At 71.0% G+C, this 57,671-nt stretch carries 45 protein-coding genes (2 of these 45 running past the window's edge); 29 read left to right on the top strand and 16 right to left on the bottom strand.

Annotated features, from left to right (window positions below):
• Window positions 1–637, bottom strand: partial view of a deoxyguanosinetriphosphate triphosphohydrolase family protein gene (locus tag Vlu01_RS15855; RefSeq protein ID WP_203999770.1) — the 5' portion only. 875 nt of this gene lie to the left of the window's left edge; only the first 637 of its 1,512 coding nucleotides appear in the window; its start codon is at window positions 635–637; its stop codon lies off the left edge, out of view.
• Between the two features lie 62 nt (window positions 638–699).
• Here Vlu01_RS15855 and Vlu01_RS15850 point away from each other — a divergent pair, with 62 nt between their 5' ends.
• From Vlu01_RS15850 to Vlu01_RS15825, 6 genes are all read left to right on the top strand, one after another.
• Window positions 700–3,150 (top strand): Tex family protein, encoded by a 2,451-nt coding sequence (locus Vlu01_RS15850; RefSeq protein ID WP_203999766.1) that lies wholly within the window; start codon window positions 700–702, stop codon window positions 3,148–3,150.
• 356 nt (window positions 3,151–3,506) lie between these two features.
• Window positions 3,507–3,941: a hypothetical protein gene (locus tag Vlu01_RS15845; protein WP_203999763.1), complete on the top strand. Its 435-nt coding sequence runs from the start codon at window positions 3,507–3,509 to the stop codon at window positions 3,939–3,941.
• 182 nt (window positions 3,942–4,123) lie between these two features.
• The gene (locus Vlu01_RS15840; protein WP_275409346.1) at window positions 4,124–4,777 is read left to right on the top strand and encodes a sugar transferase; all 654 of its coding nucleotides are present in this window, start codon (window positions 4,124–4,126) and stop codon (window positions 4,775–4,777) included.
• Window positions 4,774–5,922 carry an aminotransferase class I/II-fold pyridoxal phosphate-dependent enzyme gene (locus Vlu01_RS15835; RefSeq protein ID WP_203999760.1) on the top strand — a complete coding sequence of 383 codons (1,149 nt, stop codon included), beginning with the start codon at window positions 4,774–4,776 and terminating at the stop codon, window positions 5,920–5,922. Before Vlu01_RS15840 ends, Vlu01_RS15835 begins: the two co-directional genes overlap by 4 nt.
• Window positions 5,919–6,563, top strand: coding sequence for an acetyltransferase (locus tag Vlu01_RS15830; protein ID WP_203999757.1), 645 nt, complete (start codon window positions 5,919–5,921; stop codon window positions 6,561–6,563). The genes Vlu01_RS15835 and Vlu01_RS15830 overlap by 4 nt, the downstream gene beginning before the upstream one ends.
• A 171-nt stretch (window positions 6,564–6,734) precedes the next feature.
• Window positions 6,735–8,606 (top strand): nucleoside-diphosphate sugar epimerase/dehydratase, encoded by a 1,872-nt coding sequence (locus tag Vlu01_RS15825; RefSeq protein ID WP_203999754.1) that lies wholly within the window; start codon window positions 6,735–6,737, stop codon window positions 8,604–8,606.
• Between the two features lie 62 nt (window positions 8,607–8,668).
• On the opposite strand, the gene wecB (Vlu01_RS15820) is transcribed toward Vlu01_RS15825, so the two are convergent.
• A complete protein-coding gene (gene wecB, locus Vlu01_RS15820) occupies window positions 8,669–9,793 on the bottom strand; it encodes a non-hydrolyzing UDP-N-acetylglucosamine 2-epimerase (protein ID WP_203999752.1) in 1,125 nt (374 codons plus the stop codon).
• Between the two features lie 228 nt (window positions 9,794–10,021).
• Here wecB (Vlu01_RS15820) and Vlu01_RS15815 point away from each other — a divergent pair, with 228 nt between their 5' ends.
• From Vlu01_RS15815 to Vlu01_RS15775, 9 genes are all read left to right on the top strand, one after another.
• A complete protein-coding gene (locus Vlu01_RS15815) occupies window positions 10,022–11,071 on the top strand; it encodes a polysaccharide biosynthesis protein (RefSeq protein WP_275409344.1) in 1,050 nt (349 codons plus the stop codon).
• A complete protein-coding gene (locus Vlu01_RS15810) occupies window positions 11,068–12,369 on the top strand; it encodes a glycosyltransferase family 4 protein (RefSeq protein WP_203999748.1) in 1,302 nt (433 codons plus the stop codon). The genes Vlu01_RS15815 and Vlu01_RS15810 overlap by 4 nt, the downstream gene beginning before the upstream one ends.
• Window positions 12,366–13,325 (top strand): dTDP-4-dehydrorhamnose reductase family protein, encoded by a 960-nt coding sequence (locus tag Vlu01_RS15805; RefSeq protein ID WP_203999746.1) that lies wholly within the window; start codon window positions 12,366–12,368, stop codon window positions 13,323–13,325. The genes Vlu01_RS15810 and Vlu01_RS15805 overlap by 4 nt, the downstream gene beginning before the upstream one ends.
• Window positions 13,326–13,330: 5 nt before the next feature.
• Window positions 13,331–14,737 (top strand): O-antigen polymerase, encoded by a 1,407-nt coding sequence (locus tag Vlu01_RS15800; RefSeq protein WP_203999744.1) that lies wholly within the window; start codon window positions 13,331–13,333, stop codon window positions 14,735–14,737.
• 5 nt (window positions 14,738–14,742) lie between these two features.
• Window positions 14,743–16,152, top strand: a complete 1,410-nt coding sequence (locus Vlu01_RS15795) for a lipopolysaccharide biosynthesis protein (RefSeq protein WP_203999741.1) — start codon at window positions 14,743–14,745, stop codon at window positions 16,150–16,152.
• A gap of 274 nt (window positions 16,153–16,426) precedes the next feature.
• Window positions 16,427–17,590, top strand: coding sequence for a glycosyltransferase (locus Vlu01_RS15790; RefSeq protein ID WP_203999738.1), 1,164 nt, complete (start codon window positions 16,427–16,429; stop codon window positions 17,588–17,590).
• On the top strand, window positions 17,587–18,726 hold the full coding sequence (gene wecB, locus Vlu01_RS15785) for a non-hydrolyzing UDP-N-acetylglucosamine 2-epimerase (protein WP_239095923.1): 1,140 nt from the start codon (window positions 17,587–17,589) through the stop codon (window positions 18,724–18,726). The genes Vlu01_RS15790 and wecB (Vlu01_RS15785) overlap by 4 nt, the downstream gene beginning before the upstream one ends.
• Window positions 18,727–18,798: 72 nt before the next feature.
• Complete coding sequence (locus tag Vlu01_RS15780) at window positions 18,799–21,903, top strand: M14 family metallopeptidase (protein ID WP_203999735.1); 3,105 nt, start codon at window positions 18,799–18,801, stop codon at window positions 21,901–21,903.
• Between the two features lie 95 nt (window positions 21,904–21,998).
• Window positions 21,999–22,928, top strand: coding sequence for an NAD(+)/NADH kinase (locus Vlu01_RS15775; RefSeq protein ID WP_203999727.1), 930 nt, complete (start codon window positions 21,999–22,001; stop codon window positions 22,926–22,928).
• Between the two features lie 82 nt (window positions 22,929–23,010).
• Here the strand turns inward: Vlu01_RS15775 and Vlu01_RS15770 are convergent, their stop codons facing one another.
• Entirely contained in the window at window positions 23,011–23,877 is an 867-nt protein-coding gene (locus Vlu01_RS15770; protein ID WP_203999725.1) for an AfsR/SARP family transcriptional regulator, read from the bottom strand.
• Between the two features lie 316 nt (window positions 23,878–24,193).
• Here Vlu01_RS15770 and Vlu01_RS15765 point away from each other — a divergent pair, with 316 nt between their 5' ends.
• The 3 genes from Vlu01_RS15765 (at window position 24,194) to Vlu01_RS15755 (ending at window position 30,661) form a co-directional block, all read left to right on the top strand.
• A complete protein-coding gene (locus tag Vlu01_RS15765) occupies window positions 24,194–27,382 on the top strand; it encodes a type 2 lanthipeptide synthetase LanM family protein (RefSeq protein WP_203999723.1) in 3,189 nt (1,062 codons plus the stop codon).
• Window positions 27,383–27,393: 11 nt separating this feature from the next.
• A complete protein-coding gene (locus Vlu01_RS15760; protein WP_203999721.1) occupies window positions 27,394–27,624 on the top strand; it encodes a hypothetical protein in 231 nt (76 codons plus the stop codon).
• A 118-nt stretch (window positions 27,625–27,742) separates the two neighbouring features.
• Window positions 27,743–30,661 (top strand): ATP-binding protein, encoded by a 2,919-nt coding sequence (locus Vlu01_RS15755; RefSeq protein ID WP_308440945.1) that lies wholly within the window; start codon window positions 27,743–27,745, stop codon window positions 30,659–30,661.
• A 16-nt stretch (window positions 30,662–30,677) separates the two neighbouring features.
• On the opposite strand, the gene Vlu01_RS15750 is transcribed toward Vlu01_RS15755, so the two are convergent.
• Window positions 30,678–31,010, bottom strand: coding sequence for a cupin domain-containing protein (locus tag Vlu01_RS15750; protein WP_203999717.1), 333 nt, complete (start codon window positions 31,008–31,010; stop codon window positions 30,678–30,680).
• 344 nt (window positions 31,011–31,354) lie between these two features.
• On the opposite strand from Vlu01_RS15750, the gene Vlu01_RS15745 reads away from it, so the two are divergent.
• Window positions 31,355–31,855, top strand: coding sequence for a hypothetical protein (locus tag Vlu01_RS15745; RefSeq protein ID WP_203999714.1), 501 nt, complete (start codon window positions 31,355–31,357; stop codon window positions 31,853–31,855).
• A gap of 161 nt (window positions 31,856–32,016) precedes the next feature.
• Here Vlu01_RS15745 and Vlu01_RS15740 read toward each other — a convergent pair whose 3' ends face one another.
• Window positions 32,017–32,442 (bottom strand): hemerythrin domain-containing protein, encoded by a 426-nt coding sequence (locus Vlu01_RS15740; protein ID WP_203999711.1) that lies wholly within the window; start codon window positions 32,440–32,442, stop codon window positions 32,017–32,019.
• A gap of 192 nt (window positions 32,443–32,634) precedes the next feature.
• Here Vlu01_RS15740 and Vlu01_RS15735 point away from each other — a divergent pair, with 192 nt between their 5' ends.
• Complete coding sequence (locus tag Vlu01_RS15735) at window positions 32,635–33,387, top strand: helix-turn-helix transcriptional regulator (RefSeq protein WP_203999698.1); 753 nt, start codon at window positions 32,635–32,637, stop codon at window positions 33,385–33,387.
• Here the strand turns inward: Vlu01_RS15735 and Vlu01_RS15730 are convergent.
• The 3 genes from Vlu01_RS15730 to glgC form a co-directional block, all read right to left on the bottom strand.
• The gene (locus Vlu01_RS15730) at window positions 33,384–35,060 is read right to left on the bottom strand and encodes a sugar ABC transporter permease (protein WP_203999696.1); all 1,677 of its coding nucleotides are present in this window, start codon (window positions 35,058–35,060) and stop codon (window positions 33,384–33,386) included. The two genes, Vlu01_RS15735 and Vlu01_RS15730, sit on opposite strands and share 4 nt — an antisense overlap.
• A 224-nt stretch (window positions 35,061–35,284) precedes the next feature.
• Window positions 35,285–36,937 carry a phosphoglucomutase (alpha-D-glucose-1,6-bisphosphate-dependent) gene (gene pgm, locus Vlu01_RS15725; RefSeq protein ID WP_203999694.1) on the bottom strand — a complete coding sequence of 551 codons (1,653 nt, stop codon included), beginning with the start codon at window positions 36,935–36,937 and terminating at the stop codon, window positions 35,285–35,287.
• A gap of 52 nt (window positions 36,938–36,989) precedes the next feature.
• The gene (glgC, locus tag Vlu01_RS15720) at window positions 36,990–38,222 is read right to left on the bottom strand and encodes a glucose-1-phosphate adenylyltransferase (RefSeq protein WP_203999691.1); all 1,233 of its coding nucleotides are present in this window, start codon (window positions 38,220–38,222) and stop codon (window positions 36,990–36,992) included.
• A 96-nt stretch (window positions 38,223–38,318) separates the two neighbouring features.
• On the opposite strand from glgC, the gene glgA reads away from it, so the two are divergent.
• Window positions 38,319–39,512: a glycogen synthase gene (gene glgA / locus Vlu01_RS15715; RefSeq protein WP_239095921.1), complete on the top strand. Its 1,194-nt coding sequence runs from the start codon at window positions 38,319–38,321 to the stop codon at window positions 39,510–39,512.
• 277 nt (window positions 39,513–39,789) lie between these two features.
• Here glgA and Vlu01_RS15710 read toward each other — a convergent pair whose 3' ends face one another.
• Complete coding sequence (locus Vlu01_RS15710; protein ID WP_239095920.1) at window positions 39,790–41,100, bottom strand: helix-turn-helix domain-containing protein; 1,311 nt, start codon at window positions 41,098–41,100, stop codon at window positions 39,790–39,792.
• Window positions 41,097–41,294: a hypothetical protein gene (locus tag Vlu01_RS15705; protein ID WP_203999688.1), complete on the bottom strand. Its 198-nt coding sequence runs from the start codon at window positions 41,292–41,294 to the stop codon at window positions 41,097–41,099. The genes Vlu01_RS15710 and Vlu01_RS15705 overlap by 4 nt, the downstream gene beginning before the upstream one ends.
• A gap of 206 nt (window positions 41,295–41,500) precedes the next feature.
• On the opposite strand from Vlu01_RS15705, the gene Vlu01_RS15700 reads away from it, so the two are divergent.
• From Vlu01_RS15700 to Vlu01_RS15685, 4 genes are all read left to right on the top strand, one after another.
• On the top strand, window positions 41,501–41,728 hold the full coding sequence (locus Vlu01_RS15700; RefSeq protein ID WP_203999685.1) for a winged helix-turn-helix domain-containing protein: 228 nt from the start codon (window positions 41,501–41,503) through the stop codon (window positions 41,726–41,728).
• A gap of 197 nt (window positions 41,729–41,925) precedes the next feature.
• Window positions 41,926–44,055, top strand: a complete 2,130-nt coding sequence (locus Vlu01_RS15695) for an alpha-1,4-glucan--maltose-1-phosphate maltosyltransferase (RefSeq protein WP_203999682.1) — start codon at window positions 41,926–41,928, stop codon at window positions 44,053–44,055.
• Window positions 44,043–46,145 carry a 1,4-alpha-glucan branching protein GlgB gene (glgB, locus tag Vlu01_RS15690; protein ID WP_203999679.1) on the top strand — a complete coding sequence of 701 codons (2,103 nt, stop codon included), beginning with the start codon at window positions 44,043–44,045 and terminating at the stop codon, window positions 46,143–46,145. The genes Vlu01_RS15695 and glgB overlap by 13 nt, the downstream gene beginning before the upstream one ends.
• Window positions 46,146–46,327: 182 nt before the next feature.
• Entirely contained in the window at window positions 46,328–46,867 is a 540-nt protein-coding gene (locus Vlu01_RS15685) for a hypothetical protein (protein WP_203999676.1), read from the top strand.
• 108 nt (window positions 46,868–46,975) lie between these two features.
• On the opposite strand, the gene Vlu01_RS15680 is transcribed toward Vlu01_RS15685, so the two are convergent.
• Window positions 46,976–48,016 carry an App1 family protein phosphatidate phosphatase gene (locus Vlu01_RS15680; protein WP_203999673.1) on the bottom strand — a complete coding sequence of 347 codons (1,041 nt, stop codon included), beginning with the start codon at window positions 48,014–48,016 and terminating at the stop codon, window positions 46,976–46,978.
• A 114-nt stretch (window positions 48,017–48,130) separates the two neighbouring features.
• Here Vlu01_RS15680 and Vlu01_RS15675 point away from each other — a divergent pair, with 114 nt between their 5' ends.
• From Vlu01_RS15675 to Vlu01_RS15660, 4 genes are all read left to right on the top strand, one after another.
• Entirely contained in the window at window positions 48,131–49,756 is a 1,626-nt protein-coding gene (locus Vlu01_RS15675) for an ArnT family glycosyltransferase (protein WP_373307406.1), read from the top strand.
• Window positions 49,757–49,764: 8 nt separating this feature from the next.
• The gene (gene yaaA / locus Vlu01_RS15670) at window positions 49,765–50,559 is read left to right on the top strand and encodes a peroxide stress protein YaaA (protein ID WP_203999667.1); all 795 of its coding nucleotides are present in this window, start codon (window positions 49,765–49,767) and stop codon (window positions 50,557–50,559) included.
• A gap of 99 nt (window positions 50,560–50,658) precedes the next feature.
• A complete protein-coding gene (locus Vlu01_RS15665; protein ID WP_373307399.1) occupies window positions 50,659–51,375 on the top strand; it encodes a hypothetical protein in 717 nt (238 codons plus the stop codon).
• A 13-nt stretch (window positions 51,376–51,388) separates the two neighbouring features.
• Entirely contained in the window at window positions 51,389–52,420 is a 1,032-nt protein-coding gene (locus tag Vlu01_RS15660) for a TAXI family TRAP transporter solute-binding subunit (RefSeq protein WP_203999665.1), read from the top strand.
• A gap of 7 nt (window positions 52,421–52,427) precedes the next feature.
• Here the strand turns inward: Vlu01_RS15660 and Vlu01_RS15655 are convergent, their stop codons facing one another.
• The 5 genes from Vlu01_RS15655 to Vlu01_RS15635 all read right to left on the bottom strand — a co-directional run.
• Window positions 52,428–53,822: a sensor histidine kinase gene (locus Vlu01_RS15655; RefSeq protein WP_203999663.1), complete on the bottom strand. Its 1,395-nt coding sequence runs from the start codon at window positions 53,820–53,822 to the stop codon at window positions 52,428–52,430.
• A gap of 9 nt (window positions 53,823–53,831) precedes the next feature.
• Window positions 53,832–54,488, bottom strand: coding sequence for a response regulator transcription factor (locus tag Vlu01_RS15650; protein WP_203999661.1), 657 nt, complete (start codon window positions 54,486–54,488; stop codon window positions 53,832–53,834).
• 103 nt (window positions 54,489–54,591) lie between these two features.
• Entirely contained in the window at window positions 54,592–54,939 is a 348-nt protein-coding gene (locus Vlu01_RS15645) for a hypothetical protein (protein ID WP_239095919.1), read from the bottom strand.
• Between the two features lie 99 nt (window positions 54,940–55,038).
• Window positions 55,039–56,796: a CDP-glycerol glycerophosphotransferase family protein gene (locus tag Vlu01_RS15640; RefSeq protein WP_203999659.1), complete on the bottom strand. Its 1,758-nt coding sequence runs from the start codon at window positions 56,794–56,796 to the stop codon at window positions 55,039–55,041.
• Between the two features lie 195 nt (window positions 56,797–56,991).
• Window positions 56,992–57,671: the 3' portion of a DUF6077 domain-containing protein gene (locus Vlu01_RS15635; protein WP_203999657.1), read on the bottom strand. It continues 1,756 nt past the right edge of the window; the window shows 680 of its 2,436 coding nt (coding positions 1,757–2,436); the start codon falls outside the window, past its right edge; its stop codon occupies window positions 56,992–56,994.

Here is a 57,671-nt window from a genome sequence, read left to right as displayed (position 1 = left end):
ACGCCCCGAACTTCGCCGAGCCGCTGTCCGGATCGTCCGGCGGCGGGGTGGCTCCGCGCGGCGGCGAAGCCATCGTGCGTGGATGCGGGTCGGGATGATCGCGCCGGGTCCACGGGTACTTCAGCATCGCCGCCCGCACCGCCGCGGTCAGGTCCAGGCCGGTGGTCGCCGCGCCCCGGATCTCGGTCGAGGTGACGATCCGGTACGACTGGGCGTTGCCCTCGAACCCGTCGGTCAGGCCGAGCCGGTGCCGGGCCAGCCGGTCCAGCACCCGCTCCCCCAGGTGCCCGAAGGGCGGGTGACCGAGGTCGTGGGCGAGCGCGGCGGCCTCCACCACGTCCGGGTCGCAGCCGCCCAGCTTCTCGACCAGGTCGCGTTGGTGACCGTCGGCGGTGAGCCGTTCGGCGATCGCCCGGGCCACCTGGGCGACCTTGAGACTGTGGGTGAGCCGGTTGTGCACCAGCAACCCCGTTCCGCCCGGACTGACCACCTGGGTGACGCCGCCGAGCCGGGTGAAGAACGGCGAGCCGACGATCCGGTCCCGATCGGCCCGGAACGGGCTGGCGGCCAGGTCGCCGAGGGCCCGCGCGCTGCCGCCGAAGAGTCGGCGCGCCCGGGGGTCCACAGGTGGTTCCATGATCGCCACGGTAGCCGGGCAGAATGCACCACGGAACCCAGACCCGAAGGCGGAGCGACATCGTGACCCTCTCTGTTCATCAGCGGATCGCCGAGGAACTCGGCGTCGCCGAGCGCCAGGTACGCGCGGCCGTGGAGCTGCTCGACGGCGGCGCCACCGTGCCGTTCATCGCGCGCTACCGGAAGGAGGTCACCGGCCTGCTCGACGACACCCAGCTGCGCACCCTGGAGGAACGCCTGCGGTACCTGCGGGAGCTGGACGAGCGGCGCGCGGCGGTGCTGGAGTCCATCCGCTCCCAGGGCAAGCTCGACGAGGCACTGGAAGCGCAGATCATGGCGGCCGACTCGAAGTCCCGCCTGGAGGACATCTACCTGCCGTACAAGCCGAAGCGGCGGACCCGGGCGCAGATCGCCCGCGAGGCCGGGCTGGAGCCACTGGCGGACACGCTGCTCGGCGACCCGTCCCAGGATCCTCGCTCGGTGGCGGCGGCGTACGTCGACGCCGACAAGGGGGTGGCCGACGCCGCCGCCGCGCTGGACGGGGCGCGGGCCATCCTGATCGAGCGGTTCGCCGAGGACGCCGACCTGATCGGCACGCTGCGTGAGCAGATGTGGTCGCGGGGCCGGCTGGTGTCCCGGGTACGCGAGGGACAGGAGAGCGCCGGGGCGAAGTTCGCCGACTACTTCGACTTCGCCGAGCCGTACCCGAAGCTGCCCTCACACCGGATCCTGGCCATGTTCCGGGGTGAGAAGGAGGGCGTACTCGACCTGACCATGGACCCGGAGGCCGAGGGCGACGCCGACGCGGTGGTGACCGGGCCGACCCGGTACGAGGCCGCCATCGCCGGCCGGTTCGGGGTGAGCGACCAGGGGCGGCCCGCCGACCGTTGGCTCACCGACACGGTGCGCTGGGCGTGGCGTACCCGAATCCTCATCCACCTCGGCGCGGACCTGCGGATGCGGCTGTGGCAGGCGGCCGAGGAGGAGGCCGTCCGGGTCTTCGCCACGAACCTGCGGGACCTGCTGCTGGCCGCACCGGCCGGCGCCCGGCCCACGATGGGGCTGGACCCGGGTTTGCGAACCGGGGTGAAGGTGGCCGTCGTGGACGCCACCGGCAAGGTGGTCGCCACCGACACGATCTATCCGCACGAGCCGCGCCGGCAGTGGGACGCCTCGCTGCACACCCTCGCCACCCTGGCCGCGGCGCACGGGGTCGAGCTGATCGCCATCGGCAACGGCACCGCCAGCCGGGAGACCGACAAGCTGGCCGGTGACCTGATCAAGCGGCACCCGGAGCTGAAGCTGACCAAGGTGGTGGTCTCCGAGGCGGGCGCGTCGGTCTACTCCGCCTCGGCGTACGCCGCCCAGGAACTGCCCGGGCTGGACGTGTCGCTGCGCGGCGCGGTCTCCATCGCCCGCCGCCTGCAGGACCCGCTCGCGGAACTGGTCAAGATCGATCCGCGCTCCATCGGCGTCGGGCAGTACCAGCACGACCTGTCCGAGGTGAAGCTTTCCCGTTCGTTGGACGCCGTGGTGGAGGACTGCGTCAACGGCGTCGGGGTCGACGTCAACACCGCCTCCGCGCCGCTGCTGACCCGGGTCTCCGGCATCGGTGCCGGGCTGGCCGAGAACATCGTGCTGCACCGGGACGCCAACGGCCCGTTCCGCACCCGGTCCGACCTGAAGAAGGTGGCCCGGCTCGGCCCGAAGGCGTTCGAGCAGTGCGCCGGCTTCCTCCGCATTCCCGGCGGCGACGACCCGCTGGACTCCTCCAGCGTGCACCCGGAGGCGTACCCGGTGGTGCGCCGGATCCTGGCCAGCACCGGCCAGGACCTGCGCTCGATCATCGGCAAGAGCGCCATCCTGCGCGGGCTGCGCGCGACCGACTTCGTCGACGACACGTTCGGCCTGCCCACCGTCACCGACATCCTCGCCGAGTTGGAGAAGCCGGGCCGCGACCCCCGGCCGGAGTTCAAGACGGCGACCTTCGTCGAGGGTGTGGAGAAGATCAGCGACCTGACGCCGGGGATGGTGTTGGAAGGTGTGGTCACCAATGTGGCCGCGTTCGGCGCGTTCGTCGACGTCGGGGTGCACCAGGACGGCCTGGTGCACGTGTCGGCGATGTCCCGCACCTTCGTCAAGGACCCGCGCGACGTGGTGAAATCCGGCGACGTGGTGAAGGTCAAGGTGCTGGACGTCGACGTGCCGCGTAAGCGGATCTCGCTCACCCTGCGTCTGGAGGACGAATCCGAGCCCGGCGCGGGGCGTGCCGGGGGCCGGGGTGACGCGGGCCAGGAGGGACGTGGCCGGCGGAGCAGCCAGGGCGGTGGTGCCCAGGGCCAGGGCGGGCAGGGCCGTGGTGCGCAGGGCCGTGGTGCGCAGGGCCGTGGTGCGCAGGGCCGTGGTGCGCAGGGCCGTGGTGCGCAGGGTGGGCAGGTGCGCCAGGGACGCGGCGGCGCGGCACCCGCCGACGGCGCGATGGCCGACGCGCTGCGCCGCGCCGGCCTGCTCTAGCGGCCTCCTTCGTCAACGGCCGTGGCCGGCGCGACCGGGTATGCGTCGCGCCGGCGACGGCCGTTGGCACCGCCCCAGCACCCACCACCTCGCGTCCTTTGCTCTGCTTCAACCCACGCACCAGCGGCGCGCCAGAACCGTTGCGTGGGTTGAAGCAGAGCAAAGGGCCTCGACCGCATACACCGACCCGGGTCGAAACGACCGCTGTGGGTGGCGGACGACCCTCAGAGTTTGCGGCTGTTGCGCCAGCGTGGGTGGCTGAGCGGCGCACCGGGGACTGCGTTGCAGGCGTACACCGGTGGCAGCAGAGGGAAGCGAGCGCCGAGGGACGGTAGCGGGTGGCGTAGCGTTGGGGCGTGGTGAGTGACGGCGGCGCGGACTGGCGGGAGACGCGACAGCAGGCGGCGCTGGCCCACGCGGCGGCCGCGCAGCGGCGGCGGGAGGCCGAGCAGGCCGAGGCGGCGGCGCTGATCAGCGCGTTCGTCGCCGAGGCGCGCCGGCGCGGCCTGGCCACCACTCGGCTCGTCGCCCGATCGTACGACGGTCGGGCGCGCTACCGCACCAGCCTGCACGGCTGGTACATCGACCGGGCGCGCAGCCGGGCGGTCGACGTGGACGGGCGTTTCCATCTGCTGACCGTGCCGCGCTCGCTGCGAGCCCGGCTTCTCGGCGCCGACCCGCAACCCGACCCGGCCCCGTTGATCGTCGGCGAGGGCGCTCGGGACGGTGAGTCACTGCCCCTGCGGATCATGTTGCAGCGGCGGCTCGACGCCGCTGACGCAGACCTCTGACCAGCGACTAAGCGACACACCCGAGGTAACGCGGCGCGCCGGGAGGCGTTTCCTTTGCGTGCCCTGGCGGGTTGACGTGTCGGGATCCGTGTCGACTGTCGCTATTTTCCGATGCCATACGTGAACAGTCTGATACAACCCGTTTGTCTGCTATGACCGGTTGACTTACGGAGGTCAGAACGGTGCCCGCATCCTCGGTGACCACACCGGTACGCCCGCCCCGGCCCGCCCGGCCGGACGACCCGGTCAAGCGGTTGTTCGACGTGGTCCTCGCGACCGCGCTGCTGCTGCTGACCGCGCCGCTGATGGCGGCGGTGGCGGCGGCGGTCGCAATGCGGCTGGGCCGACCGGTGCTGTTCCGGCAGTGCCGCATCGGGCGGGACGACCGGCCATTCGAGTTGATCAAATTTCGCACCATGCGGGCGCCCGATCCGGCCCGGGGGTTGCTGACCGACGCGGACCGGCTCACTCCGCTCGGCCGTTGGCTGCGGGCCACCAGCCTGGACGAGCTGCCGACACTCTGGTGCGTGCTGCGCGGTGACATGAGCATCGTCGGCCCCCGACCACTGCTGCCGGAGTACCTGAACAGGTACACCCCCGACCAGGCGCGACGGCACGAGGTCCGCCCGGGAATCACCGGGCTGGCCCAGGTACGCGGACGCAACAGCCTCGACTGGGACACCAAGTTCTCGCTCGACGTGGAGTACGTGACCAACCACAGCCTCCGCCTCGACCTGTCGATCCTGGCGGCCACGGTCCGGACGGTGCTGCGCCGGGACGGCATCTCGGCCGACGGCAACGCCACCATGCCCGAGTTCCTCGGGAGCCGGCGATGACCGACACCATCTACCTGTCCGCGCCGGACATCGGGCCGCTGGAGGAGTCGTACCTGATCGCGGCGCTCCGTTCCGGCTGGGTGGCGCCGGTCGGCCCGGATCTCGACGCGTTCGAGCGGGAGGTCGCCGCCCGGGTGGGCACCCGGGGCGCGGTGGCGGTCAGCTCGGGCACCGCCGCGCTGCACCTGGCGCTGCTGGGGTTGGGCGTCGGCCCGGGAGACGTGGTGCTGGTGCCCACGCTGACCTTCGTCGCCACCGCCAACGCGGTCCGCTACACCGGGGCCCGACCGGTTTTCGTCGACTGCGACCCCCGGACCGGCAACATCGACGTCGCCCTCGTCGCCGAGGTGGCGCAGGAACTCCGCGCACGCGGTGAGCGGATCGGCGCGGTCATCCCGGTCGACATGTTCGGCAGTTGTGCCGACTACACCGCGCTGCTGCCGATCTGCGCCGCCGCCGACATTCCGGTGGTCGAGGACGCCGCGGAGGCGCTCGGTGCCACCCACCTCGGGCGGGCTGCCGGCTCCTTCGGGCGTGTCGGTGCGATCTCGTTCAACGGCAACAAGATCATGACCACCTCCGGTGGTGGGATGCTCGTCGGCGACGACATGGCCCTGCTCGACCGGGCGCGACACCTGTCCACCCAGGCACGCGAGCCGGTGCGCCACTACGAGCACCGGGAGACCGGGTACAACTACCGGTTGAGCAACCTGCTCGCGGCGCTGGGTCGGGCGCAGCTGATCCGGTTGGACGGGATGATCGACCGTCGGCGGCGGCTGCGCGACCGGTACGCCAAACTCTTCGCCCCGGTACCGGGGGCTGACCTGATCGGTGCCGAGGACGCCGGCTCGAACTGCTGGCTCACCAGCGTCCGGGTCGACCCGCGACGCTCAGGCTGGTCCGCGGCGGACCTCGCCGACCACCTGTCCGCCCGGAACATCGAGACCCGGCCGGTGTGGAAGCCGATGCACCTGCAACCGGCGTACGCCGATGCGGAGAGCCGGGTCACCGGCGCCGCCGAGCGCCTCTACGCCGAAGGGCTGACCCTGCCCAGCGGCAGTGCCCTCACCGAACGGCAGGTCACCGCCGTGCTCTCGGCGATCGACGAGTTCCTGGCGGCGCGGACCGGAGTCCCGACGGCGTGACGGTACCCCTGGTCATCGTCGGCTGCGGCGGGCACGGTCGGGAGGTCCTGACCATCGCCAGTGCCGTGAACGCCGCCGCTCTTCTGCCCCGGTGGCAGGTGCTGGGCTTCGTCGACGACCGTCCGAACGAGGTGAACCTCAAGCGGGTGCAGCGACACGACGTGCCGTACCTCGGCGGGGTGTCCTGGTTCTCCGGGGCACCCGCCGACACCCATCACGTCATTGGCATCGGTGACCCGCGGGTCCGGCGGGCGGTCGCCGAACGGATCGACAGGTACGGGATACCGGCGGCCAGTCTCGTGCACCCCAACGCCACGCTCGGCTCCGACCTGCGGCACGGCCCCGGTCTGGTCGTCTTCGCCGGGGCTCGGGTCACCACAAACGTGACTCTCGGGCGGCACGTGCATCTCAACCAGAACTGCACCGTCGGGCACGACTGTGAGCTGGCCGACCACGTGTCGGTGAACCCGTTGGCCGCGATCTCAGGCGACTGTCGGCTGGAGGAAGGGGTGCTCGTCGGCACCACCGCCGCCGTGTTGCAGGGGCTGCGGGTGGGGCGGGACAGCACCGTCGGCGCGGGCGCCTGCGTGGTTCGTGACGTGCCTGCCAGCGTCGTGGTCAAGGGCGTACCAGCCCGCTGATCCGGCCCGGTCACCAGGACCGATGATCCAGCCGGTCACCAGGTCCGTAGCGATCCGCCATCAATCGCCGAAAAGCCTACAAAACGCTTATACGGCATGTAACAAGGACAAGAGCGCATTGCTCCTTCCGCTCGCCCCGGGCGGAAGTGGTCGACAGCACAGGAGCCGCACATGCGGGACACACAGACCAGCCGGCACCCGGACCCGACGGCGCGCCGGACCAGGATCCGGTGGCGCACCCTGGCGTTCCTCGCGACCGATGCCACCGCCTGGGTCGGCGGGTTCGTCGCTGCCGCCTGGACCCGCTACGAGTTCGCTTTGACCACCACCCAACTGACCCGCGCCGCCGGCTGCGGCCTGCTTGCCGCCGGGCTGCACGTAGCGGTGGCGGGGGCGCGCCGGATGCGTTCGGGGCGTCACCCGCTCGGCAGTCTCCCGGAGGTGCAGGGGCTGGCCGGCACCGCACTCACCACCGTTGCCGTGCTCCTGCTCGGCGTGCTCTCGGTTCCCGACCGCCCAGTGCCGGCGAGCACCCCGCTGGTCGGCGGCGCGCTCGCCCTGCTGTTCATGCTCGCCGTCCGGTTCGCCTATCGGCACCGGCGCGACCTGTCTCTGCGCCCCGACGTCCGCTCGTCGACTCCGGTGCTGCTGTTCGGGATGGGCGACGCCGGCCAGGGCCTGCTCCGCGCACTGCTCACCGACCCGCGCAGCCGCTACCGGCCCGTCGGAGCCCTCGACGACGACCCGGACAAGCGCAACCTCTGCGTCGACGGCGTCCGGGTTCTCGGTGGGCGCGGCGACGTCACCGAGGCGGTACGACGCACCGGCGCCACCACCGTGATCTTCTCGGTCGCCAACGCCGACGCCGCACTCATCCGGCAGATCCGGGAGGCCACCCTGAACACCGGGGCAGCGTTCAAGGTGCTCCCGCCGGTACGCGACCTGGTCGATCACCGGATCACCGTCACCGATGTACGCGATGTGCAGATCAGCGACCTGCTCGGCCGCCGGCAGGTGGTCGCCGAGATGGCGGTACGCACCAACGGCCTCACCGGCCGGCGAATCCTGGTCACCGGCGCCGGTGGCTCGATCGGCTCCGAACTGTGCCGACAGGTGATGAAGGCCGACCCGGGTGAGCTGATGATGCTCGACCGCGACGAGTCGGCCCTGCACGCGCTCCAGATGTCACTTAACGGTCGGGCGATGCTGGACGGGCCCGAGCTGATCCTGGCCGACCTGCGCGACGACGAGGCCATCCGGCGGATCATCCGGGAACGCCGCCCAGAGATCATCTTCCACGCCGCCGCGCTCAAGCACCTCACCCTGCTCGAACGGCACCCGGGCGAGGCGGTGAAGACCAACGTGTGGGGCACCCTGTCGGTGCTGGACGCCTGCCAGGACGTGGCGAAGTTCGTCAACATCTCCACCGACAAGGCCGCCGACCCGATAAGCGTTCTCGGCTACTCCAAGCGGATCACCGAACGGCTCACCGCGCACGCCGCCTCCCGGTTCCCGGGCACCTTCCTGAGCGTCCGCTTCGGCAACGTGCTGAGCAGCCGAGGATCGGTGGTCACCGCCTTCCAGCGGCAGATCGAGGCGGGCAACCCGCTCACCGTCACCCACCCCGAGGTGACCCGGTATCTGATGACCGTGCAGGAGGCAGTGCACCTGGTGCTCCAGGCCGCCGAGATCGGGCGCGACGGTGAGGCACTGGTGCTCGACATGGGTGAACCGGTACGCATCGCCGACCTGGCCCGGCAGATGGCCGAGCAGGCCGCCAGCAACGTACCGATCGTCTACACCGGGCTACGGCCGGGCGAAAAGCTGCACGAGGACCTGCTCGGCACCGGCGAGACCGACGCCCGTCCGCTGCACCCGTTGGTGTCGCACGTCGCGGTGCCCCCGCTCGATCCACTGGAGGTCAGCGGCCTCGACCCGTTCGACGACCCGGAAAAGGTCATTGCCGAGCTGGCCCGGTTCTGCGCCGAACCGGCCGGCCGCGGCGGCGACACCGTCCTGGGTGGCCTACCGCTGCCGCGTTGAGACCATCCGATCGCGACAAGGGCTGGTGACCCCGCTCGGTCACCAGCCCTTCGCGTCACGGCTCAGTTGCGGATGCCCGCCCAGTCGTGGTGCCGTCGCACGGTCGACAGGATGAAGTTCACCACCAGCCGAGACGTGTCGCTGACCTGGTAATCGGCCGGACAGGGGACGCCGGCCACCGCCACCTGGTCGATCGCCACCCGGACGGCCTCGACGACCCCGTCGCAATCCAGGCCGGTCATGATGATGCCGCCGGCATCCAGCGCCTCCGGCCGCTCCATCGAGTCGCGCAGGGTCACCGCGGGGAAGCCGAGGATCGCGGCCTCCTCGCTGATGGTGCCGCTGTCGGAGAGGACGCACCGGGCCTGGGTCTGCAGGCGTACGTAGTCGAAGAAACCGAACGGCTCATGGAAGGCGATGCCGTCGAGGTCCGTCCCGTCGTCGGACAGGGACTCCAGCCGCTTGCGGGTACGCGGGTGGGTGGACATCAGCACGGGCAGACCCCACTCGGCGCGTACCGCCCGCAGACAGTCGAGCAGCCGCCGCAGTCGGGCGGGATCATCCACGTTCTCCTCCCGGTGGGCACTGACCACGAAGTACCCCCCGGATTCGAGCTCCAGCTGGTGCAGAATGGGCGACGCCTCGATCTCGGGTCGGTAGTGGTCGAGCACCTCCCGCATCGGCGAGCCGGTGTGCAGGATCCGTCGGGGGTGCAGTCCCTCGGCGAGCAGGTTGCGGCGAGCGTGCTCGCTGTAGACCAGATTGAAGTCGGCGACGTGATCGACCAGACGGCGGTTGGTCTCCTCCGGCACGTTGAGGTCGAAGCATCGGTTACCCGCCTCCATGTGGTAGACCGGCACCCGCATCCGCCGCGCCATCACGGCGGCGATGGCGCTGTTGGTGTCGCCGAGCACGAGTAGCGCGTCCGGTCGCAGCTCCCGGATCGCCTCCTCCACGCCGATGAGGACGCCGCCGAGCACCCGCCCGAGCGAAGACGTGTCCACCCGGAGGAAGCGGTCGGGTTCCCGAATCCCCATCTCCGTGAAGAAGACGTCGGACAACGAGCGGTCCCAATTTTGGCCGGTGTGGACGAGCACATGGTCGACCGTCCGGTCCAATCGCTCCATGATCCGGGACAACCGAATGATCTCCGGTCGCGTTCCCACCACGGTCATGACCCGCGTCATCGCCCCACCCTTCGCACGGCCGGCTCCGACAATGGGCCGACAACGGACCGAAGTTCAACGATTCAAACCAGCTGAAGGTAACGCGAATAAGGTACGAGCAATGGTCACCTTATTGAATCTGCCGTTGATTCACCAATCGTGTCTCGCCGACAGTTGTCGAGCTGTATGGTCCGATTCGATGCGAATCACCAGCTCCCCCGGGGGCAGCAGAGAAAGACAGGAGGAAATGTGGATTCCTCGCTTTCGGGTCGTCATTTCTTGATCACCGGCGGCACCGGCTCCTTCGGGCAGACGATGGTCTCCCGGTTGCTCGACGCCGGTGCCGCCGAAGTGCGCGTACTCAGCCGTGACGAGTCCAAGCAGGACGCCATGCGGCACCGGCTGCGCGACGATCGGGTGCGCTACTACGTCGGGGATGTCCGGGACTTCGACAGCGTCCACAAGGCGGCCCGTGGTGTGGAGTTCGTCTTTCACGCCGCCGCCCTCAAACAGGTCCCGTCCTGCGAATTCTTCCCGCTGGAGGCGGTACGGACCAACGTGCTCGGCAGCGCCAATGTCGTCGACGCCTGCGAGCGCAACGGCATCGAGACACTGGTGCTGCTCAGTACGGACAAGGCCGTCTACCCCATCAACGCGATGGGCATGACCAAGGCGCTGATGGAGAAGGTCGCCCAGGCGCACGCGCGGAACAACCCGTCGGCACGGACACGGGTCTGCTGCGTCCGCTACGGCAACGTCATGTATTCGCGGGGCTCGGTCATCCCGCTGTTCATCGAGCAGATTCGCAACGGCGTGGCTCCGACGGTGACCGAGCCGAGCATGACCCGGTTCCTGATGTCGCTGGGGCAGTCCGTCGAGTTGGTCGAACACGCGTTCCGGCACGGCCAGTCCGGTGACATCTTCATCCGCAAGGCAGGCGCCTGCACCATCGCCGACCTCGCCACCGCGCTGTGCAACCTGTTCGGGGTTCCGGCGAAGTTCGAGGTGCTCGGCACCCGGCACGGCGAGAAGTTGTACGAAACACTGGCCAGCCGGGAAGACCTGGCTCGAGCCGAAGACTTCGGCGACTTCCTGCGGGTACCGATCGACAGCCGCGACCTCAACTACGCCCTGTACTTCGACGAGGGCGACACCCGCCAGGAGCACATCGCGGACTACCACTCGCACAACGCCCGTCGGCTGGACGTTGCCGAGATCATGTCGCTGCTGCTGACCCTGCCGGAGGTCCGTGCGCAGTTGGACGAGGTCGGCCAGCCGAGCGAATTCCGCGACACGTGACCGGGGCCGGGACGGTCGACCCGGCGGTCACCCGGGTCGCGTTGATCAGCCAATTCTTCCCGCCGGAACCGGTGCCCATCCCCCTGGGTCTCACCCGCTGCCTACGCCGGCAGGGCTTCGAGGTGGACGTCCTGACCGGGGTGCCCAACTATCCGACCGGCATCGTCCACGCGGGCTACCCACACCGACGGCCCGTGATGGATGAAGTCGACGGCCTCCGGGTGCTGCGGACCCCGCTGCACCCGAGCCATGACCGGTCCGCGGTCGGTCGTGCCGCGAACTACCTGACCTGGGCAGCGTCCTCCACGCTGCTGGGTTCGTCGCTGCTACGTACTGCCGATGTGGCGCTCGTCTACTCGTCGCCGGCCACGGCGGCGGCCGCCGCCCTGACGGCCCGGCTGCGGTGGGGAATCCCGTACGTGCTGATGGTGATGGACCTCTGGCCCGACTCGGTCTTCGCCACAGGTTTCCTCACTCGCGGTCCGGCTCGCCGGGTCGCGGAGACGACGCTGAGCCGGTTCACCGATCTCACCTACCGCTGGGCCGAACACGTCACGGTCCCCTCCCCCGGGCTGCGGGACACCCTCGCCGCACGGGGCGTGCCCACGGAGAAGGTGTCAGTCGTCTACAACTGGGCCGACGAGAAGCTCATGCAGCCGACCGAGCCAGACCCGCACCTGCGCACCAGACTGGGCCTGTCCCCCGACGACTTCGTGGTGCTGTACGGCGGGAACCACGGACCGGCGCAGGACCTCGGCGTCGCGGTCGCGGCCATGGGCCAGCTCCGCGACCTGACCGACGTCCACTTGGTGCTGGTCGGCGACGGGGTGAGCAAACCGGCCCTGCGCACCGCGGCCGGGGAACTCGGCCTCCGCACGATTCATTTCGTCGACCCGGTCGCGCCGGAACACATGGCCGCCGTGATGGCCGCCGCCGACATCCAGCTCGTCTGCCTCGCGGACGAGCCGCTGTTCCAGATCACCATGCCGAGCAAGGTGCAGACCATCCTCGCCTGCGGCCAGCCGGTCCTGTCCTGCGCGCCAGGAGACGCCGCGCGGGCGGTACGCGAAGCCGGGGCCGGATTCACCACCGCACCGGGCAATCCCCAGCAGCTGGCCCAGACCATCCGGCTGGCGCACGCCACCCCACGCGCGCAGCTACGGGCGATGGGACTTGCCGGCCTCGACCACTACCGACTTCTCATGAGCGAGGGGGCCAACGCGCAGGTCCTCGCCGAACTGCTCGCCGCTGCCGCGCAGGGCGGCAGCAGGTCCAACGGAAAGCGGGTGCGACGATGAACCGACGGGTACTCGTCCTGGGCGCCACCGGCATGCTCGGGCACACCCTGATGCGGGAACTGCTGGACGCCCCCGGCATCGAGGTGCACGGTGCCGCGCGCGGGGTGGCCGGCCTGCCGCCGACCGTCGCGGAAAGGGTCACCACCGGGGTGGACGTCCTCGCCGAGGGGCGGGTCGGCCGGCTACTCGGCCAGGTGGGTCCCGACGTGGTGGTCAACTGCGTGGGTGTGATCAAACAGCGTCCCGAGGTCCAGAACGCCGTGCACACCGTCACCGTCAACGCCCTGTTCCCGCACCAGCTCGCCGAGGAGTGCGCGCGGCGCGGCATGCGTCTGGTGCACGTCAGCACCGACTGCGTCTTCTCCGGAGACCGGGGTGGCTACGTGGAGACCGACATCCCCGACCCACCGGACCTGTACGGCCGGTCGAAGCTGCTCGGCGAGGTCGACCGCGCACCGGCCCTGACGCTGCGTACGTCGATCATCGGCCACGAACTCAGCGGTCACCGGTCCCTGGTCGACTGGTTCCTCTCCCAGAATGGCGTCGTGTCCGGCTACACCAAGGCGATCTACAGCGGCATCACCACCGTCGAGTTCGCCCGGCTGCTGCGGTCGGTGGTGCTACCGCGGGAGAACCTCACCGGCCTCTACCACGTGGCGGCGTCGCCGATCTCCAAGTACGAGCTACTCAAGCTGGTCGCGAACGTGTACGGCTGGGCCGGGCGAATCGTCTCCCACGACGGCTTCGTCTGTGACCGCTCAATGTCGGCCGAGGCGCTGGCGCAGACGACCGGATACCGGCCGCCGTCCTGGCCGGAGATGATCTTCCACCTGGTAGAGGCGCGGGCGCGGTGGGCGCGCGACGGCTTCGTCCCCGTTGACCGACGGGCCACCACATCACCACGGCCATCGGGCGGGCCACCCGATGTGTCGACTGTCCGTCTCTCGCGGAGCTGACCCAGATGATCACCCTGTTTCTTCCGGTCCTCGGGCTCGCCACCGTCCACTACGCGGTAGCGATGCGCCGGTACGGCCTGCTCACGCCAGACGGAATCTTCGTGGTCTGTCAACTGCTGATGCTCTACGGCACCGTGCGCCTGGTCGACACCGAGTCCGCCACGGAACTGTTCTACGCACAGCTAATGGCCGCCGCCGTCGCCCTGTACCTCGTCGCCAGCATGACGACCAGTCTGGTCATGCAGCACATCTCGCGCCGACGGGGTGTCAAGGCCGCCTACTCCGACTATTCGGTCACGCTGGTGGCACCCACCGGTGCGATCCTGCTCGTCATCGCGGTCTCGGCTGTCGTGACGGTCGCGTACTTCACCGCCGTCGGATACAGCGCCTTCTTCCTCGGGCTGCAGGGCCAACTCGACGGGGCACCGGCGGACATTGCCAACCTGCGCCTGGATTCGTACGCCGGCGAGAACTACCTGTTCCCCGGCTTCGTCAACCAGTTCAAGAACGTTATCCTGCCGGCACTGACCCTCGTGGTGGCCGTATGGTCGTTCAGCCGGGGCGGTCTCTTCGCCCGGGCGGGTTCGGTCGTTCTCATCGGACTGTCCGCTGTCGCGCTCCTGGGCACCGGGCAACGCGGCGCCTTGGTCGTGTTCCTGACCACCGCGATCGTCTACGCGTACCTGCACAACCGGCGGCGCCTGCCCCGGGTGGCCATCCTGCCGATCGTGCTGGGGCTGCCGCTCGTCATGTTGTCGACCTACGTCCTGGCTCGGCGTGACGGGCAGGGCGAGAGCCCGCTGCGCGCGGTGACGACCGACCTCGTCGACCGCTTCGTACACGACAACCAGGCGTCGGGCATCGCGGCCTTCAACTACACATCCATGCTGCCGGTCCGCAACGGCGGCGAGTGGCTCGAGGGACTGCTCAGCGTCCTGCCCGGCCACCGGGGAAGCACGCTCAGCTCCGAGATCTTCTACACGGTCTACTGGTCTACCCGCGGCACCTCCCCACCGTCACTCTGGGGCTCGATCCACTACAACTTCGACACGGTCGGTCTGATCTTCCTGGCCGCCCTGTTCGGCGTCTTGCTCCAGATCCTCACTCAGCGGTCCCTGCGCAGGCGGCGGTACAACTCGCTCCAGTTGGTGGGGTTCGCGGGGATTACCGTCGTTCTCGGCACCTGGATCGCCGGTGGGATCGAGACGCCCCTGAACGTCGGCCTGGTCAGCTACCTCGGGCTGTGGTATTGGGGCGGACGGATGGGCGGCCCCGCACGGCATTCAGCCACCCGGGCCGACCAGGTGGTCCCGACGGCGCGACCTCTCGGCCTGCGCACCGGGGTGCCGGCACCCAACATCTGCTGGCCGGGGGAAGCGGTATCCGGGCGGCAGGTCGCCGGGCGGGTCTGACCGGCATGCGAGCGCTGTCGGGCAGGAACACCGGCAACGACACGGCACCGGGCAACGCTCCTCGGTGGCGGCACCGGGCCGCGCCCCGCTGGCGCCACCAGCGGCGACTGGGCAGCAGTCAGCGGGGGGTGTTGAGCATCGCCGCGGGAAGCGCCGGGGGTCAACTGCTTCTGCTGCTCGCCGCGCCGGTGCTCGCCCGGATGTACAGCCCGGCCGATTTCGGGGTCTTCGCCGTGCTCGGCACGCTCGCCACGACCCTCGGTGCGGTGGCCTCTGGCCGCTTCGAACTCGCAGTGCCGCTACCGGAGCGGGACCACGAGGCCCACGACCTGGTGGCGGTGGGCCTGGTGACGGCCCTCGGCACCGCGCTGGCCGGCACGGTAGTGCTCATGGTGGCCAGAGGCGAGATCGCGGCGCTGTTCGACCAGCCGGCGCTGTCGTCGTGGTTGTGGCTGACGCCGTGGACGGCGGCGGCGATTGCCGCCGTCCAGGTGCTGAACCAGTTGGCGATCCGGTACCGGCGATATCCCGCGATCGGCCGGCGCAACTTCCTCCAGGCCGGCGCGACGTTGCTCACGCAGCTCGGCGCCGGGCTGGTGGGGCTGCGGTCCGGAGGGCTGGCGCTGGGTTTGGGCGTCGGCCAGGCCGTGGGCGCGCTCAGCCTCCTGCCCGGCATGCGCCGCCGGAGGGCGGACGGGGAGCCCGGCTCTCGCCACCGCAACCTGTGGCGGACGGCCCTGCGGCACCGTAGGTTCCCCCTGCTGCTTGCTCCTTCGGGGCTGCTCAACGTGCTGGGGCTGCAACTGCCCGTCCTTCTCATCGCCTACTACTACGGGGGCGCGGTGGCAGGGTGGTTCGGCTTCACCCAGCGGGTGCTCGCCATACCCGTCGGGCTGCTCGGTCTGGCCGTCGCGCAGGTGTACCTGGCCGAGCTGTCGCGGGCCGCACGGACCGGTGGCGGACAGGCAGCGGCGCTGTTCCTTCAGGCCAGCCGGCAACTGGGGATGGCCGCCGCTGCGGGGGCACTGCTCATCGCCTTCGCCGCACCACCTGCCTTCACGCGGGTATTCGGGCCCGAGTGGAGCACGAGCGGCACCTACGTTCAGGCGCTGGCGGTCTTCACCGCGGCGCAGCTCGTCGGCTCACCGCTGTCCCAGACCCTGATCGTCTTCGGTAGGCAGGGCCTTCAGCTCGCCTGGGACGTGGGGCGGCTGCTCCTGGTCGCGGCGGCGGTGGCGTTCACCGCCCGGTCTGGTGGCTCGGCCTTGGCCGCGGTGTGGGCCTTCGGCCTCTCCGCCGCCGTTGCCTACGGCGCGTCCTGGCTACTCTCGTTCCACGTCGTCACGAGCGCACGGGGGCTCGGATCACCGCGGGAACCCGAGCCCGCGCCTCCAGCACTCGCCGGAAGCCAGTGAGATCGATGGCTCCGGATATCCCTGCCGGCCGACGGACCGCCCGGCGCAAACCTCCTCGCAACGCAGAGAACCTCTGGTTCGTTGAGCCAAGGGTCCCGTCGCCGGTCCGGCTGGCCGCGCGACGGCCCTCCGACTCCGTCCCCACCGGTACGGCCGCTGCGCACAGCAGCGCGGCGGACCCAAGAGAATGGGCGTTCGCATGACGACCGACACAAGTCTCATCTTGTGCGACCTCTCCCCTTTCCGGCATTCCACCAGAACGCGGAAGATCGCGGTGACGGCCGCACCCCACCTGCCTGGCACCATCCGGGCGGTCACGCTCGCTCGGGTCGGCCGCAACGGCGCGGCCGACGATGCCGGTCTGTCGCGGATCGACGGCATCGAGGTGGAGCAGCTACCGGTGGGCAGCATCGACCAGAGACGCCGGCTGACCGCCTCGATCCGCAACCTGGTCACCGTCTACATTCCCGTCCTGTGGCACCTGCGGAGGCGGGTCCTCGCCACCCGGGCCAGGACGGTCTTCGTGGGGCACATCGCGTTGTTCTGGATCGGCCTGGCTCACCGTCGACGCTGGGGCAGCCAGGTGATCCTCAACGGACGGGAACGCCCGGGAGGTATCCGTACCCGAGGCTCGCTGGCCACCTGGTTCTCGCGGGTGGAGCCCGCCCTGCTCCGGCTGGTGGCGCGCCGCGCCCCGGTGACCGTGATAGCCGTCTGCGAGAGTCACGCGGCGCAGTTCCGCAGGCTTGGCCTCGACGACGTGCTCGTCATCCGCAACGTCCCGCTCGCCGCGTTCGCGCCGGAGTTCGTACCCCCGCCACCAGGACCGGACTTGATTGTCGCCTGCGTCGGCACCCTCTACCCCGGACGTGGCGTCGAGGCGCTCATCGACGCCACGGTCACCGCCCGGGCCGCCGGGGCCCCGGTACGGCTGGAGGTCACCGGCCCGGCGAGCCAGCAGTACCGGGCGGCCCTGCTGGACCGGGTCCGCGCCGCGGACGCCGAAGCGTACATCTCGCTGCCCGGACCGTGCCCGTCCACCGAGGTAGCCGCTCGGATCCAGCGCGCCCACGTCGCCACGGCGCTCTACGAGGCGGTGGACCCGGCCAACGACTCGCTATCGAACAAGCTGTTCGAGGGTGTGGTCGCCGGCCGCCCCGTCATCGCCGGAGACCTGGCCGAGAACCGGGCACTGATCGGGCGGTTCGCGGTCGGCTGGTCGGTCCCGGTCGAACCCGCCGCGCTCAGCAGGCTCCTGCGCGAGCTCGCGGCGGACCTTCCCGGCGTCCGGGCGATGGCCGAGCACTGCTACCTGACCGGCCGGTCGGAGTTCGTGTGGGAGGCGGAGACGTCGGTGCTGCAGAAGCGACTCCTGGACGCCGCCGGCGAGCAGTCGTCCTCGCCGGTTACCTCGATCCCGTCCCGGGGGCAGCAGTGAACACCGACATCCCGTTCCAGGTCGTGCACGTCACGGGTGCCCGGCCCAACTTCCCCAAGGCAGCGCCGGTCGTGCGGGCGCTCGACGGCTGCGGCGTCCGGCAGCGCCTGGTACACACCGGGCAGCACTATGACGAGCGCATGTCGGACGTCTTCTTCCGCCAGCTCGGCCTGCCGGAGCCCGACGAGAATCTCGCCGTCGGCTCGGGCAGCCATGCCAGCCAGACCGGCGAGATCATGGTGGGACTCGAGCGGCTCTTCGGGGCGTCGCGTCCGGGTCTGGTCGTCGTCTACGGTGACGTGAACAGCACCCTGGCCGCCACCCTGGTGGCCACGAAGCTCGGCATCCCGGTGGCGCACGTGGAGGCGGGCTTGCGCAGCTTCAACCGGTCCATGCCGGAGGAGATCAACCGGCTGGTGACCGACCGGCTGGCCGAGCTGCTGTTCGCCACGAGTCCGGATGCCCTCGTGCACCTGGGCAACGAGGGCATCGCAGCGGAGAAGGTGCACTTCGTCGGCAACCCCATGATCGACACACTGCTCGCCAATCTTCACCTGTTCGACGCATCGGCCATCGGTCGGCAGTTGACCCTGCCCCAGCGGTACGCGGTGGCCACCCTGCACCGACCGGCCAACGTCGACGATCCGGCCGACGCGGCGGAGTTGGTCAAGGTGATGCACGGGGTGGCCGACCAGATCCAGCTGGTGGTGCCGCTCCATCCGCGCGGGCGGGAGACCTTGGCGAACGCGGGGTTCTTCCGGCACCCCGGGATCCGGGTGATCGACCCGCTGGGCTACATCGAGTTCCTCAGCCTCGTCCGCGGTGCCCGCGCGGTGATCACGGACTCCGGCGGCGTACAGGAAGAGACGACCGTGCTGGGTGTGCCGTGCCTGACCCTGCGCTCCGAGACGGAGCGTCCGGTCACGATCAGCCACGGCACCAACCGACTGGTGACTCGGGAGGACCTGGTGGAATCGGTCGTCAGGCTGCTGTCGACGGAACGACCGACGGCCGGCTGGCCGGTACCGCCGTTGTGGGACGGTCACGCCGGAGAGCGCATCGCCGAGGTGATCGCCCGATTCATCGGTGCCCACGCAGAGGGTGGGGCGTCGGCAGGCCACCCCTCGGCAAGCTGATCAACGTATTGACATGCCTCATGACATCCGGGAAGGCTCGCGACTACAGGTCCTTCCATCGAAGGGGGCGCGATGAGGCGCACACCGCTGGCGATCGCTGGCGTGTTCACTCTGGTCGGGGCGCTGGTGCTGACCGCACCGGCGAGCGCACGGCCACCGTCGGACCCGGGCGTCCGCGACGGTCTTGAGGTGTACGTCGGCACGGTCGAGCCGGCACAGTTGCACCAGTTGCGGGAGGCCGGTGTCGATCTCGGGCACGACGCGAAGCCGGACCAGGCGGGCCGGACGGAGATCGAAACGGTGCTCAGTCGAGGGCAGGCCGACCGGCTGGCCCGCAAAGGCGTCAAGCTGAAGGTCAAGAAGGTCCGCGGCAAGGACGCCTCGCAGGTGCTGCGGGAGCAGGGCGCGGCGGGCTGGCAGGCTTTCCGGTCGTACAGCGAGCCGGGCGGCATCCGCGACGAGATCACCGCGACCGCGGCCCGTTACCCGAAGCTGACCAAGGTGCAGACCATCGGTCGTTCGGGCCAGGGTAAGCCGATCCTCGCGATGAAGGTCACCAGGAACGCCAAGAACACCAGGGACGGCAAGCGGCCCGCGGTGCTGTACGCAGGCGCCCAGCACGCCCGGGAGTGGATCACGCCGGAGATGACCCGCCGGCTGATGCACCACGTGCTCACCAGGTACGGCTCGGATCGGGAGATCACCCGGCTGGTGGACACCACCGAGCTGTGGTTCATTCCGGTGCTCAACCCGGACGGCTACGACCACACCTTCACCGCCGGCAACCGGCTGTGGCGCAAGAACCTGCGGGACAACGACGGCGACGGCCAGATCACCGGGGTCGACGGCGTCGACCTGAACCGTAACTTCAGCTACAAGTGGGGTTACGACAACGAGGGTTCCTCGCCGAACCCGACCAGCGAGACCTACCGTGGCCCCGGCCCCAACTCGGAGCCGGAGACGAAGGCGCTGGACGCGCTCTTCAAGCGGCTCAAGTTCAGGTTCTTCGTCAACTACCACTCGGCGGCGCAACTGCTGCTGTACGGCGTCGGCTGGCAGGTGGCCACGCCGACCCCGGACGACGTGATCTACGAGGCGATGGCCGGTGACGACGCCAACCCGGCGGTACCCGGCTACGACCCGGACATCTCCGCCGAGCTCTACACCACCAACGGTGACACCGACAGCCACGCCACGGTGCGCTACGGCACGCTGGGCTTCACCCCGGAGATGTCCACCTGCCAGGCGGCCGCCGCCGCGGACCCGGACGACCAGTGGCGTCCGGAGGACTGCGTCAGCGTCTTCACCTTCCCCGACGACGAGAAGCTGATCGCCGCCGAGGTGGCCAAGAACATCCCGTTCGCGCTGTCGGTGGCGAAGTCGGCGCACCAGCCGGACGATCCGGTGTCGGTGGTCGGCCGCAGCACCCCGGACTTCGTGGTCGACGCCTTCGACGTGTCGTACGGCCGGACCCAACAGGTCGCCGCGATCACCCGGCGCTCGCTGAGGAACGTCACGCTGAACTGGACGGTCAACGGGGGCCGGGCGAAGTCCACCAGGGTCCGCGAGTGGCGCGGCGGTGAACGCTACGGCGACACCCACAACGACTACTACGCCGAGCTGCGGGGCACGGTCACCGGCACCCGGCCGGGTGACCGGGTGCAGGCCTGGTTCACCGCGACCAGGCCGGGCCGGGGCAAGGTCAGCAGCGACCGCTTCACCTACCGGGTCCATCACGACATCGGCGGGGACGTGCTGGTGCTCGCCGTGGAGGACGTCACCGGCCTGAGCCCCGCCCAGGACACCACCACCGCGAGGTACGCCGACGAGATCACCGCCTCGCTGAAGGCGGCCGGGCGCAGCAGCGACGTCTACGACTTCGACGCGATGGGGCGTACCGCGCCGCACCATCTGGGCGTGCTGTCGCACTACCAGGCGGTGGTCTGGGAGACCGGCGACGACATCATCCTGCGCTCGCCGGGCCAGGTGCCGGGCACCGCGGCGAAGGCGGCGGCGGACATCGAGCTGTCCGTCCGGGACTACCTCAACGAGGGCGGCAAGCTGCTGGTCAGCGGCAAGTACGCGCTCTACGCCCAAGCGGCCAACGGTTCGTACGGCTATCGGCCGGACGCCCCGCCGGAGTGCACGGACGCCGCCGATCCGACCTGCCTGCCGCTGCTCAACGACTTCCAGCAGTACTGGTTGGGGGCGTACAACTACGTCAGCGACGGCGGTACCTCGCCCGACGGGCAGCCCTACCCGGTCCGGGGTGACGCCGGGGCGTTCACCGGCTTCGCCGGGTCCCTCAACGCTGAGGGTTCGGCGGGCAACCAGGACCACACGGCGTCGTTCCTGACCACGTCGGGTTTCCTGCCGCCGGAGCAGTTCCCGCAGTTCGCCAGCTCCGCTCCGGTGGGTTGGGAGCGTCCCGGTGGGGCGCCGTTCGATCCGCGTACCGGCGAGTGGTACCTGTTCAGCGGGCAGTCCGACGAGTCGTTCAAGCGGTTGAGCCGGACGGTGGACCTGACCGGGGCGAGCGGCGGTGAGCTGCGCTTCTTCACCTCGTTCGACATCGAGACGAACTGGGACTTCATGTTCGTCGAGGCGCGTGAGGTCGGCACCGACAACTGGACCACGCTGCCGGACACCGGTGGTCTGACCACCCAGGCGACCGGGGACAGCTGCACCTCCGGCTGGGTGGCTCAACTGCACCCGTTCCTCGCCCATTACCAGGGTGCGGACTGCTCACCGACCGGAAGCACCGGCCAGTGGCACGCGGCGACCGGCAGCTCCAACGGCTGGAAGGAGTTCGTCGCCGACCTGTCCGGGTACGCGGGCCGGCAGGTGGAGGTCTCCATCACCTATGCCAGCGACTGGGCCACCCAGGGTCTCGGGGTGTTCGTCGACGACACCCGGGTCGTGGTCGACGGGGCCACCGTCGCCGAGACGTCGTTCGAGACGGACCTCGGTGGCTGGACGGTGGCCGGCGCGCCGGACGGGTCCGCTCCGGCGGCCAACGACTGGTCGCGCAGCCAGCAGGCGTTCGAGGAAGGTTCGGTGGTGGTCACCCGGGACACCGTCTACCTGGGCTTCGGGCTGGAGGGGTTGGCTCCGGCGGCCCGCGACGAGCTGGTCGCCCGGTCACTGACCCACCTGACGGGCCGACCGCGCCGGTAACGGCGGTCGAGGGGCGCGCCGGTGGTCGGGAGGCCGCCGGCGCGCCTTGCCGCGTACCGGCAGGTAGGCGGCTCGGTTTGTGGTGAGCTGTGGGTATGGACCGGATCCGGCTCGGGTTGGTGCTCCATCCCACCCGGGACGTGTCCCCGGTAGTGAACACCATCGCCGCCTGGGCCGCGCGGCACGAGGTGGCCCTGACGGTACGCGCGCAGGACCGGCAGCGGGTCCCCGAGTCCGTCCGCCCGGTGCCGGAGAAACAACTCGCCGCCGGATCGGACGTGCTGGTCAGCATCGGCGGGGACGGCACCATGCTGGGCGCGTTGCGGGCGGCCGTGCATGATCCGAAGCCGGTGCTCGGCGTACACCTGGGCAGGTTGGGGTTTCTGGTGGAGGTGGAGCCGCCGGAGCTGCCGGCGGCGCTGGACCGGCTGCTGGCCGGCGAATTCACCGTCGAGTCGCACAGCTGCCTGGCCTGCGACGTGTGCGGCGACGACGTGGTCGCGTTCAACGACATCGCGTTGATCCGCCGCCCCGGGCAGGGCTTCGTCACCGCGACCCTGGCGGTGGACGGTCAGCAGTACGGCTACTACCGCTGTGACGCGCTGGTGGTGAGCACTCCGTCCGGGTCGACCGCCTACAGTTACGCCGCCGGCGGGCCGCTGATCTCCCCGGCGACGCGGGCGGTCGTGGTCACGCCGAGCGCGCCGATGTCCGGCATCTCCCGATCGGTGGTGCTCTCCCTCGAGGAGACGATCCACCTGGAGCTGCGTCCCGGATCCGCGCCGGTCGCCGTGGAGGTCGACGGCCAGGTCATCCGGGACGGGTCGACCTCGGGCTCGGTGCACGTGCGCTACCGGCCCGACGCCGGTCTGGTGGTCCGCCTCGACCCGCGCCGCTACCAGGAACGCAGCCAGCTCAAACTGAGCCTGCTCGACCTGCCGTTGCTGCCGGAGCAGCTCCGCGAGTTGCTACCCGAGGACCTGCGCCGGCAGCTCGGCCGCCGCGAACTGCCGCCACCGCGGTGAAAGGACGCTGGGATCGGTCAGCCCAGGCGGGCGGTCACCGCGGCGAGCACCTGTTCGTACTGCGGCAGGAGGGCCGGCATGATCAGCTCACGCAGCTTGCCGGACCGCAGCATGGTCGGCGAGCTGCGGACTGAGGCACGTACGTCCAGCGTGCCCATTCGCAGCTCGTTGAGGCGGAACCGCTCGTCGGCCAGCCGCTGCGCGAGATAGCGCAACGACCAGTGCGGACGCCCGATGAGCCACCGTGGGCCCGGCGAGCACCACCTGGTACGCCTCGGTCAGCGCCGCCCCCCGGATCGACCCCCAACTCGTCGGCGAGGATCCGCCGGCCCTCGTGATAGACGGCGAGTGCGTCGGCCTGACGGTCACACCGCACCAAGGCGATCATCAGCAGGCTGCGTAGCTGCTCGTGCAGTGGCTGGGCGGCCACCAGGTCGGTCAGCTCAAGCACCAGCTCGGCCTGCCGACCCAGCGCCAGGTCCGCTCTGATCCGGTCCTCCAGGACCGTCGTCCGCACCTCGGCCATCCGATGCGCCTCCGCCTCGACCAGGTGGTCGGTGACGTTGGAGAGGGTCGCGTCACGCCACAGCCCCAGGGCCTCGTGCAACCACTGCCCGGCCTCCTCGTACCGGCCACCGCGCAGCGCCTCGCGGCCCAGCCCGGCCAGCCGCGTGAACTCGTTGATGTCGAGCCGGCTGTCCTTGAGCCGCAGCACGTACCCGGAGCATTTCCGGACGATCTCCACCTCGTCGCCGAGGTATCTGCGTAGGCGGGACACGTAGTTGTAGAGCTGGGCGGCGAAGGTCGCCGGCAGATGCTCGTCCCAGAGCAGCTGGCACAGTTGGGCATCGGAGACGATCCGCTCCCTGGCGAGCAGCAACGCGGCCAGGACGGTGCGCTGTTTGGCACCGTCCAGCGGGATTTCGACGCCGTCCCGCCAGGCGCTCACCGGCCCGAGTACGCAAAATTCCACAGTCGCTCCGATCGGTCCACCCGGCCATTCAGGTCGGAGACTCGGTCACCGGGGCCCGCTGACGCATGTGTACGCGGCACCCAAGTTCCGTCCCCCGCCACGCAGGCGTACCGTCGCGGCACCGACACGCCAGCCGAGTCGCCCGACCGGTTGCTTTCCCGGCCGCGCGCCCACCCGCTGCCGTTGAATCCACAGGTCAGCCGCGGACGCTCCGCGCGACCAGCGACGATGACAAGAATTTGGGTGGATCCCACGCATGAGTTCGTCGGTACCGCTTGGCACCCTCAGTCCGGTGAACAGTCCGACGGCCGACGGCCCACTGAGCCTGGTCCCGACGGAGCCACAACGGCTCCCCGGGAACTGGTGGGTGTGCGGGTTGGCGTTGCACGAGCGGGTACGCACGGACGGCGGCACCACGCCGGTCGACGGCGGCCGGCTGGCACACGCCCGACAGCGGCTGCGGCGGTGGCGGGCCGAGCACGGCGGCGAGCTGGAGCTGCACCTGCGCGCGCTGGCCGTCAGCGAGACCGCTCTGCTCGGGGTGCTGGCTGAGGAGGACGCGCAACTCGCCGCCCGGCTCGATCCACCGTCCTGGGTGGAGCCGATCGAGGCCGCGGTGCGCGCCGCCACGCCGCTGCGCTGCTCGGAACCGGTCCCAGCGGACTGGCGTGCCGCCTTCGCCCTGCCGTTCCGCCCGCTGGTCGAGGACGCGAAGGCCCGGTTCCGCCACGAGGCTCGGCTGCTGCCCGGCGACGCACAGGTCGACCTGCCCGCGCTGGAGAGCTCGCTGGGTACCGCCCTGGAACGTCGACTGACCGGCCTGGCCGTCCGTACCTTCGTCGCGGAGCTGCACCGGCAGCGGGCGGCCGGTCTGCTCCGCGGCGACGACGGCCGCGCCCGGTTCGTCGACTTCGTCCGCGGGCTGACCGAGCCGGCGGGGCTCACCGCGCTGTTCACCGACCGTCCGGTGCTCGCCAGGCTGGTCGGGCAGGCGACGGTGTACGCCACCGAAGCCCGGTTGGAGTTGGTGAGCCGGTACGCCGCCGACCGGACCTGCCTGGTGCAGGACCTGTTGGGTGGCGTGGACCCGGGTCCACTGGTCGCCGTCGAGGACAACCAGGGCGACCCGCATCGCGCCGGACGGACCACCACCATCGTCCGGTTCGCCGACGGCCGACGGTTGGTCTACAAGCCCCGCGACCTGACCCACGACGCCCGGCTGGATGCCTTCGTCGACTGGCTGAACCGAAAAATTCCCGAGGTCGGCCTGCGTAAGGTCGCCGGTCTGCTCCGTCCCAAGTACGGATGGACCGAGTTCGTGGCGTCCGCACCACTGACCGACCCGGACGGCGGGCACCGCTACTACCGCCGTCAAGGGGTGCTGCTCGCGCTCGCCCACGCGCTCAACACCACCGACCTGCACTACGACAACCTGATCGCCAGCGGCGACCATCCCGTGATGATCGACGTCGAGACGCTGTTCCGCCCGGCGTGGCAGGAGCCGACCGACAATGCGGACCCGGCAGCCGAGCTGCTCGCCGCGTCGGTGCAGCGCACAGCGTTGCTGCCCATGATCGTCGTCGGCGAGCAGGGCATCATGGACCTGTCCGGCTCCGGTGGCGACCAGGGCCAGCAGAGCCCGGCCAGCATGGTCGACTGGGCCGATGCGGGCACCGACCGGATGCGTCTGGTACGTGGGGCGGGCACCTTCGACGGCGCCTCGAACCGGCCCCGGCTCGGCGACCAGGTGATCAACCCGGAGGACCACGCGGCGTCGATGCTGGCGGGCTTCCGGCTCGGTTACGCGGCGATCGAGTCACATCGCGAGGAGTTCGGCCGGCTGGTGGTGGACTCCGCGGCGATGACCGTGCGGATCGTCGCCCGGCCAACCTGGACGTACCGGATGCTGCTCGACGAGAGCACCCACCCGGACCTGCTGCGCGACGGCCTGGACCGGGACCGGTTCCTCGGACAGCTCTACAACCAGGCACAGTTTCCCGCCGACCCGGGTTTCGCGCGCCACGACGTCGCCGCGCTGTGGCGCGGTGACGTCCCCTACTACCACGCCCGGGCCGACCACCTGACCCTGTACGCCGACGATCAACCGACCGCGGTGCCGCTGCGCCGCAGCGGTGTGGACGCCGCACTGGACCGGATCGCCCGGCTCGGCGAGGCCGACCGGCAGGATCAGGAGTGGATCATCCTGGCCAGCCTGGCCACCCGCCGACCGGTCACCGGGCATCTCGACGCCGCCCCGATGCCCAACTCGCAGCATGGCACGGCCGCTCCCGCCGAGCGGCTGGTCGCGGCGGCGTGCGCGATCGCCGATCAGCTCGTCGCCCGGGGCGCACCGGGCCGTGAGCGCGTGAACTGGCTCGGTCTGGAACTGGTCGACGACCGGCAGTGGCTACTGCTGCCGATGGGGGCGGGTCTGGCCAACGGCTATCTCGGCGTGGCGCTCTTCCTCGGTCAACTCGCCCAGACCAGCGGCGTGGCCCGCTACCGGGACGTGGCCCGCCGGGCGATCACTGCGACGCCCCGGTTGCTCAACCTGCTCGCCGACCGGCCGGAGCTGGTCGCCGCGATCGGGTGTGGCGGCCTGCACGGCCTCGGCGGGATCGCCTACGGTCTCGCCCGGCTCCGGGTGCTGCTCGACGAACCGGAGATCGGCCCGTGGGTCGATACGGCGGTCGAGCTGGCCGAGGTGGCCGCCGCCAGCTCCACCACCGATGACTGGGCGACCGGCCGCGCCGGTTGCCTGGCCGCGATGTCCGCCATCCACGCCGATCTCGGTCATGACCGGGCCGGGGCGCTGGCGCGCAGCTGCGCCGACACGTTGGCCGACGCGATGGACGGCCTCGACCCCGAGGGTGATCCGGCCGGCTTCGCGGACGGCACGGCCGGCATCGCGTACGCCCTGAACAGGTTCGTCGACACGGGTGCGGGGTCCAGCCGGCACGCGGATGTCGCGCTGAAGGCGCTGCGGCACTCCGTACGGGTCGGGACCGGCTCCTCGGGGTGGTGCGTCGGCACAGCGGGCCTGGCGCTCGCGCTCGCCAGTGCGCAGGGTGCCGCTGACGACGCGGGTACGCCAGCACCGCTCGACCTGGACGAACCGGATGACCTGGTCCGCCGGCTGGCCGACCAGCCGCCGTCGCGTGACCTGAGTCTCTGCCACGGCGAGGCGGGTATCGGCGAGGCCCTCACCACCCTGACCGACGGGCCCGACGGGCCCGACGCGGCGGCCGCGCTACGTCGACGGACGACCCTGATCCTGAACGCGTTGCAGTGGCAGGGCCGCTACTGCGGCACACCTGACGGAGTGCTCACCCCGGGTCTCCTGACCGGGCTCTCCGGCATCGGCTACGGGCTGCTGCGCTTTGGCCTGTCGGCCCGGATACCTTCCGCGCTGCTCCTGGAACCAGACCGACGGTCGACCGACTCGGACGGCCGTAGAACATCAACCAACTCGATCCTATGAGGAGAAACGACGTGTCTGACGAACTCGCCACCAACGCCGCGTACACCGACGACACCACCGAGTCACACCCGGTCGGAGATCCGCGAGTCAACCCGGTGGTCAGCTTCGGGCTGCGTACGGCGGCGCTGGCTGGTCTCGCCATCCCGGTGGGCCTGCTGGTCGGGCGGCTGGTCGCTGGTGACGGCCCGGACCCCGTCGACCCGATCGCCTTCACCACCTGCTGCCCCACCTCCGTGATGTGAGGTCCGGAAGCCACTGACCCCAACGGGGCGGTCCGTTCGGCCACCGGGTAGCGCGCTCCGCTGTCCGTCTCAAGTGTGGTGTCCACTGCACCAGTGGTCTGCGACGGACCGCCTCGCTATGGTTACGCTCGTGCAACGGCGATCCCGCCCGATGATAGGCCGAGATGCGGAACTCACCATGTTGCGCCGCCTTCTCGACACCGCCATCGACGGGCGCGGCGGAGCGGTCTTCATCGTCGGCGAGTCCGGCATCGGCAAGTCGCGGCTGGCCGCGGCAACGGTCGAGCTGGCCTACCACGCCGGCATGGCCCTGTTGCAGGGGCGGGGCAGCACCCTCTGCACCGGGGTACCACTGCGACCGATCACCGAGGCGGTGCTCTCCCTGCTGCGTTCCACCACGGTGGACATCACCGCGCTCGGCCCCTACGGGCCGGTTCTCGGGCGACTGGTGCCGGACTGGGGCACTCCCCCCGCCCCGCAGGAGAACGGCTCGGTGGTGATTCTCGCCGAGGCAGTGCTGCGGCTGACCGGCCTCGCCGGGTTGGACTGCGGATGTCTGATGGTTCTGGACGATCTGCAGGACGCCGACGCCGAAACGCTGATGGTGGTCGAATATCTGATCGACAACCTCGACCAGCAGTCCACTGTGCTGCTCGGCACCATTCGGGCCGACGACTCGCCGGCCATGGCGGTCGCCCACGCGGCGGCGCGCCGGGGCAGGTGCAGCCTGGTGATGCTGGACCGACTCGGCCCGGCAGAGCTCCGCGAGATGGTCCGGGCCTGCCTGGACGTCACCGGCGACGAGCTGCCGGCAGCGGCGACCGACCTGATCTGGGGCGGCAGTGGCGGCAACCCGTTCCTCGTCGAGGAAATTCTGACCGCCATGGTGGAGAACGAGCTGCTGCTGCACGACGCCCGGGGTTGGCAGCTCGTGTCGCCGCAGCCCGCCGCGCTGCCGGCCGCCTTTGCCCGGAGCATGAGCCACCGGATCGACAAGCTGGCCCCGCCGGCCCGACGACTGTTGTCCTGCGGGGCGCTGATCGGGCAGCGTTTTCCGGTCACCGTGATACAGGCGGCGACCGGCCTGAGCGACCGGGACGTGCTCAACCACCTCAACGGTGAGCTCGTCGCACAGATGGTGACACCGGACGACCAGTTGTCCGACTGGTACGCCTTCCGGCACCGGGTAGCCCAGGAGTCGCTCCTCGCCCTGATCGAACCGGCCGACCGGCGCGAGTTGGCGCAGAGCGTCGCGGACGCCGTGGCAAAGGTGCACCCGGAGCTGCCCGGCGAGTGGTGTCAGATCTCGGCGGCCCTCTGCCTCGAGGCCGGGGACACGTTGACCGCCGGGCGCCTCTTCGCCGAAGCCGGTCGACGGGCCCTCGCCCAGGGGGCCGCCACCTCGGCCGTGGCCCTGCTCGACCGGGCCTGGGAACTCCAGGCCGGGTCCTCGCCCGACGTGCGAGCCGACACCCTGGAGGCGCTGCTCCAGGCCCTCGGCGAAGCGGGGCTGGTGGGACGGGCCCTGGCACTGGTCAACAGTCCGGAACAGGTCGGCGAGCTGCACCCACGGCGGCGTGCCAGCCTGCACACCCGGCTGGCGTGGACCGCGATGGTGGCCGGGCAGCTCACCGACGCGTTGGCGCAGGTGGAGATCGCCCGGGATCTGCTCGGCCCGGAGCCCGCGCCGGAGGACGAGGCACCGATCGACATCGTCGCGGCCCACCTGGCCCTGGACACCCCGGGTAAGGACCAGTTGGCGGTGGCCGAGGCCCTGACCCGCCGGGCCGCCACGGTCGGTGCCGCAGTGCCGTTGCCGGTGGTCGCCTGTCAGGCGTGGCAGTTGCTCGGCGCGCTCGTCCGCCACCGCGACCCGGCCGAGGCCACCCGCTGTCTGGAGAAGGCCCGCTCCATCGCCGCCGAGCACGACCTGCCGATCTGGGAGGTCCACGCGCTGATCCGGCTCGGCAACGACGACGCGCTGCTGCACGGCACGCTGGACCGGCTCGAACAGGCCCGGGAACGGGCGCGACAGGCCGGCGCGGTGACCGCCCGCCAGCAGGCGGAGGCGAGTATCGCGCTGCATCTGATCATGCGCGGTGAGTACGCCCCGGCGCAGGAGCTGATCGATCAGGTGCACACCGCCACCAGCCGTTCGAAACTGATGGAGACCACCCAGTACGTGCTGCTGCTCAAAGCGGTGCTCGCCGCCCACAAGGGCCGACGCACGCAGATGCAGGACGCGCTGGCCGAGTTCCGGGGCTGGGGCGGCGACGAGAGTCTGCACACCCAGCGGGTCCACGGACTGGCCGGCGCGTTCTGCGCGTTGCTGGAGGAGGATCGCCCGCTGGCGCTGGCCGAGTTGACCATGGCGGCGGGGGCGCAGGAGACCAGCCCGACCGTGTTCCACCTGAGCGGTCGCTTCGGCCTCCAGCCGCTGCTGCGCGCGATGGCCGACGACCTCAGTTGGGAGGAGTACGCGGAGCTCACCGACGCGCCGGCCAGCCAGTTGCGCTGGGATCGCCAGTTCGCGCTGTTCGCCCGGGCGGTCCTGCTCGGCCGTGCCGGCCAGCACGAGGCCGCCACCGCCACGGTGACGGAGGCGATGGAAGCCGGCGCCCTGTACGCGATGGGCCGGCACCTGGCGCTGCGACTGGTCGCCGAGTCGGCACTGGCCGACGGTTGGGGTTCCCCGGTGCCGTGGCTGCGGGCCGCGGAGGACTACTTCCACCAGGCCGATGTCGAACCGGTCGCGCACGCGTGCCGCACGTTGTTGCGGCAGGCGGGGGCACGGGTGGCACAACGCCGGCAGGGCGCCGACGAGATCCCGGCCGGGCTCCGGGCAGTGGGGGTCACGGTCCGGGAGCTGGAGGTGCTACGGCTGTTGACCGGCCGGCTGAGCAACCGGGAGATCGCCGAGCGGCTCCACCTGTCGCCGCGTACGGTGGAGCGGCACATCTCCAGCTTGATCATCAAAACCGGACTGCCGAACCGGATCGCGTTGAGCGACGTCGCCACCGGTATCGACAAGGGCTGAGCCCCGCAACGTCGGGTCACATCCTCTTGGCGACGGTGAGCAGCACCACGGAGTCCTGGAGCGCCTCAAGACTGTGCCGGGCGTCCGGGACGAGCAGCAGATCCCCGGCGGTGCCGTCGCAGCTGGCCGTGCCGCTGGCGAGGCGGACGAGACCGTGCAGCACGTGCACGGTGGCTTCGCCAGGGTTCTCGTGCTCGTCGAGGCGTTGGCCGGCGACGAGGGCGATGACGGTTTGGCGCAGCGTCTTGGTGTGCCCCCCGTGCACGGTCTGCGCGCCGCGCCCGCTGGACGCGCCGCGGGCCGCGGTGAGCAGCTGGTCGGTCAGGTCGGTCAGCGATGACTTCTGCATGATCTCTCTTCTGGTTGACGTCAGGTGCCGGATCGCTTCCGGGGGTGTCCGCCACCGGGGTCCTGTCGAGCCGGCGCACCGTGACTGCGGGATGGACGCCGACGTCGGACAACGGCATCAAATCTATGGCATACAAGCCCCGAATGCCCGACAGCGGGATGGTCCGGGTCGAGGAAGAACAAGCCGTACCGATCGCGCTCGTGAGACCGCTCCGCGGCGGATGACTCCCTGCCATTCTATCGATAGACTTCACTGAAATCGCCACGGATGCGGTGGCCCGTCCCGGCCGGGTCTCCGTTCCGCCCGACCCCACCACCGCACCGTGCCAGCCTGGAAGGAAGCAGATGACCCGTGCGTTCCTGCGGGCGGCGACCGCCCTCGCCGCCGCGCTTCTGGCCACCACCGTCATGGCCGGCAGCGCAACCGCCAGCCCGATCTCCCAGCGCTTCTCCGTCCCCTCCGGAGACACCTGCACCTACGGCTACACCGAGGGAGTCCTCGAATGGCGCTCCGCCGCGCCCACGGTCGCGGTACGGCTGACCGGAGTCGTCGTCGACCGACCCATCGCCAATGAGCCGATCGCCTGCCGCGACGACCGGCGCTACACGATCGCCACCTATGTCGCGTACGCGGGCGAAATCCCGATCGACCGGGCGGCTCAGCGGGTGGACAACGCAGCGCTGCGGCTCGATTTCGTTCTCGGCTCCAACACCTCGGTCGCCGGCATCGACCGTGTGGTGATCCAGGTCTGCCGGGCATCGCTCGACCGGCCCAGCGCCGCGCCGGACTACTGCGGTCGCGAATACACCTTCCGCCCCGTGTCGATCGGCCCCATCGGCTCGTGATGGCGGTAGCCGGGTGTGGTCGCGTGCCGCCACCACACCCGGCATCCTTCCCGGGTTGCGGCGCCACACCGGCGTCAGGCTCCTCGGAACAGTTCGACGGCCGGGCGCGTCGCGGTGGTTTCGGTCCGGCACCCGACCAGGTCGCCGCCGCCCCCGAGCGGCTATCCGCACGTGAGCCGATTCCAGGCCGGCATGGGCAGGGCGATCACCGCGGCCGGGAACAACCCGTGCTCCTCGTTGTCGATGTGCCGCCGCAGCCGGTCCAGGGCGGCCAGCACCTCCGGCCAGTCCGGTGCCGCCCGGTCGAGGGCGCCGAGGACGCCGTGGATGTCGTCGTGCTCGTCGCACAGCCGATCCACGGCCTCGGTGAGGCTGCCCTCGGCGCGCAGCTCGACGAAGAGACCGCGTTCCTCGTTGTCGGTGTGCGGCGTCAGCAGCGCGAGCAGGTCGTCGAGGCGGGCGACGGGATCACCCGCACCGGAGGTGATCGCCGTACGCAGCCGTCCGGCGGCATTGACGATCGCCTCGTGTTCGGTGGTCAGTTGGCCGATCAACGGGAACTCCCGGCAACCGCAGTAGTTGCACATGATCGATCTCCTGACAAGTGTGGGGATGACACCTCCAGCGTGGTCCGACAAACGTCGGGCGAGTAGGGCCGTTGGGCCCGTGCTCCACCGGATTCACCGGGCCTGGCACCAGCCCACCCACGACGAGGTGTGGCTGTGACGGAAACCCCACCCCGTGTTACAACGTCAATTGACGTTGTAACGTGATTCGACATGGAAGTTCAGCGGACCGGCCCCCGCGGGGAAACGATCGACACTCCCCGTCACCGCGCTCTGGGCTCTGCCAGCCGGGTGACGATCCTGCGCCTGGTGCGCGCCGCCGAAGGCGGCGTCACCGCCGCCGAGGTGGCCGCCCGTACCGGGCAGCACCTGTCCACCACCCGCGCCCACCTGGACCGGCTCACCGAGGCCGGACTGCTGGTCAAGGCCCGCGCCAGCGGGGGCCTGCCAGGCCGTCCGGCCTGGCGGTACCGAGCGGCGGCGGCCGATCCCGCCCCCGCCACCTACCGGGAGCTGGCGGCCGCCCTACTGGGATACCTGTCCCGCATTGACGGCGACGTCCGGGCCACGGCGGCCCGGGTGGGCCAGGACTGGGGTCGGCAGTTGGCCGCTGCGGCGCCGCCCAGCGAAGACCCGGTCGACACCGTCGTGGCCGTACTGGACGGATTGGGCTTCAGCCCGCGACGCCAACCCACCGAGGACGGCCGCACCGAGACCGAGCTGCACCTGATGAGCTGCCCGTTCCTGGAGCTGGTCGGACAGAATCCGGACGCGATGTGCGGCCTGCATCTCGGTGTGGTCCGGGGAGCCCTGCCACCCGACGGCGCACAGGACAAATCGGTGATGTTGGAGCCCTTCGGTGCGCCTGCCGCCTGCGTCGTACGAATGGCGCCGTCCTGCCGCGACTCCGGCCCATCCCGAAGCGGGCCGGTGCCGTCGCCATCGTCGTCAGCGCCCTCGCGCTAATCGTCAACCCGAGCTGAATCGCGGCGGCCGGTACGAATCGCCAGCCGGTCGAGGTAGGTCACCTGCAGCCACCCGAACATGACCAGGAACAGCAGCAGGAGCGGCAGCGGAAGGACCGCACCGAGCGCCAGGTCGTCGGGCTGCACCCGTCCCGTGGTGGCCTGCATCATGGCCTCCAGCGGTGCCGGTCGGGACGTCGGCGTCTGCGCCACCAGCCACGGCCAGAGCAGTTGTCCGGCGGTGACCAACCAGGTGACCAGCCCGACCAACGCGACCATCGGCACCGCCGGGGCGGCGATGCTGCGCCCGAACCCGCCACCGGCCCGCCAGCGGGGCTCCAAACCCCGGAACAGCACCGTGAACAGGAACAACGCCGGGATGCTGACCCAGCCAGGTGGCACCGTTCCGAGGAAGGTGTTGAGCTGATCGGCGTCGCGGGTCCGTAGGTAGGACTCGATGGCCAGCGGCCCGGTGCCGACGAACAGCCACGGCGCGAACGGCAGCAGCAACAACTCGCTGAACCGCCCGAGTGGGCGCAGACCCCCGATGGCGAAACCGCCGACCACCGCCACCGCGACCGTGACCATGGCCGACAGTGCTGTCGGCAGCCACGTCGCCACCAGTGTGTCGACCAGGCTGGCGGACGGCATCGGCGCCACCTCGCTGGTGAACCGCAGGCTGCGACGCAACCACGGCCACGCCATCCACAGCGACAAGCCGGCAAGGAGGACGCCCAACACCGCCAACCCGATCCCGGCTCGACGGCTGTCACCGCCCGGACCGGCCTTCCTGACCATGTCGTCGGTTCCTCGCGAGACGTCCGGCGTGACCGCCACCTTGTGCTCGCCGTGCGTCACGGTCGCATCGACCACCTCGATCCGAGCGCGGCTGACCAGCAGCAGCACCGTCGCGGCCAGTCCCAGCACCGCCAACGGGATCAGCAGCAGCACCGCACCGGCCGAACCGCCACCGAGATCCATCCGGGTCAGCGAGGCGACGACCACATGCGTCAGTGGAACGCTGACCCTTCCCGACATCATCGGCGCGGTGAAGCTCTGCAACGTGACCGCGATGATCCCGAGCACCAGCAGACCGGCGACGGTCGCCGCCGCCGGCAGCGCGGCGCGGCGGTCACTCCGACCCCGAAGGGTGCCAAGGAAGGCCGTGGTGGCGACCGCCACGACCAGCCCGGCGCTACCGACCACGGTCAACTCCACAAGCGTGGCGTACGGACGGTCCGCCACCGGTTCGATCCGGTCGAGGCGCCAACCGAGGAGCAGCGCCACCGGCGCGTACCCCGCGACCGGCACGGCAACCAGTGCCCGGACGGTCAGCCGGGCTCGCCGCCCGGCCCGGTCGGCGAGCAGCGCCAGCAACGGCGAGACCAACAGGGCCAACGCGATTGGGATCAACGCCAGCAGCAGGGCCCACCCGAAGTCACCGAGGATCCCCTGGTCGAATCGGGCCTGGTAGTTGGCGCCGCCGACATTCTCGGCCGGGCGGAACATGGTGTCGCGGGTCGTCGAGCGCCATACCGCCAACACGGTGGGGAGCGCGTACGACCAGGCGAGGGCGAGTAGCGCGGGAAGCAGCAGGAGGAGTCCGAGGCCGATCCGGACACCGCGGCTCGGCCCGGTACGGACCGCCGGCACTGTGGATGTTGCCGTGCTCATGATGCTCCTCGCCTCGTCCAGCTCTGGCCGGGCATGACGATAGGGGCAGCGATCAACCAGCACCACCTCTCTGGCGGCCGGTTCGCGCCCACATTCGCGGCTGTTGAGTACGGATACTCAGCACCGCTGAGGACGGACACTCGCCTCCGGCGCTGCTCCTCCCCCACACGTGCAGAACACGGACGCGTACCGAGGCGTCGCCCAGTGAAAGGCCGGGGCAAGACTCAGCGGGCGGTCATCAGTACCTCGGAGACGAGCTCCTGAGCCTCCTGTTGGATGCGGGTGAGGTGCTCCGGCCCCTGGAACGACTCGGCGTAGATCTTGTAGACGTCCTCCGTGCCGGACGGGCGGGCGGCGAACCAGCCCGACTCCGTGGTGACCTTCAGGCCGCCGATCGGGGCACCGTTGCCGGGGGCGGTGGTCAGCGTGGCGGTGATGGGTTCGCCCGCCAGCTCGGTGGCGCGTACCTGCTCGGGGGAGAGCTTGCCGAGGACGGCCTTCTGCTCCCGGGTGGCCGGTGCGTCGATGCGGGCGTACGCGGGCGCGCCGAAGCGGCCGGCCAACTCGCCCCAGTGCTCGCTCGGGGTACGCCCCGTGCTGCCGATGATCTCGGCGGCGAGCAGGCAGAGCAGGATGCCGTCCTTGTCGGTGGTCCAGGTGCCGCCGTCGCGGCGCAGGAAGGACGCCCCGGCGCTCTCCTCACCGCCGAAGCCGACGGCACCGTCGAGCAGCCCGGGTACGAACCACTTGAAGCCGACCGGGACCTCCAACAGTGGGCGACCCAGATCGGCGGCGACCCGGTCGATCATCGAGGAGGAGACCAGTGTCTTGCCGACGGCCGCGTCCGGTCCCCACTGCCCACGGGTACGGAACAGGTGGGCGATCGCCACCGCCAGGTAGTGGTTGGGGTTCATCAGCCCGGCGTCGGGGGTGACGATGCCGTGTCGGTCGGCGTCGGCATCATTGCCGGTGGCCACCTGGTAGTCGCCGCGCATGGCGATCAGCGAGGCCATCGCGTTCGGTGACGAGCAGTCCATCCGGATCTTGCCGTCACCGTCGAGGGTCATGAACCGCCAGGTCGGGTCGACCGTCGGGTTGACCACGGTTAGGTCGAGCCGGTGCCGGTCGGCGATCTCGCCCCAGTAGTCGACGCTGGCGCCGCCGAGCGGGTCCGCGCCGATGCGGACTCCGGCATCGCGGATCGCGTCGAGGTCGAGCACCGCCGGCAGGTCATCGACGTACGCGGCGAGGAAGTCGTACGTGCCGGTGGTGTCGGCGGCGCGGGCCCGTGCGTACGGGATCCGGCGCACCTCCTTGAGCCCGGCGGCGAGGATCGCGTTCGCCCGATCCTGGATCCACTTCGTGGCGTCGGAGTCGGCGGGGCCGCCGTGGGTGGGGTTGTACTTGAATCCGCCGTCGTCCGGCGGATTGTGCGACGGGGTGATCACGATGCCGTCGGCCAGGCCGCTGGTGCGGCCCCGGTTGTGACCGAGGATCGCGTGCGACACCGCCGGAGTGGGGGTGTAGCCGTCGCGGCTGTCCAGCAGCACAGTGACGTCGTTGGCGGCGAGCACCTCCAGGGCGTCCACGGCCGCCGGGGTGGAGAGCGCGTGGGTGTCCCGGCCCAGAAACAGCGGCCCGTCGACACCCTGCTCCCGCCGGTAGTCGCAGAGCGCCTGGGTGACGGCGAGGATGTGGTCGGAGTTGAAGGCGTTGCGCAGGCTCGACCCACGGTGCCCCGAGGTGCCGAACGAGACCTGCTGTGCCGGGTCCGCCGGGTCGGGATGCTCGCTGTAGTAGGCGGTCACCAGCCGTGGTACGTCGACCAGGTCAGCGGGCTGCGCCGGCTGACCGGCACGCGGATGACTACCACTCACGGGGCCAGCCTTTCGTTCGCGACTGCGGGGCTCGCAAGCTCACTCCTCGCGCTCACGGTTCTACCTTCTGTCCTTTGCCGATGACCACGATGCCGTTGTCGGAGACGGTGTAGCGCTGCCGGTCCCGTTCCAGGTCCACCCCGATCTCGGCGCCCTCGGGCACCTGCACGTTCTTGTCGAGGATGGCTCGGCGGACCACCGCGTGCCGGCCGATGTCGACGCCCTCCATCAGCACCGCGCCGTCCACGTGCGCCCAGGAGTGCACCTTCACCTTCGGTGCGACGATGGAGTTCTCCACCAGCGAACCGGAGATGACCGCGCCGGGCGAGACCATCGAGGCGACCGCCCGGCCGACCCGCTCACCCCACTGGTGCACGAACTTGGCCGGCGGGTACGGCGGCTGCTCGGTGTAGATCGGCCAGTCGAAGTTGTAGAGGTTGAACACCGGGTGGACGTTGATCAGGTCCATGTGCGCGTCGTAGAACGAGTCGAGGGTTCCCACGTCGCGCCAGTAGCCCCGGTCCCGGTCGGTGCTGCCGGGCACCTCGTTGTCGCGGAAGTCGTAGACATTCGCCTCGCCGCGCTCGACCAGCATCGGGATGATGCTGCCGCCCATGTCGTGCTTGCTGGTCTTGTCCTCGGCGTCGCGTTCGACCGCCTCGATCAGTGCCCGGGTGGTGAAGACGTAGTTGCCCATCGAGGCGTAGATCTCGTCGGGCGCGTCGGGCAGGCCGACGGCATCGGTGGGCTTCTCCCGGAAGGCCCGGATCCGTCGACCGTCCTCACCGACCTCGATGACGCCGAACTGGTCGGCTGTCGACAGCGGCTGTCGGATGCCGGCGACGGTCACCGCGGCGCCCGAGGCGATGTGGTCCTCCACCATCTGCCGGGGGTCCATCCGGTAGATGTGGTCGGCACCGAAGACGATCACGTAGTCGGGCTGCTCGTCGTAGATCAGGTTGAAGCTCTGGTAGATCGCATCGGCGGAGCCGGCGAACCACCAGGGACCACGGCGCTGCTGCGCGGGCACCGGCGTGACGTAGTTGCCGAGCAGCGTCGACATCCGCCAGGTCTTGGTGATGTGCCGGTCGAGGGAGTGGGATTTGTACTGGGTCAACACGACGATCTTCAGATAGCCGGCGTTGGCCAGGTTGGAGAGGACGAAGTCGACCATGCGGTACATCCCGCCGAACGGGACGGCCGGCTTGGCCCGGTCCGTGGTCAGCGGCATCAGGCGCTTGCCCTCTCCGCCGGCCAGGACGATCGCGAGCACCTTGGCAGCCATGAGCAGACGCTATCCATACCGGTGCCGGTTCACCACTCGTACGGGCACAGTTCCACAGCGCGGTACGGCGTCCGATTCTGCACTAGGGTGCCGGACATGACCGACTCCGCACCGCTGCGCGTGGACCTGCTGACCCGCGAGTATCCGCCGGAGGTCTACGGCGGCGCGGGGGTGCACGTCGAGTACCTGGCCCGCGAGCTGCGCCGACTCAGCGACGTGCGGGTGCACTGCTTCGGCGCGCCGCGCACCGAGCCGGGTGTGCGGGCGTACGCCGAGCCGGCGAGCCTGAGCGGCGCGAACCCGGCGCTGCGGACCATGGGGGTGGACCTGGAGATGGCCGCCGCGTGCGCCGGCACGGACGTGGTGCACAGCCACACCTGGTACGCCAACCTGGCCGGGCACACCGCGAAGCTGTTGTACGGGGTGCCGCACGTGGCGACCGCGCACAGCCTGGAGCCGCTGCGACCGTGGAAGGCCGAGCAGCTCGGTGGCGGCTACGCCCTCTCCTCCTGGTGCGAGCGCACGGCGTACGAGGCGGCCGACGCGATCGTGGCGGTCAGCGCGGGGATGCGTCGGGACGTGCTGGCGGCGTACCCGTCGGTCGATCCGGACCGGGTCCATGTGATCTACAACGGCATCGACACCGCCCAGTACGCCCCGGACCCGGGCACCGACGTGCTGGCGCGCCTCGGCATCGACCCGGCCCTGCCCAGCGTGGCCTACGTCGGTCGGATCACCCATCAGAAGGGTCTGCCGCACCTGCTGCGCGCCGCCCGCGAGTTGCCGCCGGAGACGCAACTCGTGCTGCTCGCCGGCGCACCGGACACCCCGGAGATTGCCACCGAGGTGGAGAGCCTGGTCGCGGAACTGCGGGCCCGCCGCTCCGGTGTCATCTGGGTCGCCGAGATGCTGCCCAAGTCCGAGGTGATCCAGGTGCTCACCCATGCCACGATCTTCGTCTGCCCGTCGGTGTACGAACCGATGGGCATCGTCAACCTTGAGGCGATGGCCTGCGAAACCGCGGTGGTGGCCACCGCCACCGGCGGCATCCCCGAGGTGGTCGCCGACGGCGAGACCGGCCTGCTGGTCCCCATCGAGCAGACCGTCGACGGCAAGCCCGTCGACCCGGCCCGCTTCGAGGCCGACCTGGCGGCCCGACTGAACGAGCTGCTGGCCGCTCCGGAACGCGCGGCGACGCTGGGCCGAGCCGGGCGGCGGCGCGCGGTCGAGCACTTCTCCTGGGACGCCGTCGCCGCCCAAACCCTCGACCTATACCGCTCACTGATGTAAGGAAGGGCACCTTATTAACGCCTACGGTAGAGAAGGGTTCCCTTCTCACGTTGAGACCCAATCAGTCGGCGTGTAGCAGCTCCATGAGTTCATCGGTGGACATGCCTCCGGTGCGCGTCGTGCCGCCACGGCCACGCATGTGCCGCACCAGACGCAGACCTCGGCGCCCGTCAACCGACGGGTGCAATCTTGGACAGTTTCCGTTCGCGTGGAACGGTAACTGTCCAAGATTGCGTAGGCGCTTGGCGAGAGTGAGGATTCGGGCGAGCATGCCGGCTCAGGTGGTGTGCAGGGTGGCGGCGAGGCGGGCCAGGCCGGCCGGGGCGGCGGCGGACCGGGCCACGACCTGGAGCAGCTCCCGCGCCGCCGGCCGGTCGCGCACCTCGCCGCGAGCGGTGCTGTCGGCCTCCAGCAACGCCCGTCCGGCCCGGGTCATCTCGCCTATCCGGGCGTACGCGCGGGCGACATCGAGCAGGTACGCGGCCCGATGCTCGGCCGACAGCCACCACCACCCGGCCCCGGTCACCAGCCGCTCGTGCCGCGCAGCCGCCAGGCTGGTGTCCCCGAGGGCGATCTCGACAAGCACCCGGGCTGCCTCCACCGACGCTCCGAAACCCGTCCCGTCCGATACCCCGAGAATTCCCTCCATCGCCAGCTCCCCGCCGTTCAACCCGCCCGGCAGCCCGCCGCTCGCAACACGCAGCGGCCCGTTGCCCAGCCTGCCCGGCGGCCCGTGGCTGGTACCGCCCGGCTGCTCCGGCGCGAGCGCGGCGGCCTTGCCGAGCAGTTCCACCGCGTAGCGGCCGTCACCGAGGCCACCGGCGGCCAGTCCCGCCTGGAGCAGCAACGTCCCGCGTAGGGGGATATCGGTTGGGTTGTTCGCCGGATCGCCTGACGGAGCGACGCGGCGGGCGGCCACAAGAGCGGCATCCAGCGCCGACCGCCGCCGGCCCACCGCCCGCAGCGCCTGCGCCAGCGGTATGGTCGCCACGCCGGTCAGTCGCGGGTCCCCGGTGGCCTGGGCGACGGCCATGCCCCGATCGGCGGCCAGCCACGCCGATTCTCCCTGGCCCACCTTCACCAGCACCAGGGCGACGAGGCCGTACGCCGTCATCAGCAGTTCGTCGGCGACCCGACCGAAGCGGGCGGCCTGCGCCTGGCGGGTGGCGTCCAGCAGGCCGGGCAGCGAATCGAGCAGCACCGGGTACCGGGCATGCCGGTAGCTCTGCCACGCATGATCGAGACCGGCCCGCAGCTGCGCGAGGCCGAGCGGCTCGGGGGGCACCTCGACGTGATAGCGGGCCAGGGCAGCGCGCAGCCGCTCCACGCCGCTGGCCCGAGCCGGCCGTCCCGGTCGTCCCGGTCGTTCCGGCAGCAGGATCTGCACGTCGATCCGGAGCGCGTCGGCGATCTCCCGGAGGTTGGAGACCCGCTCCAGCCGGCGTACCCCGCGCTCGATTTTGTCCACCCAGCTCTTGGACTTGCCGATCCGGTCGGCGAACTGCTGCTGGGTCATGTTCCGCCGTATCCGCCACTGCGCGACCCGCCGGCCGACCGGCAGCTGGTGCGCCGTCCGTCCCTCGCTCACCGGAGGATCCCGGCCACCAGCAGCACGAGTACGACCAGCGCGACGACCAGGCCGTAGACGTACTGCCGGCGGGTGACCGGCGCACGGGCGGGACGGGGTGGGCCGGTCACCCGGTCCCCGTCGGGGTGTGGGGGCCGAGTCCCGGGAACCGGGTACGCCGGAGGCAGCGGCCCGTCATGCGGACGCTCGCGCATCTGTTCCTCCTTGCGATGGGCAGGAAGGTGCAGGTCAGGGCGGGATGGCACGGGGGCTCCACCCCGCCCTGCGCAAAGGCACTCCGCTGCTGACGAGAGGCCTCTGATGCTTGGAACTTAGGACCCTCAGTAGCCAGAGTCAACACAGGGTCCACACCGTGTCGCGACTGGTGAGAATCTGGAGGGGCTGACGAGAGGTGGTCAACATGCCCCGCAAGCCTGTGTATGAGCAGGTTGTCGACGACATCACCACATCGATCCGGACCGGCACGCTCAAGCCCGGTCAGAAACTCCCGACCATCGCCGAACTCGCGCGGCAGTACAACTCGTCGGACAACCCGATCAAGCGCGCCCTCTGGATCCTCGATGAGCGGGGCTGGATCGAGGTTCACCAGGGCAAGGGGTCGTTCGTCGCGGACAATCCACCCACCTGAGACGCGCCGCCCGGCACTGCCTGCCTGCCAGGCGAAGGGCAGGCAGGCAGCAACTTTGGGGAAGTTGTTGTGTCCAACCGCCTGCGAGGCAGCAACATCCCCGAAAGTGCAACCACCAGTGGATCAACCCCGCGCGGTGCGGGCAGGGTGGGGCGGGAGCCGAGCGGGAAGCGATCTCGGGCAGTAGGTTGAACCGGGTGAGCGGACGGTTCCCGATCGAAGACGTCTCCCCTGTCGTCTCCTGCGGTCGCTACCCGGCCAGGGCGGTCGTCGGCGAGGTGGTGCCGGTGTCGGCACGTGCCTACCGGGAGGGGCACGACGCGCTCGGCTGCAACGTGGTGTGGCTCGGCCCGGACGGGTTGGCCCGCCCGTTCACCCGGATGCGTCCGGGTGAGCCCGGCCAGGACCGGTGGCACGCCAGCATCGTGCCGGACGCCGTCGGCGAGTGGATGTTCACCGTCGAGGCGTTCAGCGACCCCTACCTGACCTGGCACAACGCGATCACCAAGAAGATCGCCGCCGGCCAGGGGCCGGGTGAGCTGGCCAACGACCTGGCCGAGGGCGTACGCGTGCTGACCGCCGCCGCCAAACTGGTGCCCAAAGCCGAGCAGGCCCGCCTCAGGAAGGCCGCGAAAGCGCTGGGCGACGCCGACCGGCCGGTGCCGCAGCGGGTGGCCCCGGCGCTGGAACTGGCCGACCTGCTCTGGGAGCATCCGGTGCGGGAACTGGTCACCACCGGCGAGGAGTACACCCTCTGGGTGGACCGCGAACGGGCCCTGTACTCCGCGTGGTACGAATTCTTCCCCCGCTCCGAGGGGGCGATCCCGGCGACCGTCGACGCGCCGGCCCGCTCCGGCACCTTCGCCACCGCCACCGAGCGGCTGCCGGGCGTCGCCGCGATGGGCTTCGACGTGCTCTACCTGCCGCCGATCCACCCGATCGGCCGGGTCAACCGCAAGGGCCCGAACAACAGCCTGGTCGCCGGGCCGGACGACGTGGGGTCGCCGTGGGCGATCGGCGCGGCCGAGGGCGGGCACGACGCGATCCACCCCGACCTGGGTACGCCGGAGGACTTCCGCGACTTCGTCGCCGCCGCCGCCGACCACGGCCTGGAGGTGGCGATGGACCTGGCGTTGCAGTGCGCGCCGGACCACCCGTGGGTGACCGAGCACCCGGAGTGGTTCACCACCCGGGCCGACGGGAGCATCGCCTACGCGGAGAACCCGCCGAAGAAGTACCAGGACATCTACCCGCTGAACTTCGACAACGACCCGGACGGCATCCGCGCCGAGGTGCTGCGGGTGGTGCGGCACTGGGTCGGCGAAGGCGTGAAGATCTTCCGGGTGGACAACCCGCACACCAAGCCGGTCGACTTCTGGCACTGGCTGATCTGGGAGGTCAAGCGGGTCGACCCGGACGTGCTCTTCCTCGCCGAGGCGTTCACCCGGCCGGCGATGATGCACGGGCTTGCCAAGGTCGGCTTCACCCAGTCGTACACGTACTTCACCTGGCGGACCTCGGCGGCCGAGATGCGCGAGTACTGCGCGGAGCTGGTGGCGGCGGCCGACTACATGCGGCCGAACTTCTGGCCCAACACGCCGGACATCCTGCACGCCTCGTTGCAGCACGGCGGGCCGCCGATGTTCAAGATCCGGGCGGTGCTGGCCGCGCTGCTCTCCCCCTCGTGGGGCATGTACGCCGGCTACGAACTCTTCGAGCACGTCGCGCGGCCCGGCGCCGAGGAATACCTCGACAACGAGAAGTACGAGCTGCGGCCCCGCGACTGGGCCGGCGCGGAGGCGCACGGCCGTTCGCTGGCGCCGTTCATCGCCACCCTCAACCGGGTACGCCGCGACAACCCGGCCCTGCGCCGGCTGCGCAACCTGGTCTTCCACGACATCGACAACCCGGCCCTGCTCTGCTGGTCCAAGCGTGACCCGGCGAGCGGCAACACCGTGCTGGTGGTCTGCTCGTTCGACTCGCAGACCGTGCAGTGGGGAAACACCACGCTGGACATGCCGGCGCTGGGGCTGGACTGGCACGACCGGTTCACCGTGCACGACGAGCTGACCGGGGTCAGCTACGACTGGGGGCAGCGCAACGCGGTCCGGCTCGACCCGTACCTGCAACCGGCGCACGTCCTCACCCTGCACCGTCCGACCGGGGTGACGCAGGCGGCGACGGCCGGCGCGGCGGATGCCGGGTCGCCAGGTTTGACCGGCACCGAGCCGGCCACCCTGACGACCGAAGAGGTGCCCGCCGACCTGTCGGGCGGCACCGCGCCGACCGCTCCCGCCGAGAAGGACGACACCCGATGGACCAGCTGATTTCCGGGGAGATCCACGACCCGCACGCGGTGCTCGGTGCACACCCGGCCGACGGGCGTACGGTGATCCGCACCCTGCGTCGGGGTGCGGGCGATGTCAGCGTGCTGGTCGGTGACGAGCGGCACCCGATGAAGCGGGTGCATGACGGCGGGGTCTTCGAGGCCACCGTCCCCGGCGAGGTGCTCGACTACCGGCTCGACGTCGACGGCGTACGCCACGACGATCCGTACCGTTTCGCGCCGACCCTCGGCGAGCTGGACCTGCACCTGATCGGTGAGGGCCGGCACGAGCGGCTGTGGGAGGCGCTGGGCGCCCGCGTGGTCGACGGTGGGGTGGCGTTCGCGGTGTGGGCGCCGAACGCCCGGGGAGTGCGGCTGGTCGGCGACCTCACCGGCTGGGCGCCCGACGACGGCTGGCCGATGCGCTCGCTCGGCGCCACCGGGGTGTGGGAGATCTTCGTTCCGGGTGCCACCACCGGTGCCCGGTACAAGTACCGGGTGCTGGGCGCGGACGGGCACTGGCGGGACAAGGCCGACCCGCTCGCCGCGTACGCGGAGGTGCCGCCGGCCACCGCGTCGGTGGTGCACCGGTCGGCGTACGAGTGGTCCGACGCGGAGTGGATCAGCCGACGGTCGCAGCGGCAGCCGCACCAGGAGCCGATGAGCGTGTACGAGGTGCACCTGGGCTCGTGGCGGCCCGGCCTGGGCTACCGGGAACTGGCCGAGCAACTGGTCGCGTACGTGGTGGAGCTGGGTTTCACCCACGTGGAGTTCCTGCCGGTGATGGAGCATCCGTTCGGCGGTTCGTGGGGCTACCAGGTGACCGGCTACTACGCGCCGACGTCCCGGTTCGGCGACCCCGACGACTTCCGGTACCTGGTGGACCGGCTGCACGCCGCCGGAATCGGCGTGATCCTGGACTGGGTGCCGGCGCACTTCCCCAAGGACGAGTGGGCCCTCGCGCGCTTCGACGGCACCCCGCTCTACGAGCATCCCGACCCCCGCCGGGGCGAGCACCCCGACTGGGGCACCTACGTGTTCGACTTCGGCCGCCGGGAGGTCCGCAACTTCCTCGTCGCCAACGCCCTGTACTGGCTCGACGAGTTCCACGTCGACGGACTACGGGTGGACGCGGTCGCCTCGATGCTCTACCTCGACTACTCGCGGCAGGACGGGCAGTGGACGCCGAACGTGCACGGCGGCCGGGAGAACCTGGAGGCTTTCGCGTTCATGCAGGAGGTCAACGCGACGGTCTACAAGCACCACGCCGGGGTGGTGATGATCGCCGAGGAGTCGACCGCCTGGCCGGGGGTGACCCGGGCCACCGGCGACGGCGGGCTCGGTTTCGGCTTCAAGTGGAACATGGGCTGGATGCACGACACCCTGCTCTACACCTCGAAGGACCCGATCTACCGGCAGCACCACCACCATCAGCTCACCTTCTCCCTGGCGTACGCTTGGAGCGAGAACTACGTGCTGCCGATCAGCCACGACGAGGTGGTGCACGGCAAGGGCTCCCTGGTCGGCAAGATGCCCGGCGACACCTGGCAGCGGCTGGCCAACGTACGCGTGCTGCTGGCGTACATGTGGGCGCACCCGGGCAAGCAGTTGCTGTTCATGGGCTGCGAACTGGCCGACGACCGGGAGTGGAGCGAGGAACGCGGCCTCGACTGGTACCTGCTGCACGATCCGGCCCGGGCCGGCGTGCAGCGCCTGGTCGGCGACCTGAACCGGGTCTACCGGGACACCCCGGCCCTGTGGGCGCAGGACACCTCCCCCGCCGGTTTCCGCTGGCTCGCCGGAGACGACGTCGCCAACAACGCCATCTCGTTTCTCCGGATCGCACCCGACGGGGCAACCCTGGTCTGCGTGGCCAACTTCTCCGCGCTGCCGCTGGAGGACTACCGCATCGGGCTGCCCGCCGCCGGTGCCTGGTCGGAGGTGCTCAACACCGACGCCCACCATTACGGCGGCTCCGGGGTCGGCAACCTGGGCGCGGTGCACGCCGAGAACGTCCCGTGGCACGGCCAACCCGCCTCGGTGGCGCTCCGCGTGCCGCCGCTGGGCGCCCTCTGGCTCCGCCCCGCCTGAGGTGAACGGAAGGGCCCCTTATTAACGCCTACGGTAGAGGAAGGGCCCCCTGCTAACACCGCCGAGGCGGTCGTGCGGGGACGTGGGCCGGGACCGCCGGCTCCGGTCGGCACCTCGGATGGTGAACCGCTCGGGCTCCGCGTCCGTACTGCTGCCAAAGTGGATCACGAGGCGGAGGATCGATGGCTAGCAGGAGCAGGCGTACGGCCCGGGGCAGTGACAGTGAGCCATCGCCGCGACAGCGGAAGATCGCGGGCATCGCGGCGGTCGGGGTGACCCTGGGGGTGGCCTTCGCGGTGTCGACCGGGACCAGTTCGGCCAGTGAGAACTGCGACGGCCTGAACGCCGCCGTGGGTAACAACCTGGCGTTCATCGCCGACCAACTGATCTTCCCCGATGAGCTGTCGGAGGCCCGGATCGCCAACCGGCAGGCAGTCATCGACCAGTTGGAACAGCGGCGCGCGGCGGCCGGCTGCACCGGCGAGGTCGAGGTCCCCGACGCGGACCCGAACGCGGCGCTCAACGGCGGCGCGGCGGAGAACTGCGACGGCCTCGACACCGCCGTACGCAACAACCTCACGTTCATCGCCGGGCAGCGGCGCCACCCCGACGCGCTCTCCGAGGCGCGCATCGACAACCGGGAGGCCGTGATCGACCTGCTCGAACAGCGGCGCACCCTGGCCGGCTGCACCGGCGAGGTGACGCTGACACCGGGCGGCTGACCCACCGGAGGCGGGCGGGGCGCACCGGGCGCACCGCCCGCGCCGCGGGAACAGGATCGGCGCGACAGGTCAGACCACACACTGCGGGAACAGGATCGGCGCGACAGGTCAGACCAGGCCCGCGCCGCGCAGCAGGGTCCACAGGCCGGCACCGTCGGGGGCGGAGAGCCACTTCTGCCCCGCCGGCCCCTCGGTGTCCTCGCCGTGTGGGAGCGGCAGGCTACCGGCGAGCACCGACTGGGCGGGCGACAGCCGACGGATCGCCACCGCGGCGACGTTGTCCGGATGGGCGACCGCGAACTCGCGGTAGATCTCCTGGTCGTGCTGACCGTCGTCGCCGACGAGCAGCCAGCGTACGTCGGGGAACTCCTTGGCCAGTCGAGCCAGGGTGGCCCGCTTGTGTTCCCGGCCGCTGCGGAACCAGCGGTCCTGCGTCGGTCCCCAGTCGGTGAGCAGCAGCGGCCCGGCCGGGTAGAGGTGCCGGGACAGGAACCGGGTCAACGTCGGCGCGACGTTCCACGCGCCGGTGGACAGGTAGAACACCGGCGCGCCGGGGTGGGCGGTGACCAGCCGTTCGTAGAGCACCGCCATGCCGGGCACCGCCGCGCGGGCGTGTTCGTCGAGGACGAACGTGTTCCACGCGGCGAGCAGCGGCCGGGGCAACGCGGTCACCATGACCGTGTCGTCGATGTCGGAGAGGACGCCGAACCGCACCTCCGGGTCGAGGATGCGCACCGGCGCCTCCACCGGCTCGGCGTCGGGCATGCTCAGCCGCACCGAACCCCAGCCGGGTGGCAGGCCCGCCTCGACCACGGTGTCGATGAAGCCACTGCGGTCGGCCTGTGCCTCGTGGATCACCCCGCCGGTCTCGATGGTCACGGTGACGTGCTTGGCCGGCAGGGTGGTGAAGCTGCGCCAGCCTCGGACCTTGTCCAGCCGACCCCGCTGACGAGTGTCGGGCCGCCCCAACAGCACCCGACACATCACCCGTACCCAACCGGGCGCTCCGTAACCGGTGTACGCGATGATGTTGGTCCGCCAGCCGGTCCGCCGCAGCCGGCGTTCGACCAGGGCGTGCACGGCGTCCTCGATCCGCGCGGCCCGGTGCAGGTTCGGTACGGCCAGCTGGCCAGCGGGAGTGGGTGGCACGAATGCAACCCTGCCACAGACCAGCCACCTCGGCCACGCGAGCTGAGCCGAACCGCCACGTGCAACGTCACCGCCGTGACACACTCCGGTCGGGACGGCGACGGGGGCGAGGTCGTGCCACAAGCGGCAGCGGAACCAGAGCAGCAGCGCGGGCGGTGGCGGCCACGGCTCGACCGACCGGCGCTGGTCGCCCTGCTGTTCGGGGTGATCGGTGTCGGTTACCGGCTGGTGCTGGTGCTGACCACGGTGCCCGTGTCCAACAGCGACGAGGCGACCTTCGGGCTGGCCGCACTGCACATCGCACAGGGGCGCGAACAGCCGATCTTCCTCTACGGCCAGCGGTACATGGGCACCCTGGAGTCGTACCTGGCCGCACCGCTGCTCGCGGTGACCGGGCCGAGCTGGCCGGCGCTGCGGCTGCCGGTGCTCGCCCTCTACGCGCTGTTCCTCTGGCTGATCCACCGGTTGACCCGGCGGATCGGCTCGCCGTGGTTCGCCGCCCTGATCGTCGGGCTGCTCGCCCTCGGCTCCGAACGGGTCGTCCGGGACCAGGTGACCACGGTCGGCGGGCGACCGGAGGTCAAGGTGGCGGTGCTGGCGATGCTGCTGGTCGTGGTGGCGCTGGCCCGAGGCACGACAGCGCGCCGGGGACTGGCCGTGGGCGGCTTCGGGCTGCTCGCCGGAGTGGCGCTCTGGTCGGACTGGCTGATCGTTCCGTACCTGGCGGTGGCCGGGCTGGCGCTGCTGTGGGCGCTGCGCCGGGAACTGCTCGGCTGGGCGGGTCTGCTGCTGGTCGTCGGTGTCGTCGTCGGGCTCGCCCCGATGATCCGGGACAACCTGGTCGCCCCGCCCGGGCAGGACTCCCTGTCGGTGTTGCGGGGTGTCAGCGGCGAGGACGGCCCGGTCCCGCCCTGGTCGCAGCGGCTCGGTGGGGGGCTGCTGGACGGCGTGCCGCTGGCCGCCGGGCTCTGCCCGGTCGACGGCTGCGCCCGCTGGCAGACGTGGTTCGGTCTGCTCTACCCGGTGCTGCTGGTGGTGGCGGCCACGCTCGCCGGGCTCGCGTACCGGCGGGCGACCGGGCGTGGCGACCGGGTCGGCCCCGTCGTGCACCTCGCGCTGCTCGTCGGCGCGGCGCTGACCCTGCTGGCGTACGTACGCAGTCCGCTGGCGGCGACCGACCCCCTGGGCAACGCCCGCTACCTGTCGGTGCTGCAACTGTCGCTGCCGGCGGTGCTCTGGCCGCTCTGGGTGGCGGCGGTGGCCGCCCGACGGGGCACGGCCGGCGTGGCGGGCCGGGTGGCCGGTGCCGCCTCCACCGCCGTGCTGGGTGCGCTGGCGGCGAGTTCGCTGGTGGTGACGGTGCTCTTCGCCACCTCCGGTGCGACTCCGGGGCGCATCGAGGAACGACAGGCCCGCCAGTTGGCCGACACGGTACGCGCGGCCGGCCTGCGCGAGGTGTACGGCGAGTACTGGACCTGCAACCGGCTGGTCTTCAACACCGCTGAGGAGGTGATCTGCGGGGTGCTCGACGGCAATCTGCACCCCGGGCAGAACCGCTATCCGGCGTACTGGTGGCGGCTGGCCCGGGCGCAGCGGCCCGGGTACGTGCTGGCGGCCGACGCCCCGGCGGACCGGCGGCTGCGGGAGATGCTCGGCGACCGGGCCGGTGCGGCGCTGCTCACCGAGATTGGCGGGTTCCGGGTGTACCACCCGCCGGAGCCGCTGCGCCCGTGGCGTTAGAGTCACCCATGCTCATCCTGCTGCCGCCCTCGGAGGGCAAGGCCGAGGCGGGCTCGGGCCGCCGACTGGATCTGGACCGACTGTCCCTGCCGGGCCTGAACCCGGTGCGGGAGGAGGTGCTGTCGGCACTGCTCGCCCTCAGCGCCGGGCCGCCGGAAACGGCGCTGACCGCGCTCGGTCTCGGTTCCGGCCAGCACGGCGAGTTGCGGCGCAACGCCCGGCTGCGGCAGGCCGCCACCGCGCCCGCCAGCCGGATCTACACCGGCGTGCTCTACGAGGCCCTCGACCTGGCCAGCCTCCCGACGGCGGCACGGCGGGCGGCCAGCCGGCAGGTGCTGGTCAGCTCCGGCCTGTGGGGAGCGGTCCGGCTGACCGACCGGATTCCGCCGTACCGCTGTCCGATCGGGGCCCGGCTGCCCGGCATCGGCGCCCTGCCGGCGCTGTGGCGTCAGGAACTGGGGGCCGCGCTGACCGAGGCAGCCGGCCGCGGCCCGGTGCTGGACCTGCGTTCCGGGGCGTACGCCGCGGTCTGGACGCCGCGCGGCGAGTTGGCCGAGCGCACGGTGACCGTGCGGGTGCTGCACGAACGGGAGGTCGACGGCGTGCCGGTGCGTTCCGTGGTCAGCCACTTCAACAAGGCCACGAAGGGTCGGTTGGTCCGGGATCTGCTGCTCGCTGGTGCCCGGCCGCGTACCGCTGACGCACTGGTCACGACGCTGCGGGACCTGAAGTACACCGTGTGCGAGGAGGACACCGGCCCCGGCCGGCCACGCCAGGTCGACGTGATCGTTTCGGAGTTGTAGCCAGACGCAAGATTTCCTCAAGGCTGGGCCGGATCGGTACCACCGATCGGTGTCGGCGGTCACCGTAAAGGGGACCCGACGCGACGAGGAGGCCCTCCGGTGACTGCCGAACCGATCCTGCTCGACCGGTCCCGTCCATCACCGGCCCCGCCGGCGTCCCGCACCGCGCCGTCGCTCCGGCCGCCGTCGCCACCGCCGCTGGACTGGACGACCCTGGCCGACGCGTTCGAGACGGCCTGTCTGCTGCGCTGCATGCCGCCGCCGGCCGCCCACGGGCATCGGCCGGTCGGGCAGCAGCCCGTCCGGCCGTCGACGATCGAGTTCAACCGGGAGGAGGCGGCGCGGCGGACCCGGCAACTGCTCGATCGCCTCGACATCCCGGTCCAGCACGAGGTGACCGTCGGTGGGCTGCGCCGCCGGTACGAGCTGCACCGGCTGCACGTCGGGCTGGAGCACCGGTCGACGTACGCGGCGATCGTGGAGAACGGCTGGCGGCGCGGCCGGCGGGAACTGCTCGGCGGACCGGTGCCGGGTGCCTCGACAGCGCGGCGGCTGTGGCGCACCCGGCTGGCCGCCGCCGCCTGGCGGGCCGCGCTGCTGGCCGGTGGTCGCCACGTCCGGCGGCACATCCTCGGCGTGCGGATCACCGACCGGGAACTCGGCGCGGTGCTGGTGCGCGGTGCCGCGCTGCTCGACGTTCCGGCGCTGCTGCGTCCGAACGCCGGCTGCTTCCTGGTCAGCGTGGCCCACGGCCCGCACCGGGACCGGATCCTGCGGTACGCGGCGGAGGAGGCGGTGCCGCACCCGGTGGCCTGACCGGCGGCCGACCATGGCCGCACCGCGCTCCGCCACACCCTGGGGTTGCGCCCAAGGGGTCCGGCGGCGCACAGTGCTGCCCGTGAGCCGTACCCGGTATCTCGCCCGAGCGCGATGGCGCGGCGCCCGCGTGGCGTTGGCGCTGACCGTGCTGCTGGCCCTGCCCGGCCTCGGCGGCTGTCGGGACGATCCGGACGAGCCGGTGGTCATCCGCATCGCCACCGGCAGCCCCACCGCTGTCTACTACGCCTTCGGCGCGTCGCTGGCGGCCATCCTCAACCGCGAGCTGCCCGAGGTGCGGGCGGAGGTGCTGGTCACCGCGGCCTCCGCGGAGAACGTGCAACTGCTCAACGCCGGGCAGGCCGAACTCGGCTTCACCCAGGCCGATGTGCTGCGGCTCGACCCGGGTCCGGATCCGCCGGTGGTCGCGGTCGCCCGGGTCTACGACGACCTGCTGCACCTGGTCACCACCGCGAACAGCCCGGTGCGGAGCCTGAACGACCTGCGCGGGCGGCGGGTCTCGGTCGGCGCACCCGGCTCCGGGACGAAAATCACGGTGGACCGGCTGCTCCACGTGGCCGGCCTGGGTGACGCACAGGTTCGCCAGGAGCAGCTCGGCCTGGACGATTCGGTGGCCGCGCTGCGCGACGGGCGGATCGACGCCTTCTTCTTCTCGGGTGGGCTGCCGGTACGCGCGGTCGCCCAGTTCGCCCAGGACACCCCCGCCCGCATCGTCGACCTCGGCGAGTGGGCCACGCCGCTGCGCCGCGGCAACCCCGAGGTGTACGTGCCACGGGACATCCCCCGCTCGGTGTACGGCGTCGACCCGGTCACCACCGTGGCCAACCCGAACTACCTGGTGGTGCGGGCCAGCCTGCCGGAGTCGCTGGTCCGTCAGGTGACCCGGCTGCTGATGGAGCGCCGCTCCGAACTGGCCGCCGCGCACCCGGCGGCCGGTCGGATGAGCCCCCGCTCGGCCATCGCCACCTCCCCGCTGCCCCTGCACCCGGGCGCCGTCGACTACTACCGCGCCAGCAAGCCCTGACGGCTGGTCAGTCGGACCGCTGCGCGGAGGTCTCGGTCGGCTGCGGGAACCACAGGGTGGCGACCAGGCCACGAGGCGAGTTCGGCTGCATGGCGAGCCGGCCGTCGGAGGCGTCGACAAGCACCGCGGCGATGGTCAGGCCCAGTCCGGCCCCGTCGACGTTCTGCACCTCCGGCGCCCGCCAGAACCGTTCGGTGGCCCGGCCGAGCTGGCTGCTGGTCATCCCCGGGCCGGTGTCGCGTACCTCCAGGGTCGTCCCGCCGTCGCGGGCCGCGACGGTCACCGTCACCTCGCCGCCCGCGCCGCTGAACTTCACCGCATTGTCGATCAGCGCATCCAACGCCTGGTCGATGGCGGTCGGCACGGTACGGGCGTACACCGGCCCCGGATCGGCGGCCAGACGTAGCGTGACCGACCGGTGGCGGGCCAGGGGGTCCCAGGCCGCCACCCGGGACACGGCCGCGGCTGTCGCGTCGACGGTGACCCGCTGGTTCTCGTGGCGTTCCGCGCGGGCGAGGGTGAGCAACGCGTCGAGGAGCAGCGCGAGCCGGTCGGTCTCCTCCAACGCCAGCTGGTGCTCGGCCCGCCCCTGCTCGTCGCTGACGCTCGGCCCCAGTTCCTCCACCCGGAGCCGCAGCGCGGTCAACGGGTTGCGGAGCTGGTGGCTGGCGTGCGCGACGAACGCGCGCTGCCGGTCCATCACGTCGGAGACCACATCCGCCATGTGGTTGAAGCTCTTCGCCAGGCGACGCAGCTCCGGCGGCCCCAGCCGGTGTTGCACGCGGGCGCCACGGTCGCCCTCGGCGATCTCGTGGGTGACCGCGTCCAGCTCGGTGACCGGGCGCAGCACCCACCCGGCCAGTCCGAACGCGGTGAGCACACAGGCCAGCACGGCGAGCAGACCCAGGGCGGCGACCAGCGTCCACCAGGTGGCGACGGTCCGCCGGACCCCGTCGGTGGGGGTGGCGGTGACCACCGCACCGAGGACCTCACCGCCGTCGTTGATCGGCACCGCCACCACGATCGGCCGGTCCACCCACGGCCAGACCGAGTCCGGTCCGCTGGTCTGCTGCCCGGACAGCGCGACGTCCAGCGCCTCTCGGGTGCCCGGGGCCGCCTGCCAGCTCGCCGAGGTCACCACCTCCCGCCGATCCCGGTCCACCACCGCCGCGCCGATGCCGTACAGCTCGTCGTAGCTGCCCAGCTCGTGGTCGAGTGGGCCGGGTGTGCCGTCGCGCAACGCCGGCCCGGCCAGCGACGCGAAGCGGGTGGCGTCAGCGAGCCGGTCCGCCCGTACCCGGTCGGTCTCCCGGGTGGTCAGGGTCACCGCCAACGGCGTGCCCAGCGCCACCACCACCAGCACCATCAGCAGCAGATAGCTGATCACCAGCCGCCGTCGCACCCGGGCTCCTCACTCGTCCCGGAGCCGGTATCCGACGCCGCGGACGGTCTCCACCAGGCGCGGGTCGCCGAGTTTGCCGCGCAGCGAACCGACGTGCACCTCGACCGTGTGGCGATCGGTGAACGTGGTGCCCCAGGCGTCGAGCAGGATCCGGTCACGGGGCACCGCGACGCCGGGTTGCCGGGCCAGGGAAAGCAGGACGTCGAACTCCTTGCGGGTCAGCGACACCGGCCGACCGGCCACGGCGACGGTACGGGCCGCCACGTCGATGTACACCGGGCCGACCTCGATCAGGTTGCGCTCCGGCGCGGCGTGCGAGGCCCGGCGCAGCACCGCCTCGATGCGGGCCTGGAGTTCCACCATCGAGAAGGGCTTCACCACGTAGTCGTCCGCGCCGAGTCGCAGGCCGAGCACCCGGTCGCGCTCCTCGCCACGGGCGGTCACGGCGATGATGCCGAGCTGACTGCTGCGCCGCCGCAACTGTCGGCACAGGTCGGTGCCGTCTCCGTCGGGCAGCGTGAGGTCGAGCAGGACCAGGTCACAGGGGGCGGCGGAGAGCGCGGCGGCGACGGTGGCGGCGTGCTCCACCTCGTATCCGCGTCGGGTCAGGGCCGACAACAGCGCGCCGGCCACCCGTCGGTCGTCCTCGACCAGCAGGATGCGCACCCGGCCTCCCCCGTTCGGTCTGCAAACCCGCACCAGTGCGTTGACCAGATGGTGGCAGACGACCGGACGGAGGGACAGGCCCGGGGGGCGGTGGTTCGGGACCTCAGAGCCCGAAGGTCTCCTCGGCGGTGCCGTCCCGCACCCCGTCCACGAACCCCTTGAACCCGGGGTCGTCGTGGCTGGCCGGCACGGTGGTGACGACCTCACCGGTGGCCTCGGTGACCGCGTCGATCAGCGGCGCGAAGTCGATCTCGGCATCGGCGAGGGTGTCGTCGTCGGCCTCCGCCAGGTTGATCACGTGTTGCACGTCCTCGGACGGCGTGTCCGGGTCGTCGGCCCAGTCCGCACCGGCGCGATAGCACTCGTCGTAGAGCGCGCGCTGGCTGTCGGTCCAGTCCTCGTGGTAGCTCTCCATGCCCATCCCCTCGCCGGCGGCCTGCCCTTCGAGCATGCCCGCCGGAGCGGCGGACCGGGTCCGGTACCGAGACAAAACCGTTTCGACGGCGAGCGCCCGGGACGAGGCTGTCGTCCCGGGCGCGTGCCGCGTCGGTCAGCGGCAGAGCCGGCCGATCTCCTCGGCGAACCGGTCCATCGGGTTGGCGTCGGCCGGGCCGAGCAGGTAGGTCTTCAGCTCCCGGCGGGCTTCGGTCATCGGGTCGTCGCCGGCCCGGGTCACCGCCACGATCTTCTCCAGTTCCCCGCAGTCGGCGGCCAGCAGGTACGCCGCCCGCGAGGTCGGGAAGGAACGACGGAACTCGTCCTCGGGCAGCCCGGCGGGGTTGGCCACCACGTACGGCCGCTGGCTCTGCACGAAGTCGGACACCACGCTGGACACGTCGCTGACCAGCAGGTCGGTCTGGTTGAAGCAGTCGAACAGCGCGGGCACCCGCCCGGTGACGACCCGGTGCCCCGGTCCGTCCAGGCTGCTCGCGTCGACGTCGCCGCCGGCCGCACGGATCCTCGCCACGATCCGCTCGTGCACCGCCTTGGCCTGCTTCGAGCGGGTGCCGGTCAACGGGTGCGGCTTGTAGACCACGCGCACCGCCGGCTGGACGGCCAGCAGCCCGGCGATGATCCGGTCACCCATCAGCACCAGCGAGGTGTGGTACGGGTCGTCGTCGAGCCAGCCCTCCCAGGTCGGCGCGTAGAGCACGGTGAAGGGCCGCTTGACCGACTCCGAGCCGAAGGTGTGCACGCCGGCCAGTTGCGGGCGGCCGATCTCCACGATGTCGGCGTCGAGCACGCCCACCCCGGCGCGGGCGTACCGCTCCCGACCGGCCAGCCCGGCGACCCACACCTCGTCGTAGACCTTGCTGTACGGGTTGACGCTGGCCGCCTTGTCGCTGTCGCCGTGGCCGACGAAGACGTGCTTCATGCCGGGCTCGCGCAGCATGTGGATGTTCGGGCCGACGTTCGCCGCGTACAGGGTGGTCCGGATGCTGCTCTTGTCGAGGTTCATGAAGTCCGGTGCGGCCGGTACGCAGACCACCGGCAGCCGGGTGTCGGCCAGTTCGGTGAACGCCTCTTTGCTGCGCATCAGCACCACCGCAGGCCGACCGAGCGCCTCGATCGGCGCCAGCCACATGTTGGCCTGGTAGACGTCCTTGGCCGGACCGGCAAAGTAGAGCGCCACCTCCGGGCGGTCGCGATCGAGCCACCGTTGCACGGCGGGCAGCTGCGGGCTCTGCCCCGCGCCCCGTCCGCGCAGCCAGGTCACCGCGACCGTACCGCCGATCAGCGCGGCCAGCCCGACGGCCACCGCCCCGGCCAGGTAGATCGGCGCCACCTCGCCGGCCACGGCCGTGACGACCGCACCCGGAATCAGCAGCACGTTGACCCAGGGCAACCGGTCGCCGACGAAACGGGTGGCCCACTGCGGCGGGCGGGGCGCCGCGGACAGCGGCCCCAGGTCGATGTTGCGCACCAGGGCCGAGATGGGGTTACGCCGGTCGATCATCCGGTTGAACGCGCCGGCGAAGACCGCGATCACCCACACGGCGGCCGGCAGCAGGAGCAGCAGCGTCAACTCGCTGTCGATCAGCGGCACCTCGGCGGCCACCAGCAGCACGACCGACAGGTCCCGACCCAGTTGGCGGTAGACCCGGTTGATGCCGACCTTCTGGAGCAGGGTCATGGTGGCCGGCGACCACCGCTCGATGGCGAACTCCCCCAGGACCGCCGCCAGGCCGGCCACCGCGAAGAGACCGACCCAGCCGAGCGCGGCGGCGGCCAGCAGGATCAGGTAGGACGCCACCAGCAGGGCGCCACGCGCGGCGACCCCGACGCGTGCAGTCAACGTGCCGAACAACGAGAACGCTCCCTAAAGAGATCGATGACCGGCTGGATACGCCTCGACGGCCGCCAGCGTAGCTGCGACCTTAACGCGAATCGCCTCCGGGACAACGCTCGGGTATCCGGCATCTTTCCCCCAAACCACCAGCCGCCGGGACGGGACGAGCGCCCCGGGCCGGGCGAAACCGGCCGTGCCGACGTTCCGCCCTGGTCAGTCGCGACGCAGGCAGGTGACGGCACCGGGCTGGTCGGGTACGGGCGGGGGCCGCTCGGCGAACTCGGTGTAACCCAACCGTTGGGCTGTCCGACGAGCGAAGCGGTTTCCGCTGTACACACAGATCGTTCCCACGTCCAGCCGCTCCAACGCCCCGGCCACCTGCTCGCGGGTCGGCCGCCCTTCGGCCGCGCCGCTGTTGGCGAACCGGGTCAGCAGCAGCCGATCCTGGGCGAACTGGGATTCCAGGTCGTACTCCACCAGATAGAAGTCGCGGGGCAGGACCACCCGCACCCGGGTGGTCACCATCGGCATGGCGCGCATGGTGGTCGCCGGCGCGAGCAACAGTCCGTCCGGACGGTCGAGACTGGTGATCCACTGCGCGATGCCCAGCCGCTGCTCCGGGATCTTCCAGGCGGGCTCGGTGTGCACCTGCACCCAGCTGCGCTCGGACCACATCGGGGTGGCGTAGATGGCGAACGAGGCCACCATCGCCCCGGCGAGCACCACCCCGACCAGCGCTCGCACGCTGCGCAGCCGGGTCGGCAACCAGACGGTGCACAGCAGGCCGATCAGCGCCGGCAGCGCGAGCAGCCACGGCACCCGCCACAGCACCACCGAGATGCCGGTGACCGCACCGAGCCACTCCAGGACCCCCGGCAGCAGCAGCACACTGA

Source organism: Micromonospora lutea (assembly GCF_016863535.1).
Classification (GTDB): domain Bacteria; phylum Actinomycetota; class Actinomycetes; order Mycobacteriales; family Micromonosporaceae; genus Micromonospora; species Micromonospora lutea.
This window is presented reverse-complemented; position numbering and strand designations above follow the sequence as displayed.

Excerpts from the sequence above, each read along its gene's own strand:
- Vlu01_RS15835 (WP_203999760.1), top strand. The coding sequence starts at position 4,774 with ATGACCGACACCATCTACCTGTCCGCGCCGGACATCGGGCCGCTGGAG.
- Vlu01_RS15825 (WP_203999754.1), top strand. The coding sequence starts at position 6,735 with ATGCGGGACACACAGACCAGCCGGCACCCGGACCCGACGGCGCGCCGG.
- wecB (WP_203999752.1), bottom strand. The coding sequence starts at position 9,793 with ATGACGCGGGTCATGACCGTGGTGGGAACGCGACCGGAGATCATTCGG.
- Vlu01_RS15805 (WP_203999746.1), top strand. The coding sequence starts at position 12,366 with ATGAACCGACGGGTACTCGTCCTGGGCGCCACCGGCATGCTCGGGCAC.
- Vlu01_RS15800 (WP_203999744.1), top strand. The coding sequence starts at position 13,331 with ATGATCACCCTGTTTCTTCCGGTCCTCGGGCTCGCCACCGTCCACTAC.
- Vlu01_RS15795 (WP_203999741.1), top strand. The coding sequence starts at position 14,743 with ATGCGAGCGCTGTCGGGCAGGAACACCGGCAACGACACGGCACCGGGC.
- Vlu01_RS15780 (WP_203999735.1), top strand. The coding sequence starts at position 18,799 with ATGAGGCGCACACCGCTGGCGATCGCTGGCGTGTTCACTCTGGTCGGG.
- Vlu01_RS15775 (WP_203999727.1), top strand. The coding sequence starts at position 21,999 with ATGGACCGGATCCGGCTCGGGTTGGTGCTCCATCCCACCCGGGACGTG.
- Vlu01_RS15755 (WP_308440945.1), top strand. The coding sequence starts at position 27,743 with ATGGTTACGCTCGTGCAACGGCGATCCCGCCCGATGATAGGCCGAGAT.
- Vlu01_RS15750 (WP_203999717.1), bottom strand. The coding sequence starts at position 31,010 with ATGCAGAAGTCATCGCTGACCGACCTGACCGACCAGCTGCTCACCGCG.
- Vlu01_RS15745 (WP_203999714.1), top strand. The coding sequence starts at position 31,355 with ATGACCCGTGCGTTCCTGCGGGCGGCGACCGCCCTCGCCGCCGCGCTT.
- Vlu01_RS15740 (WP_203999711.1), bottom strand. The coding sequence starts at position 32,442 with ATGTGCAACTACTGCGGTTGCCGGGAGTTCCCGTTGATCGGCCAACTG.
- Vlu01_RS15735 (WP_203999698.1), top strand. The coding sequence starts at position 32,635 with ATGGAAGTTCAGCGGACCGGCCCCCGCGGGGAAACGATCGACACTCCC.
- Vlu01_RS15730 (WP_203999696.1), bottom strand. The coding sequence starts at position 35,060 with ATGAGCACGGCAACATCCACAGTGCCGGCGGTCCGTACCGGGCCGAGC.
- glgC (WP_203999691.1), bottom strand. The coding sequence starts at position 38,222 with ATGGCTGCCAAGGTGCTCGCGATCGTCCTGGCCGGCGGAGAGGGCAAG.
- glgA (WP_239095921.1), top strand. The coding sequence starts at position 38,319 with ATGACCGACTCCGCACCGCTGCGCGTGGACCTGCTGACCCGCGAGTAT.
- Vlu01_RS15705 (WP_203999688.1), bottom strand. The coding sequence starts at position 41,294 with ATGCGCGAGCGTCCGCATGACGGGCCGCTGCCTCCGGCGTACCCGGTT.
- Vlu01_RS15700 (WP_203999685.1), top strand. The coding sequence starts at position 41,501 with ATGCCCCGCAAGCCTGTGTATGAGCAGGTTGTCGACGACATCACCACA.
- glgB (WP_203999679.1), top strand. The coding sequence starts at position 44,043 with ATGGACCAGCTGATTTCCGGGGAGATCCACGACCCGCACGCGGTGCTC.
- Vlu01_RS15685 (WP_203999676.1), top strand. The coding sequence starts at position 46,328 with ATGGCTAGCAGGAGCAGGCGTACGGCCCGGGGCAGTGACAGTGAGCCA.
- yaaA (WP_203999667.1), top strand. The coding sequence starts at position 49,765 with ATGCTCATCCTGCTGCCGCCCTCGGAGGGCAAGGCCGAGGCGGGCTCG.
- Vlu01_RS15660 (WP_203999665.1), top strand. The coding sequence starts at position 51,389 with ATGGCCGCACCGCGCTCCGCCACACCCTGGGGTTGCGCCCAAGGGGTC.
- Vlu01_RS15645 (WP_239095919.1), bottom strand. The coding sequence starts at position 54,939 with ATGCTCGAAGGGCAGGCCGCCGGCGAGGGGATGGGCATGGAGAGCTAC.